This is a genomic window from Micromonospora sp. DT227 (genome assembly GCF_049841835.1).
Classification (GTDB): Bacteria; Actinomycetota; Actinomycetes; order Mycobacteriales; family Micromonosporaceae; genus Micromonospora.
In genome coordinates this window covers 56622-112399 of sequence record NZ_JBNCLA010000007.1, presented here as the reverse complement: position 1 = coordinate 112399, position 55778 = coordinate 56622, and the positions used below count along the sequence as shown (strand labels likewise).

53 protein-coding genes and 1 tRNA gene (1 of these 54 only partly in view) are annotated in these 55778 nt (G+C 72.9%); 28 read left to right on the top strand and 26 right to left on the bottom strand.

Annotation, left to right across the window (positions count from 1 at the left end):
* Positions 1-721 carry the 3' portion of a phosphatase PAP2 family protein gene (locus tag ACLQ2W_RS23455; protein WP_425788645.1) on the top strand. 68 nt of this gene lie to the left of the window's left edge, so 721 of the gene's 789 nt are visible here — the last part of the coding sequence; the start codon falls outside the window, past its left edge; it ends in the stop codon at positions 719-721.
* A 30-nt stretch (positions 722-751) separates the two neighbouring features.
* Positions 752-1474 (top strand): phosphatase PAP2 family protein, encoded by a 723-nt coding sequence (locus ACLQ2W_RS23450; RefSeq protein WP_425788643.1) that lies wholly within the window; start codon positions 752-754, stop codon positions 1472-1474.
* Between the two features lie 31 nt (positions 1475-1505).
* On the opposite strand, the gene ACLQ2W_RS23445 is transcribed toward ACLQ2W_RS23450, so the two are convergent.
* The 6 genes from ACLQ2W_RS23445 to ACLQ2W_RS23420 all read right to left on the bottom strand — a co-directional run bounded on the left by ACLQ2W_RS23445 (position 1506) and on the right by ACLQ2W_RS23420 (position 6892).
* On the bottom strand, positions 1506-2684 hold the full coding sequence (locus ACLQ2W_RS23445; RefSeq protein WP_281934339.1) for a MarP family serine protease: 1179 nt from the start codon (positions 2682-2684) through the stop codon (positions 1506-1508).
* Between the two features lie 76 nt (positions 2685-2760).
* On the bottom strand, positions 2761-3453 hold the full coding sequence (locus ACLQ2W_RS23440; protein WP_405091550.1) for an NUDIX hydrolase: 693 nt from the start codon (positions 3451-3453) through the stop codon (positions 2761-2763).
* On the bottom strand, positions 3450-4052 hold the full coding sequence (locus tag ACLQ2W_RS23435) for a TlpA family protein disulfide reductase (RefSeq protein WP_425788640.1): 603 nt from the start codon (positions 4050-4052) through the stop codon (positions 3450-3452). Before ACLQ2W_RS23435 ends, ACLQ2W_RS23440 begins: the two co-directional genes overlap by 4 nt.
* Complete coding sequence (gene nth / locus ACLQ2W_RS23430) at positions 4049-4828, bottom strand: endonuclease III (RefSeq protein WP_107159561.1); 780 nt, start codon at positions 4826-4828, stop codon at positions 4049-4051. The genes ACLQ2W_RS23435 and nth overlap by 4 nt, the downstream gene beginning before the upstream one ends.
* Positions 4829-4887: 59 nt before the next feature.
* The gene (locus ACLQ2W_RS23425) at positions 4888-6051 is read right to left on the bottom strand and encodes a CapA family protein (RefSeq protein WP_425788637.1); all 1164 of its coding nucleotides are present in this window, start codon (positions 6049-6051) and stop codon (positions 4888-4890) included.
* 136 nt (positions 6052-6187) lie between these two features.
* On the bottom strand, positions 6188-6892 hold the full coding sequence (locus ACLQ2W_RS23420) for an adenosylcobinamide amidohydrolase (RefSeq protein ID WP_425789015.1): 705 nt from the start codon (positions 6890-6892) through the stop codon (positions 6188-6190).
* A gap of 174 nt (positions 6893-7066) precedes the next feature.
* Between ACLQ2W_RS23420 and ACLQ2W_RS23415 the strand changes: the two genes are divergently transcribed.
* The 7 genes from ACLQ2W_RS23415 (at position 7067) to ACLQ2W_RS23385 (ending at position 12356) form a co-directional block, all read left to right on the top strand.
* The gene (locus ACLQ2W_RS23415; RefSeq protein WP_007073398.1) at positions 7067-7744 is read left to right on the top strand and encodes a Crp/Fnr family transcriptional regulator; all 678 of its coding nucleotides are present in this window, start codon (positions 7067-7069) and stop codon (positions 7742-7744) included.
* Between the two features lie 119 nt (positions 7745-7863).
* Positions 7864-8607: a metallophosphoesterase family protein gene (locus tag ACLQ2W_RS23410; protein WP_425788635.1), complete on the top strand. Its 744-nt coding sequence runs from the start codon at positions 7864-7866 to the stop codon at positions 8605-8607.
* Between the two features lie 65 nt (positions 8608-8672).
* The gene (locus tag ACLQ2W_RS23405) at positions 8673-9134 is read left to right on the top strand and encodes a glycosyltransferase (RefSeq protein WP_107159567.1); all 462 of its coding nucleotides are present in this window, start codon (positions 8673-8675) and stop codon (positions 9132-9134) included.
* Positions 9135-9136: 2 nt separating this feature from the next.
* Positions 9137-9631 carry a hypothetical protein gene (locus ACLQ2W_RS23400; protein ID WP_357299744.1) on the top strand — a complete coding sequence of 165 codons (495 nt, stop codon included), beginning with the start codon at positions 9137-9139 and terminating at the stop codon, positions 9629-9631.
* Complete coding sequence (locus ACLQ2W_RS23395) at positions 9628-10482, top strand: class I SAM-dependent methyltransferase (protein WP_425788632.1); 855 nt, start codon at positions 9628-9630, stop codon at positions 10480-10482. Before ACLQ2W_RS23400 ends, ACLQ2W_RS23395 begins: the two co-directional genes overlap by 4 nt.
* A gap of 28 nt (positions 10483-10510) precedes the next feature.
* A complete protein-coding gene (locus tag ACLQ2W_RS23390; RefSeq protein ID WP_425788630.1) occupies positions 10511-11584 on the top strand; it encodes a radical SAM protein in 1074 nt (357 codons plus the stop codon).
* 4 nt (positions 11585-11588) lie between these two features.
* Positions 11589-12356: a class I SAM-dependent methyltransferase gene (locus ACLQ2W_RS23385; protein WP_425788628.1), complete on the top strand. Its 768-nt coding sequence runs from the start codon at positions 11589-11591 to the stop codon at positions 12354-12356.
* 44 nt (positions 12357-12400) lie between these two features.
* On the opposite strand, the gene ACLQ2W_RS23380 is transcribed toward ACLQ2W_RS23385, so the two are convergent.
* Positions 12401-14437, bottom strand: coding sequence for a DegT/DnrJ/EryC1/StrS family aminotransferase (locus ACLQ2W_RS23380; RefSeq protein WP_425788626.1), 2037 nt, complete (start codon positions 14435-14437; stop codon positions 12401-12403).
* A gap of 121 nt (positions 14438-14558) precedes the next feature.
* Here ACLQ2W_RS23380 and ACLQ2W_RS23375 point away from each other — a divergent pair, with 121 nt between their 5' ends.
* From ACLQ2W_RS23375 to ACLQ2W_RS23340, 8 genes are all read left to right on the top strand, one after another.
* Complete coding sequence (locus ACLQ2W_RS23375; RefSeq protein ID WP_425788624.1) at positions 14559-15173, top strand: TetR/AcrR family transcriptional regulator; 615 nt, start codon at positions 14559-14561, stop codon at positions 15171-15173.
* Positions 15174-15197: 24 nt separating this feature from the next.
* Positions 15198-15986, top strand: coding sequence for a TIGR03084 family metal-binding protein (locus ACLQ2W_RS23370; RefSeq protein WP_425788622.1), 789 nt, complete (start codon positions 15198-15200; stop codon positions 15984-15986).
* Positions 15983-17662 carry an acyclic terpene utilization AtuA family protein gene (locus ACLQ2W_RS23365; RefSeq protein WP_425788620.1) on the top strand — a complete coding sequence of 560 codons (1680 nt, stop codon included), beginning with the start codon at positions 15983-15985 and terminating at the stop codon, positions 17660-17662. Before ACLQ2W_RS23370 ends, ACLQ2W_RS23365 begins: the two co-directional genes overlap by 4 nt.
* Entirely contained in the window at positions 17659-18849 is a 1191-nt protein-coding gene (locus ACLQ2W_RS23360; protein ID WP_425788618.1) for an acyl-CoA dehydrogenase family protein, read from the top strand. The genes ACLQ2W_RS23365 and ACLQ2W_RS23360 overlap by 4 nt, the downstream gene beginning before the upstream one ends.
* Positions 18846-20447, top strand: a complete 1602-nt coding sequence (locus tag ACLQ2W_RS23355; protein ID WP_425788616.1) for an acyl-CoA carboxylase subunit beta — start codon at positions 18846-18848, stop codon at positions 20445-20447. Before ACLQ2W_RS23360 ends, ACLQ2W_RS23355 begins: the two co-directional genes overlap by 4 nt.
* Before the next feature lie 67 nt (positions 20448-20514).
* Positions 20515-22518, top strand: coding sequence for a biotin carboxylase N-terminal domain-containing protein (locus ACLQ2W_RS23350; RefSeq protein WP_425788614.1), 2004 nt, complete (start codon positions 20515-20517; stop codon positions 22516-22518).
* On the top strand, positions 22515-23678 hold the full coding sequence (locus ACLQ2W_RS23345; RefSeq protein ID WP_425788612.1) for an acyl-CoA dehydrogenase family protein: 1164 nt from the start codon (positions 22515-22517) through the stop codon (positions 23676-23678). Before ACLQ2W_RS23350 ends, ACLQ2W_RS23345 begins: the two co-directional genes overlap by 4 nt.
* A 101-nt stretch (positions 23679-23779) precedes the next feature.
* A complete protein-coding gene (locus tag ACLQ2W_RS23340) occupies positions 23780-24466 on the top strand; it encodes a hypothetical protein (RefSeq protein ID WP_425788610.1) in 687 nt (228 codons plus the stop codon).
* A 33-nt stretch (positions 24467-24499) separates the two neighbouring features.
* On the opposite strand, the gene ACLQ2W_RS23335 is transcribed toward ACLQ2W_RS23340, so the two are convergent.
* From ACLQ2W_RS23335 to ACLQ2W_RS23325, 3 genes are all read right to left on the bottom strand, one after another.
* Positions 24500-25489: a hypothetical protein gene (locus ACLQ2W_RS23335; RefSeq protein ID WP_425788608.1), complete on the bottom strand. Its 990-nt coding sequence runs from the start codon at positions 25487-25489 to the stop codon at positions 24500-24502.
* A gap of 158 nt (positions 25490-25647) precedes the next feature.
* Entirely contained in the window at positions 25648-26586 is a 939-nt protein-coding gene (locus tag ACLQ2W_RS23330) for a transporter substrate-binding domain-containing protein (protein ID WP_425788606.1), read from the bottom strand.
* A gap of 124 nt (positions 26587-26710) precedes the next feature.
* Positions 26711-28492: an alpha/beta hydrolase gene (locus tag ACLQ2W_RS23325; RefSeq protein ID WP_425788604.1), complete on the bottom strand. Its 1782-nt coding sequence runs from the start codon at positions 28490-28492 to the stop codon at positions 26711-26713.
* A gap of 265 nt (positions 28493-28757) precedes the next feature.
* Between ACLQ2W_RS23325 and ACLQ2W_RS23320 the strand changes: the two genes are divergently transcribed.
* Complete coding sequence (locus tag ACLQ2W_RS23320; RefSeq protein ID WP_425788602.1) at positions 28758-29192, top strand: hypothetical protein; 435 nt, start codon at positions 28758-28760, stop codon at positions 29190-29192.
* A gap of 15 nt (positions 29193-29207) precedes the next feature.
* Here ACLQ2W_RS23320 and ACLQ2W_RS23315 read toward each other — a convergent pair whose 3' ends face one another.
* From ACLQ2W_RS23315 to ACLQ2W_RS23285, 7 genes are all read right to left on the bottom strand, one after another.
* Positions 29208-30698 (bottom strand): serine/threonine-protein kinase, encoded by a 1491-nt coding sequence (locus tag ACLQ2W_RS23315; protein WP_425788600.1) that lies wholly within the window; start codon positions 30696-30698, stop codon positions 29208-29210.
* A gap of 30 nt (positions 30699-30728) precedes the next feature.
* On the bottom strand, positions 30729-31199 hold the full coding sequence (locus ACLQ2W_RS23310) for a hypothetical protein (protein ID WP_425788598.1): 471 nt from the start codon (positions 31197-31199) through the stop codon (positions 30729-30731).
* Between the two features lie 100 nt (positions 31200-31299).
* The gene (locus ACLQ2W_RS23305) at positions 31300-34875 is read right to left on the bottom strand and encodes an adenylate/guanylate cyclase domain-containing protein (protein WP_425788596.1); all 3576 of its coding nucleotides are present in this window, start codon (positions 34873-34875) and stop codon (positions 31300-31302) included.
* Entirely contained in the window at positions 34872-35666 is a 795-nt protein-coding gene (locus ACLQ2W_RS23300; protein WP_425788594.1) for an MBL fold metallo-hydrolase, read from the bottom strand. The genes ACLQ2W_RS23305 and ACLQ2W_RS23300 overlap by 4 nt, the downstream gene beginning before the upstream one ends.
* Before the next feature lie 115 nt (positions 35667-35781).
* Positions 35782-36243: a RidA family protein gene (locus ACLQ2W_RS23295; RefSeq protein ID WP_107159613.1), complete on the bottom strand. Its 462-nt coding sequence runs from the start codon at positions 36241-36243 to the stop codon at positions 35782-35784.
* Between the two features lie 3 nt (positions 36244-36246).
* Complete coding sequence (locus tag ACLQ2W_RS23290) at positions 36247-36402, bottom strand: DUF4177 domain-containing protein (protein ID WP_013289021.1); 156 nt, start codon at positions 36400-36402, stop codon at positions 36247-36249.
* Between the two features lie 62 nt (positions 36403-36464).
* Positions 36465-36911 (bottom strand): hypothetical protein, encoded by a 447-nt coding sequence (locus tag ACLQ2W_RS23285; protein ID WP_107159615.1) that lies wholly within the window; start codon positions 36909-36911, stop codon positions 36465-36467.
* A 335-nt stretch (positions 36912-37246) separates the two neighbouring features.
* On the opposite strand from ACLQ2W_RS23285, the gene ACLQ2W_RS23280 reads away from it, so the two are divergent.
* The 3 genes from ACLQ2W_RS23280 to ACLQ2W_RS23270 are packed head-to-tail and all read left to right on the top strand — an operon-like array spanning position 37247 to position 40063.
* Positions 37247-37855, top strand: coding sequence for a hypothetical protein (locus ACLQ2W_RS23280; RefSeq protein WP_425788592.1), 609 nt, complete (start codon positions 37247-37249; stop codon positions 37853-37855).
* Between the two features lie 26 nt (positions 37856-37881).
* Positions 37882-38856 (top strand): ArsA-related P-loop ATPase, encoded by a 975-nt coding sequence (locus ACLQ2W_RS23275; RefSeq protein ID WP_425788590.1) that lies wholly within the window; start codon positions 37882-37884, stop codon positions 38854-38856.
* Between the two features lie 55 nt (positions 38857-38911).
* Positions 38912-40063 (top strand): ArsA family ATPase, encoded by a 1152-nt coding sequence (locus tag ACLQ2W_RS23270; RefSeq protein WP_405091576.1) that lies wholly within the window; start codon positions 38912-38914, stop codon positions 40061-40063.
* Between the two features lie 19 nt (positions 40064-40082).
* Here the strand turns inward: ACLQ2W_RS23270 and ACLQ2W_RS23265 are convergent, their stop codons facing one another.
* Positions 40083-40406: a WhiB family transcriptional regulator gene (locus ACLQ2W_RS23265; RefSeq protein WP_107159621.1), complete on the bottom strand. Its 324-nt coding sequence runs from the start codon at positions 40404-40406 to the stop codon at positions 40083-40085.
* 401 nt (positions 40407-40807) lie between these two features.
* Here ACLQ2W_RS23265 and ACLQ2W_RS23260 point away from each other — a divergent pair, with 401 nt between their 5' ends.
* Positions 40808-43249, top strand: a complete 2442-nt coding sequence (locus ACLQ2W_RS23260) for a transglycosylase domain-containing protein (protein WP_425788587.1) — start codon at positions 40808-40810, stop codon at positions 43247-43249.
* A gap of 67 nt (positions 43250-43316) precedes the next feature.
* Here the strand turns inward: ACLQ2W_RS23260 and ACLQ2W_RS23255 are convergent, their stop codons facing one another.
* A complete protein-coding gene (locus ACLQ2W_RS23255; protein WP_425788585.1) occupies positions 43317-43772 on the bottom strand; it encodes a GatB/YqeY domain-containing protein in 456 nt (151 codons plus the stop codon).
* 25 nt (positions 43773-43797) lie between these two features.
* Between ACLQ2W_RS23255 and ACLQ2W_RS23250 the strand changes: the two genes are divergently transcribed.
* Complete coding sequence (locus tag ACLQ2W_RS23250; RefSeq protein WP_425788583.1) at positions 43798-44691, top strand: metallophosphoesterase; 894 nt, start codon at positions 43798-43800, stop codon at positions 44689-44691.
* Positions 44692-44826: 135 nt separating this feature from the next.
* A tRNA-Pro gene (locus ACLQ2W_RS23245) sits at positions 44827-44900 on the top strand.
* An 81-nt stretch (positions 44901-44981) separates the two neighbouring features.
* On the opposite strand, the gene ACLQ2W_RS23240 is transcribed toward ACLQ2W_RS23245, so the two are convergent.
* From ACLQ2W_RS23240 to ACLQ2W_RS23225, 4 genes are all read right to left on the bottom strand, one after another.
* Positions 44982-46199 carry a tyrosine-type recombinase/integrase gene (locus tag ACLQ2W_RS23240; RefSeq protein ID WP_425788581.1) on the bottom strand — a complete coding sequence of 406 codons (1218 nt, stop codon included), beginning with the start codon at positions 46197-46199 and terminating at the stop codon, positions 44982-44984.
* Positions 46199-46396, bottom strand: coding sequence for an excisionase family DNA-binding protein (locus ACLQ2W_RS23235; RefSeq protein WP_425788579.1), 198 nt, complete (start codon positions 46394-46396; stop codon positions 46199-46201). The genes ACLQ2W_RS23240 and ACLQ2W_RS23235 overlap by 1 nt, the downstream gene beginning before the upstream one ends.
* A complete protein-coding gene (locus ACLQ2W_RS23230) occupies positions 46393-47952 on the bottom strand; it encodes a replication initiator (RefSeq protein WP_425788577.1) in 1560 nt (519 codons plus the stop codon). The genes ACLQ2W_RS23235 and ACLQ2W_RS23230 overlap by 4 nt, the downstream gene beginning before the upstream one ends.
* A 1059-nt stretch (positions 47953-49011) precedes the next feature.
* Positions 49012-49767, bottom strand: a complete 756-nt coding sequence (locus tag ACLQ2W_RS23225; protein WP_425788575.1) for a trypsin-like peptidase domain-containing protein — start codon at positions 49765-49767, stop codon at positions 49012-49014.
* Between the two features lie 290 nt (positions 49768-50057).
* On the opposite strand from ACLQ2W_RS23225, the gene ACLQ2W_RS23220 reads away from it, so the two are divergent.
* Positions 50058-50549, top strand: coding sequence for a hypothetical protein (locus tag ACLQ2W_RS23220; protein ID WP_425788573.1), 492 nt, complete (start codon positions 50058-50060; stop codon positions 50547-50549).
* A gap of 356 nt (positions 50550-50905) precedes the next feature.
* On the opposite strand, the gene ACLQ2W_RS23215 is transcribed toward ACLQ2W_RS23220, so the two are convergent.
* Entirely contained in the window at positions 50906-51169 is a 264-nt protein-coding gene (locus ACLQ2W_RS23215) for a barstar family protein (protein ID WP_425789013.1), read from the bottom strand.
* Positions 51170-51641: 472 nt separating this feature from the next.
* On the opposite strand from ACLQ2W_RS23215, the gene ACLQ2W_RS23210 reads away from it, so the two are divergent.
* Positions 51642-52208 carry an NUDIX hydrolase gene (locus ACLQ2W_RS23210; protein ID WP_425788571.1) on the top strand — a complete coding sequence of 189 codons (567 nt, stop codon included), beginning with the start codon at positions 51642-51644 and terminating at the stop codon, positions 52206-52208.
* A 3-nt stretch (positions 52209-52211) separates the two neighbouring features.
* Here the strand turns inward: ACLQ2W_RS23210 and ACLQ2W_RS23205 are convergent, their stop codons facing one another.
* The gene (locus ACLQ2W_RS23205; RefSeq protein WP_425789011.1) at positions 52212-53666 is read right to left on the bottom strand and encodes a helix-turn-helix domain-containing protein; all 1455 of its coding nucleotides are present in this window, start codon (positions 53664-53666) and stop codon (positions 52212-52214) included.
* Positions 53667-53805: 139 nt separating this feature from the next.
* Between ACLQ2W_RS23205 and ACLQ2W_RS23200 the strand changes: the two genes are divergently transcribed.
* Both ACLQ2W_RS23200 and ACLQ2W_RS23195 read left to right on the top strand, forming a co-directional pair.
* On the top strand, positions 53806-53976 hold the full coding sequence (locus ACLQ2W_RS23200) for a hypothetical protein (protein ID WP_425788569.1): 171 nt from the start codon (positions 53806-53808) through the stop codon (positions 53974-53976).
* A complete protein-coding gene (locus ACLQ2W_RS23195) occupies positions 53963-55162 on the top strand; it encodes a helix-turn-helix domain-containing protein (protein WP_425788567.1) in 1200 nt (399 codons plus the stop codon). The genes ACLQ2W_RS23200 and ACLQ2W_RS23195 overlap by 14 nt, the downstream gene beginning before the upstream one ends.
* 266 nt (positions 55163-55428) lie before the next feature.
* Here the strand turns inward: ACLQ2W_RS23195 and ACLQ2W_RS23190 are convergent, their stop codons facing one another.
* A complete protein-coding gene (locus ACLQ2W_RS23190; RefSeq protein WP_425788565.1) occupies positions 55429-55638 on the bottom strand; it encodes a hypothetical protein in 210 nt (69 codons plus the stop codon).
* Positions 55639-55778: the final 140 nt, after the last annotated feature.

Here is a 55778-nt window from a genome sequence, read left to right as displayed (position 1 = left end):
CTCGCTGGGGCTGCGCCTCAGCCTGGCCGCAGCCGCGGCGGTCCTGGTGCTGGTGCCGTTCGCCCTGCTCGCGCTGCTGGTGCTGGGCGCCTGGCCGCCGCTGCTCCGGCTGGACGCCTCGGTCACCGACGCGTTCCACGGATATGCGGTGCACCATCCGCTGTGGGTCCGGGTGATGACGGTCTGGACGCACGCGTTCGGGCCGGGTCCGCTGCGGGTGGCCGCCGCGGTGGCGGTGGTCTGGCTGCTGCGGCGCGGGGCGCCGCGGCTGGCGGTCTGGGTGGTCACCACGATGCTTGTCGGCGGCCTGCTCGGCGCGCTGCTCAAGCTGCTGGTCGGCCGGGACCGGCCGGACCTGCTCGAACCGGTGGCCCGGGCCGCCGGCTACTCCTTCCCGTCCGGTCACGCGCTGAACGCGGCGCTGGCCGCCGGGGTGCTGCTGTTGCTCTTCCTGCCGTTCGCCCGCGACAACCGCGCCGGCCGCATCGCGCTCTGGACGGCGGCGACGCTGCTCACGGTGGTGACCGGGTTGAGCCGGATCGCGCTGGGCGTGCACTGGACCAGTGACGTGGTGGGCGGCTGGGTGCTGGGGGTGGCCACGGTCGCCGCCACCACGGCCGCGTTCGCCACCTGGCGCACCGGGGCCGGCCGGCGGCCGGCCCGCCCGCTGCGCGAGGGGGTCGAGCCGGAACTGGCCGACCCGGAGGATCGACACGCGTAACAAGACGGCGACCTGGGTAAAGGGCGGCTCATGTCCGATGTCGCGGTCCAGATCGCCCGGCGCGTCCTGCTGCCGGTGGCCCTGCTCTTCGCCGTGATGGTGGGGCTGGGCCTGCTGGTCACCCGGGTGCTCACGCACACCTGGCCATTCACCGTGGAGGACGCGGTCAACCGCGAGTTCGCCGGTGACCGGTCGTCCGGCTGGAACGACGTGTCGCTGGTCTTCAGCACGCTGGCCAGCACCCAGATGATCGTCGTGGTGACGGTGCTGGCCGCGCTGGTGCTGCGGCTGGTGCTGCACCGCTGGCGGGAGCCGATCTTCCTGTGCGCGGCGGTCAGCGCGCAGGCGCTGATCTTCCTGTTCACCACCATGGTCATCGACCGGAACCGACCGGCCGTGGAGCACATGGACGCCTCTCCCCCGACGTCCAGCTTCCCCTCCGGGCACACCTCGGCGGCGACCGCGCTCTACGTCGGCCTCGCGGTGCTGCTGGCGCTGCGGGCGCGCAGCACCCCGGCCAAGGTCACCTGGTGGACGCTGCTGGTGCTGGTGCCGGTCGGCGTGGCGGTCACCCGGATGTACCGGGGCATGCACCACCCCAGCGACGTGGTGGCCTCGTTCGTCAACGGCGGCACCTGTGTCGCGATCATGGCGCGGGCGGTGCTCGACCGCACGCTCACCTGGGGCCGCGCGAACCTGTCGCTGAGCCGGCCGGGCGACGACGTGACGCCCGCCGGGGCCCCGGCGAACTGACCGCCGGGCCGGCCGACCGCCCTCGGTCGGCTCAGGTGCAGTCGCCGGTGGCCACGCCCCGGGTTCGTTCCGCGCCGGCCAGCGCCACCGACCGCGCCTCGGCGGCGGTCACCGCGAAGCCGGTGTTCGGGTCGTCCGCCGCCGCCGCGAAGATCACGCCGAGCACCAGCCCGTTCGAGGAGACCAGCGGGCCGCCGGAGTTGCCGCTGCGCACCAGCGCCCGGATGGTGTAGATCTCCCGCGTCACGTCCCCGGAGGAGTAGATGTCCGGCCCGGTGATCCGGTCGACGTCCCGCACCCGGGCCGGCCGGGCGTCGTACGGGCCGTCCAGGGGGAAGCCGAGCACGATCGCGTCCGCCCCGCTGGCCGCCGCACCGGCGGCGAAGCGCAGCGACGGCCCGGGCAGCCCGGGCACGTAGAGCACGGCCAGGTCCCGATCCGGGTCGTAGACCACCACCTCGCCGTCGTACCGCTCGCCGCGTAGTTCCACCGCCACCGAACGGGTGCCGGCCACCACGTGCGCGTTGGTCATCACCCGGTCGTCGGCGTAGACGAAGCCGGAGCCCTCGATCCGGCGGGAGCAGCTCGGCGCGGAGCCGAGCACCTTCACCACGGACCGCTTGCTGTTCTGCACCACCTGGGAGTTGGCCAGCGCCGGGTCGGGCGGCGAGACCTGCCGGGCGTTGGTGCTGCCCAGGCCGTTGAACACGTCGGGGAAGCCGTTGGTGTCGACGGTGTCCCGCAGGGCGGTGGAGAGTTCCTGGGCCCGGTCGGGCAGCACCCGGTCCACCACGGTGAGCAACGCGCTGTCCTTGACCGAGGCGGCCAGCCAGGGCACCGACGAGGAACCCAGCGGCACCGCGACCAACCAGGCCACCAGCATGACCGCGATGACCGAGATGAACGCGCCACCGACGTCGTCGACCTTCTTGCCGGCCGGGCCGGTGATGGCCGCGCGCAGGTTGGAGCCGAGCCAGCCGGCCAGCGCCTGCCCCAGCACGGCGAGCCCGAAGATCGCCACCAGGGAGATCAGCACCCGGGTGCCGCTGGACGCGAACTGCCGGGCGATCAGCGGGCCGACCTGGAGGCCGAGCAACGCGCCCAGGAAGAAGCCCGAGAACGACAGCGCTCCGACGACGAAGCCCTGGCGGTATCCGCTGATCGCGAACACGAGCATGAGCAGGAGCAGGACGAGATCCACGGCGGACACGCCCCAAGGGTACGGGCACCGGGCCCGTGGCCCGCTCAGCGCTCGCTGAACGTGACCTGAGGATGCGTGCGGGTGATCAGCGCACCGGGCTCTCGTCGGCCGCGTCGGTGCCGGCCGAGGGGGCCGGGGTGGCGCCGACCGGCGGCAGCTCCCACACCCGCGAGCGGGGCCAGGGCCGGGCCCAGCCGCCCATCTCCAACAGTCGGTCGATCACGCCGCCGGTGAAGCCCCAGACCAGCATGCCGCGGACCGAGAACGCGGGGCCGATCCACCCGCTGGGATGGCGTACCCGCATGCGGTTGTCCGGGTCGACCAGCTCGGCGACCGGCAGTCGGGCGACGTGCGCGACCTCGGCCGGCTCGCGCGGGTGGACCGGGTGCGGGTCGTGCCACCAGGCGAGCACCGGGGTCACCACGAAGTCGCTGACCGGAATCCACAGCCGGGGCAGTTCGGCCAACACGGTGACGCTGGCCGGGTCGAGGTCGACCTCCTCGTTCGCCTCGCGCAGCGCGGTGGCGCGGGCGTCGGCGTCCTCCGGGTCGGCCGCGCCACCGGGGAAGGCCGGCTGCCCGGCGTGGTTGCGCAGCGTCGCGGCCCGCTGGAGGACCAGCATGTCCGGCCCGGCGCCGGGCTCCTCGCCGAGCAGCACCAGCACGGCGCTCTCCCGGCCGCCGGTCTCCGGCGTGGCGAGCTGGGTGAAGTCCTCGGCCCGGGCGCTGCCGAGCCGGCCCAGCAGCGGGTCCAGCCATCCGGGCGGCGTCCGGGTCACACCCGCACCCCGAGATGCGTGCGGACGAGCGCGGCGAGGCGGGCGTCGTCGAGCGCGCCGGTGCCGTCGATGTGCCGGATCCGGCCGTCCGCGTCGACCAGGACGGTCAGCGGGAACGCGCTGCGTTCGAGCGCGCGCTCGAACGCGTCGCCCTGGTCGAGCAGCATCGGGAAGTCGATGCCGAAGTCCTCGCCGAGGGACTGCGCGCCGCCGCGGCTGTCCCGGCTGTTCACCCCGATCACCTGGAACCGGCCGTCGGCCCGGTCGCTGAGCCGCTGGAACGCGGGCAGCTCCTTGCGGCAGGGCGGACACCAGGACGCCCACACGTTGATCACGGCGGGGCCCTTCACGTCGCGTAGCTGCACCGGAGCGCCGCCGGTGAAGCAGTTGAGCGCCAGGTCGGGCAGCGGATCACCGGGCTTGCCGGCCGGTGACGGCGCGGCCGAGGCCGGCACCGCGGTCAGCGGGGCGCAGTCGGCGAACGGCGAGGGGCGCTCCGCGCGGGTGGCCGACGCCGGGCCGGCCGGCTCCTCGGCCGTGGCGGTGCAGCCCGCCGCCAGCAGCAGCGGGACGAGCAGGAACGCGAGCCGGCGGGTCACGGCACGTCCGCCACGGTCGCCTGCTGCGGCACCAGGTCCGGGTCGAGGCCGACGGCCGCCGCGAGGTCCCGCGCGCGGGGGCCCTTCAGCAGCTTGGCCGCGGCGGCCGGCTCGGTCGGCCCGGTGCCGTACGCGGGGCAGAGCTTCGCCAGCGTGCACGCGCCGCAGGCCGGCTTGCGGGCGTGGCAGACCCGACGGCCGTGGAAGATGATCCGGTGCGACAGCATGGTCCAGTCGCGCTTGGGGTAAAGCGCGCCGATCGCGTGCTCGATCTTGACCGGGTCGGTCTCGGTGGTCAGCTCCCACCGCTGCACCAGCCGCTGGAAGTGGGTGTCGACGGTGATGCCCGGGACGTCGAACGCGTTGCCGAGGATCACGTTCGCGGTCTTGCGCCCGATCCCCGGCAGGGTGACCAGGTCGGCGAGCCGGCCGGGCACCTCGCCGTCGTACCGCTCGCAGAGCGCGCGGCCGAGGTTGATCAGCGAGCTGGTCTTGTTGCGGTAGAAACCGGTGGGCCGGATCAGCTCCTCCAGCTCGACGCGGTCCGCCCCGGCGTAGTCGGCGGCGGTGCGGTAGCGGGCGAACAGCTTCGGCGTGACCTCGTTGACCTTCTTGTCGGTGCACTGGGCGGACAGGATCGTGGCGACCGCCAGCTCCAGCGCGTTGCCGTGGTCGAGTTCACAGTGCGCGTCGGGGTGGGTCTCGGTCAGCACCCGCCCGATGCGGCGGGCCCGACGCGTACGGCCGAGGTCGGTCTCGGGGGAGCGCGTGGTCACGCCGGCCAGCCTACGTCGCGGGGCCGACGCCCCGGTGGGTCGACGCGGGTGGCGTGCGCTCAGCCACCCGCCGGGGCGCTGATCTTGCCGCTCGCGTCGAGCTTCGCGCCGGTGTCCGGGAAGTCCGCCCGGGTCACCTCGCGCACCAGCCCGAGGCCACGGTCCTGCCGGTCGACGGAGGGTCGGCCGACGCCGTTCATCACGGTGGAGGTGAACGTGCCGCCGACGAAGCGGCCCTCGGCGGTGAGCGACACCTTGAGCACCCCGCCGTAGCCGAGCCGGCCGGCGCTCTGCAACGACTTCCCGCCGCCGGCGAAGTTGCCCAGGCTGTAGGCGATCAGCTTGCCCTGGTAGAACTCCAGGCCCCGCAGCACGTGCGGGCCGTGCCCGATCACCAGGTCCGCGCCGGCGTCGATCACGGTACGGGCGAAACGCATCGGGTCGCCCCGGTTCTCCCCGACGTACATCTCGGTGCCGGGCTTGACCCGGGTCTTGTCCGCGCCCTCGGCGCCCATGTGCACCTGCACCACCACGAGCTTGGCCATCCCCTTGGCCATCTCGATGACCTGCTTGGCGGCGTCCAGGTCGATCAGGCTGTTCGACCAGGGGTACGACGAGAAGCCGACCACTGCCACCTTGACGCCCTTGACGTCCACGACGGTGATCTCGCCGGGCGCGCCGGTGTGCTTGAGGCCGTGCGCCTCCAGCGCCGACTGGGTGTTCTCGTAGCCCTGCTGGCCGTAGTCGTTGCCGTGGTTGTTGGCCTGGTTGAGCAGTTGGAACCCGGCCGAGCGCAGGTGCGCGGCGTAGCCGGGCGGCGCCCGGAACTGGTAGCAGTTCTGCGGGTTCGGGCCGCACTTGCCGGCACCGGTGTCGTCGGTGAGCGGCTCCTCCAGGTTGCCCATCACCAGGTCGCCCTTGAGCGCGGACTTCACGTCGTCGAAGAAGCCCTTGCCGCCGTTGGGCGGCAGCCGGTTCGGCGCGTTCCCCATGATCACGTCACCGGTCGCGGTCAGCGAGATCGACGGCTCGGTCGACTCGCCGGAGGCGGCCGGCTGGTCGCCGGATGCGGGGCCGGCCGACCCGGTCGACCCGCCGCCCTGCCCGGTCTGCCAGAGCGGGCCGTCGCCGTCGCCGGAGTCCGAGCAGCCGGCGGCGAGCAGGACCGCGAAGAGCGCGGCGAGCGCGGCGAGGCGCGGTCGGGGGACGGCACGGCGCGGCACGGGACCGACCGGGCGGGGGCCGGTGGCGCGGCGGGAACGGGGCACAGAGTGGGCGGAAGCGTACATCGTCGGCGACGCTACCGCCCCGGGGCCGCCGCGACGAGGGCCGAATGGTCGGAATACCGGTCTGCGCACGTCAGCCGGCCCGCCGGTCGGACCAGGGCACGACCGGACGGGCGCCGCCGGCGCGCACGGCGGCGTGCACGGCCCGGGCCAGCGGGGCGCCCCAGGTCGAGCGCGGGCCGCCGTACGGGGCAGGCGTGCCGTCGGCCGGGCAGAGCACGGTGACCGCGTCGGTGGCGGTGCCGGTGGCCTGCAGCCCCAGCTCCCAGATCGCCTGCGCCTTCGCCTCGGTGGCGGTGGCCACCGCGTTGACCAGCGCGGCGTCCCCGAGCCGGACCGGCACGTGCACCACGATGTTGACGGTGCCGACCCGGGGGGCCGGCGCGGGCCCGGCCGGCGTGTCCTCGGCGGTGGCCCGGTCGCCGCCGGCCGACGCGGGTGCGGCGGCCCAGACCGGGGTGCCCAGGCCGACCGTCGCCCAGACCCGGACGCCGGCGTCGCCGCGGTGCACCACCTCGGTCACGTCCACGCCGGTGAGCAGCCCGACCCCGGGCCCGCCCAGGTCCAGGTCGCGGGCGAGTTCGGCCAGGTGGGCGGCCGGGTCGTCCCGGTCGTACGTCATCGGCACGGTCGCGTTGACCACCCACCGGCGGACGCCGATCCCCCCGCCCAGCGGGGCGGAGCCGACCGCCAGCAGCGGCGTCTCGGCCCGCCAGACGAGCAGCGGGATGTCCCACCCGGCTTCGGACCGGCTGGTCAGGATCGGCTCGCACAGCACGCCGGTCACCTTACGATCAGGTGGGGACCGGTGGCGCCCGGCCCGGCGTCGCGGGGCCGGATCCAGGGGTGCACCTCCGATTCCTGCTCATGTGCGCCTAGACTGGCGGCGCGCGAGGGATCAGCGGACGGCGGACCCGGGCCGACGGACGGCACGCGCAGGCGGAGGTGCGCGATGGACGAGGTACTGGCCCGCAGCGGGATCTTCCAGGGTGTCGACCCGGAGGCTGCCGAGGCGCTCGCCAAGGAGATGGAGACGATCGAGGTCCGCAAGGGCGAGGTCGTCTTCAACGAGGGCGAGCCCGGTGACAGTCTCTACATCCTCCTGTCCGGCAAGATCAAGGTGGGTCGCCGCGCGGCGGACGGCCGGCAGAACCTGATCGCCGTGATGGGCCCGTCGGACATGGTCGGCGAGTTGTCGCTGTTCGACCCCGGCCCGCGCACGGCGACCGCCACGGCGGTCACCGACACCCGGCTGGTCCGGCTGCGCAAGCAGGCCCTGCGGCCGTGGCTCAACAACCGGCCCGAGATCGCCGAGCAGCTCCTGCGGGTGCTGGCCCGCAGGCTGCGCCGGACGAACGACTCGCTCGCCGACCTGATCTTCACGGACGTGCCCGGCCGGGTCGCCAAGAACCTGCTCCAGATGGCCGGCCGGTTCGGCACCCGTGACGGTGGCGTGCTGCGGGTGACCCACGACCTCACCCAGGAGGAGATCGCCCAGCTCGTCGGCGCCTCCCGGGAGACCGTCAACAAGGCGCTCGCCGACTTCGCCTCGCGCGGCTGGCTGCGACTGGACGGCAAGAGCATCATCATCCTCGACCCGGAGCGCCTGGCCCGTCGCGCGCGGGTCTGACCTTCCGCACCTCCACCCCGGCTCCCCGGCCCGGCCCGCCCACGCGGTCCGGGCCGGGCCGTGTCTGCCCGACGCAGAATCCCTGGACGTCCCCGGCGGCCGACGTCCAGGCTGGGCCGATGATCGAACGCGTCGCCGTCCTCTCCGACATCCACGGTGTGCTGCCGGCGCTGGAGGCCGTCCTGGCCGAGCCGGACGTGGCCGCCGCCGAGCTGATCGTGCTCACCGGTGACATCGCGTCCGGCCCACAGCCGGTGGAGGTGCTGGACCGGCTCGCCGCGCTCGGCGACCGCGCCCGCTGGGTCGGCGGGAACGGCGAGCGGGAGCTGGTCGAGGCGCGGGCCGGGAAGCCGTCGGAGTTCGAGGTCGCCAACTGGGCCGCCGCGCAGCTCCGGGACGACCAGGTGGACCGGCTGGCCGCGCTGCCACCGCACGTCACGCTGCCGGTGGCCGGGCTCGGCGACGTGCTGTTCTGCCACGCGACGCCCCGCGACGACGAGGAGGTCGTCCTCGTCGACTCGCGGCCGGAGCGCTGGGCCGAGGTCTTCGCCGGCCTGCCGGCCGAGGTCGGCACCGTGGTCTGCGGGCACACCCACATGCCGTACGCCCGGTTGGTCGACCGTCGCCTGGTGGTCAACCCGGGCAGTGTCGGCATGCCGTACGGGGGCGCGGGCGCCTGGTGGGCGCTGCTCGGTCCGGGGGTGCAGTTGCGCCGCACCCGGTTCGACGTGGACGCCGCCTGCGCCGAGGTGGTCGCCGGGTCCGGCTTCCCGGAGGCGGCGCAGTGGGTCGACGAGTACCTGCGCGGCGGATACTCCGACCTGGACGCGCTCACCGCCTTCGGTCCCCGGGACGGTCGCTGACGGGTACCCGACGTCCACGCTGGACGGGGGCGTCCTGAGTCGCGACTCTGCGATAGCGTGGCCTGATGGGACGGCGGTACCGGGTGCTTCTCGTCTCCAGCAGCGGTGGCGTCCTGCTGGACCTGCTGGCGCTCCGCCCCTGGTGGGCACGGCACGATCCGGTCTGGGTCGCGGTCCGGGCCCCCGACACCGAGGTGGCGTTGGCCGGGCAGCGGGTGCACTGGCAGCCCGAGTTGTCGACCCGCACCCGGCTGCGGGTGCTGCCGGCGACCTGGCGGGCGCTGCGGCTGCTGCGCCGCGAGCGACCCGACGTGGTGGTGTCGGCCGGCACCGGCGTGGCCGTCGGCGTCTTCCTCGCCGCCCGTCTGCTCCGGGTGCCGTCGCTGTGGTTGGAGACGTTCAACATGACCGGGCCCGCCGGCTCCGCCGCCCGGCTCTGCTCCCGGCTCGCCGCCGCGGTGCTGGTGCAGCGCCCCGCCCTGCTGGCGTCCCGCCCCCGCGCGGTGCTCATCGGGGAGCTCTACTGACCATGGCCCGCGTCCTGGTCACCGTCGGCATGGGTCCGTGGCCGTTCGACCGCCTGATCCACGGCGTCGCGCCGCTCTGCGCCGCGCACGAGGTGTTCGTCCAGACCGGCACGTCGACCGTGACGCCGCCGTGCCCGCACGAGGCGTTCCTGCCCCTGGACGACCTGCGCGAGCGGCTCGCCGCCGCCGACGTGGTGATCACCCACGCGGGGAACACCGTGCGCCTGGTCCAGCGGCTCGGCCGGGTGCCGGTGGCGGTGGCCCGGGAGGCCGCGCGGGGCGAGATGGGCAACGACCACCAGGTCGCCTACCTGCGCGACGAGGAGCGTTCGGGCCGGGTGATCGCGGTGTGGGACGCCGCCGACCTGCCGGCCGTGGTGGCCGCGCACCCGGAGCGGCAACGGCGGTTGCTGGCCGAGCGACCACTGCCCGGCGCGGTCGACGGCGCCCGGTTGGCCGCCACGTTGGACGCGCTCTGCGCCCGGCTGGTCCGATGAGCCGGGCCGACGAGCGCCCGGCCGGGCCGATGAGCCGGGCCGACGAGCGCCCGGCCGGGCCGACGAACCGGGCCGACGAGGCGACCCGCCGAGCGGGCCGGCAGCCCTTCGCCACCCACCCGCTGCGCCGGTACGCGTTCGCCTGGTCCGCGCTGGCCGGCCGCACCGGCCGACACCTCGACCTGGGCTGCGGCCCCGGGGACTTCCTCGCCGCGCTGCACGAACACGGCACCGTGACCTGCGAGGGCGCCGACCCGCACCCCGGTTACCTCGCCGGGCTGGCCGCCCGCCACCCCGACCTGCCGCTGCACCGGCTGCGGGTCGGTCGGCCGCTGCCGTTCACCGACGGCCGCTTCGACTCGGTCAGTCTGCTCGACGTGCTGGAGCACGTGCCCGACGAGGCCGCGCTGCTCGCCGAGACGCGCCGGGTGCTCGTCCCCGGCGGGCTGCTGGTGCTCACCGTGCCGCGCCGGCACGTGTTCAGCTTCCTCGACCCCGACAACGCGAAGTTCGACTTCCCCCGGCTGCACCGTCGCGTCTACTCGTGGCGGTTCGGGTCGCAGGTGTGGCACAGCCGGTTCGCGGACCTCTCGAACGACCTGCGGGGGGACATGTCGGTCGGCCGGGACCGGCACACCAACTACCGCACCGCCGACCTGCTCGACCTGCTGCGCGCGGCCGGCTTCGCGCCGACCACGGTCACCGGCGCCAACCTGTTCTGGCGGTGGTTGCAGATCCCGGCGCTGCTCACCGGCGGGCCGGTACGCCGCCTGCTGGAGCGCGGCATCCACCTCGACGGCCGGCTGTTCCGCGCGGCCAACCTCTTCGTCGTCGCCCGGAGGCAGCCGTGAACATCATCCACCCCGTCCGGAGGCAGCCGTGAGCGTGGCCGACACGGCGCGGCTGGCCTGGTTCTTCGGCCGGCTGGCCATCAAGGAGCGGGTCGCGCCCCGGCTGCACGTCCGGCCGCTGGTCGCCGAGCTGTTCCTCACCGACAACTGCAACCTGCGCTGCACGAGCTGCGGCTGCTGGACCACCAACACCAAGGGTGAGCTGTCCACCGAGGAGTGGCGGGACGTCCTGCGCCAACTCGTCGCGATGCGCATCCACAAGGTGAACTTCACCGGTGGTGAGCCGTTGATCCGGCCGGACGCGGTGACCCTGATGGCGTACGCCCGCGAGGTGGGGGTGCGCCACCTGCACCTGAACACCAACGGCATCCGGCTCACCCCGCCCGTCCTCGACGAGGTGCTCGCCGCGGGCGTACGCAGCTTCAACGTCTCGGTCGACGGCCCGACGGCGCTGGTGCACGACCGGATCCGGGGCCGGCTCGGCGCGTTCGAGACGACCACCCGGCACCTGCGGAACCTGATCGCGGAGCGCGACCGGCTCGGCCTGAAGGTGCGGATGAACTTCACCGTCATGCGGGACAACGTGGACAGCCTGCCCGGCATCGCGGCGCTGGCCCAGGAACTGGGCGTGGCGCTCTATCTCAACCTGGTCACCGACCGGACGTTCCTGTTCCGCACCGACGCGGTCACCGGGCAGACCGACGTGGCGGGCGACCGGCTCGATGTGGCGCTGGCCGAGTTGGAGGCGATGGCCCGGGCGGACCAGCGGTGGTTGCCGCGTTACTCGGAGCTGCGGTACCTGCGCGGGCACTTCGACGATCTCGTGCAACGGGACCTGCCCTGCGCCGAGTCGCAGCTCAAGCTGATGGTGCACTCCCGGGGCGAGATCGGCGGCTGCTGGGCGCACGACCCGACCGCCTCGGTCCGGCAGCGCCCGATCGCCGAGATCGTCGACGCCCCGGAGTACCGCGCCGAGCACGCGCGACTGTTCCGCAAGGAGTGCGTCGGCTGCGGCAGCAACTACAGCCTCAACCTGCGCTGGCGGCCGGGCACCTACCTGGCCGACCGGCAGTGGCGACGCGGGCGGCGCAGCCTTGTCTGAGCCGATGCGCCCGAGCCAGCCGCTGTACGACGCGCTGGCGCCCGGCTACGAGGAGCACTTCGCGGTGCCGCACCGGCGCGCGTACGACGATCTGGCGTGGGAGCGGGTCAGCGCGCTGCTGCCGCCCGACGGCCCGGTGGTGGACGCCGGCTGCGGCGTGGGCCGCTGGGCCCGACGCCTGCTCGACCTGGGCCATCCGGTGACCGGCGTGGAGCAGGCCCCGGGGATGGTCGCCGAGTTGCGTCGCCGCCCGCCCGGCCCCGGCTTCACGCTTGTCGAGGGCTCGATGACGGAGGTGACGCTGCCCGCCACGGCCGGCGCGGTGCTGGCGATGGGTTCGCTGCAATACACCGCCGATCCCGAGCGGGCGGTCCGGCACCTGGCCGGCTGGCTGCGTCCGGGCGGGGTGCTGGCGGTGCTCGTCGACTCGCTGGTGGGCCTGGTGCTGGAGCTGGTCGGCGCCGGCCGGGACGACGAGGCGGTGGACCGGTTGACCCGGCGCCGGGGCGTCTGGCGGGCCGACGGGCACGCCGCCGACCTGCACCTGCTGGACCGCGCCCGGTTGGCGGCCGCGTTCACCGCCGCCGGCCTGGTCGAGGTCCGCAGCGCCGGGTTGCTGGTCAGCGCCGGGCCGTTGGGCCGGGCCGGGCTGGCCGGGCGGCTCGCCGCCGACCGGGACGCGCTGCTGGCGTTGGAGCGCCGGCTCGGCGACGACCCGGTCCTCGCCGACGCCGGCAAGCAACTGCTGGTGACCGGCCGCCGCCCGGCCTGACCGCCCGCCTGACCGCCCGGCCCGCCAGCCGGTGCCGGCGAGCTTCAGCCCAGGCAGCGGCGCAGCGCGGCGACCACCCGTTCCGCCTGCTCCACGGTGAGTTCCGACGACATCGGCAGCGCGAGCGCCTCGGCGTCCAGCCGGTCGGTCACCGGCAGCCGTTCGCCGCCGCCGAGCGGGCCGCGGTGGATCGCCGCGAAGTAGGGCTTGGTCTGCACGCCGAGCACGGCCAGCGCGTCCGCCACCCGGTCCCGGTCGGCGATCCGGGCCACCCAGTGCACCCAGCAGTGCCGGTCCCCCGGGCGGACCTGCTGGAACTCCACCGGCAGGGTGCGGGCGGCGGCGGCGTACACCTCGGCCACCTCGCCCCGCCGGCGGACCAGCGTGTCCAGCTCCGCGAGCTGGTCGACCGCGACGACGGCGTGCAGCTCGTTCATCAGCTCCGAGCGGGTCCAGCCGGCCGGCGCGGCGAGCACCGCCTCGGCGGCGTCGGCGGGCAGCACCAGAGCGCCGCCGGCCCCACCGGCGGAGACCACCTTGGCGAAGCTCATCGAGTACGAGTGGGCCAGCGCCTGCTGTGCCACCGGGCGGCCCCGGTGCAGGCTGCCGAGGGCGGCGGCGGAGTCGGCCAGCAGCGCCACGCCGGCGGGGTCGCAGACCGCCCGCAGGGCCGGGTAGTCGCACGGGTTGCCGAAGGTGTCCACGCCGAGCACCACGCGTACGCCGCCCCGCGCGATGGCGCTGGCGACGGCCGCCGGGGCGAGCGTCCAGGTCGCGGCGTCCACGTCGACGAAGCGCAGCGCGTACCCGAGCTGGACCAGGATCTCCGCCGTCGCGGGGAACGTGTACGACGGCAGCACCGCCACGTCGCCGGGGCGGGCCGGGCCGACGGTGGCGGCCACCATGATCCGTAGTGCGGCGGTGCCGGACGCGGTGACCAGCACCCGGTGGTCGTCGTCGAGTTCCAGCTCCTTGCCCAGTCGTTCGGTCAGCTCCCGCGTCCACCGGTTGCCGTGCTTGACCTCGCCGCTGGTGAGCGCCGCCTGCTGGCGGTCGGCCACCAGGTCGGGGTGGGCGGGCGGCGGCGGCACGACGACCGGCAGCGGCGGCCGGAACACGGGCGCCCGGTCGGCGTCGACCGCCTCGACCAGTTCGGCCAGGCCCTGGCGGAGCGGCGGCACGCGGTGACCGGCGGCGGTCAGCTTGTCGGTGACCACCAGGCCGGAGCTGTCCGGCGTACGCCGGGGTGTGGTCAGCAGCGGCGCCGACGACCCGCACAGGTCACGGATCCAGGTGGCGAGGTCGACCAGGGACACCGGCTCCCCGCCGACGTTCCAGACGCCGGGGCCGATCCCGTCGAGCAGAATCCGGGCGAGGGCGTCGGCGGGCAGGAAGCTGCGTACGGCGTCCGCGGTGACCGGCAGCGGCAGCCCCTGGCGGGCCCGGCGGACCAGCCGGGTGGCGACCCGGTGCTGTCCCGCGCCGAAGGCGTTCGCGAGCCGGAGCACGGCCAGCCGGTCGGGGTCGACCGCGCCGGCGACGAGCCGTTCCTGGGCGAGCTTCGCCATCGCGTACGTCCACCGGCCGGTCGGGTCGGCGTCGGCCATGGCCCGGGCCAGCGGGGCGGCCCGCCAGGGCGGGCAGGGCGTCCGGGCCAGTTCGCGGGCGGCGGCGCACCAGCCGTCGAGTTCCTCGACGGACCACGGCAGGTCGGGCGGGGTCTCCTCGGTCAGCGGACCGGCCGCGGCACCGTACACCTCGACGGAGGAGGTGAGCACCACCTGGCGTCCGGCCAGCCGGGGCAGCACCCGGGCGGTGCTGACCGCGTTGTCGAGCGGCAGCGTCCAGGGCCGGCGGGGGCGCGGCTCGCTGGCGCCGAGCAGCACCACGACGAGGCCGGGCGGCAGCTCGGGTGGGTCGTCGACCAGCAGGTCGACGCGGATCCAGTCGGGCGCGCCGGTGACCGTGCCGGCCGGCGGATGCCGGTCCACGACGGTCACCCGCGCACCGGCGGCCAGCAGTGCCTCGGCGGTCGCGGCGCCCAGGAAACCGGAGCCGCCGACCAGCACGAATTCATCCATCGTCGTGCCTCCCCGTGAACCGAGCACAGTATCGCGGAACGGACCGTTCGAGGGGTGTCGGATAGCGGCGCCAGAAAAAGTCAGGCTTGACTGTTTGTTTCCCGGGCGGGACGCTGTCCCCGTGCCCACCGCACCGACCCGCGTCCCGCAGCAGGAACGCAGCCGCGCCACCCAGGCCCGGCTGCTGGAGGCGACTGTCGAGTGCCTGATCGAACACGGTTGGTCCGGCACCACGACCACGGTGGTGGCCGCCCGGGCCGGCGTCTCCCGGGGCGCCCAGCTGCACCACTACCCCACCAAGGCCGCCCTGGTCACCGCCGCCGTCGCCCATCTCGCCGAACGCCGGGCGGTGGAGCTGCGCACCGAGGCGGACGCGCTGCCGGCCGGCCCGCGACGGCTGGACCGGGTGATCGACCTGCTCGGCGCCGCCTTCACCGGGCCGCTCTTCGTCGCCGCCCTCGAACTCTGGGTCGCCGCCCGCACCGACGCCGAGCTGCGCGACGCGCTGGTGCCGCTGGAGGCCACGGTGGGCCGGGAGATGCACCGGCTCACCGTCGAGCTGCTCGGCGTGGACGAACGCCGGCCCGGCATCCGCGAGGCCGTGCAGGCCACCCTCGACCTGCTCCGCGGGCTGGGCGTGGCCAACCTGCTCAGCGACGACTCACCCCGCCGCACCGCCCTGCTGCGGATGTGGAAGCGCCAACTCGCCACCCTGCTCACCCCCGACGCCCCCTGACCGGCCCACCCGCCCGGAGGCACCATGGTCGACGCGACCGCACTGCTCGCGGATCTCACCGCCGAGTCCGACCAGCTCGACGCGCTCGTCAGCGGGCTGCCACCGGAGGACTGGGCCCGGGACACCCCGGCCGCCGGCTGGACCGTCGCCCACCAGATCGCCCACCTGGCCTGGACCGACCACGTGGCCGGGCTCGCCGCCACCGACAGCGACGCGTTCTACGCCTCGGTTTTGTCCGCGCCCGACCCGGCCCGGCTGGTCGACGACGGGGCCGAGTCCTTCCTCGCCCCACCGGCCGCGCTGCTGGCCCGCTGGCGGGACGGCCGCACCGCGCTCGCGGCGGCCCTGGCCGCCACCCCGGCCGGCGAGAAGCTGCCCTGGTACGGCACCCGGATGTCGCCCGCCTCGATGGCCACCGCCCGGCTCATGGAGACCTGGGCGCACGGCGAGGACGTCGCCGACGCGCTCGGTGTCACCCGCGCCCCGACCGCCCGGCTGCGGCACGTCGCGCACCTCGGCTTCCGTACCCTCGGGCACAGCTTCGCCGCGCACGGCCGCCCGGTGCCGACGGACCCGGTCCGGGTCGAACTCACCGCACCGGCGGGCGACGAGGTCTGGGCCTTCGGGCCGGCAGCGGCGACCGACCGGGTGACCGGGCCGGCGCTCGACTTCTGCCTGCTGGTCACGCAGCGCCGGCACCGCGCCGACCTGTCCCTGGTCGCGACCGGGCCGGTCGCCGACGAGTGGCTGGACGTGGCCCAGGCGTTCGCCGGCCCGCCGGGCGCCGGCCGGGCGGCGGAGGCCCGCCCATGAGCGGGGTGCTGCGCGTCGGCAACGCGTCCGGCTTCTACGGCGACCGGTTCGCCGCCTGGCGGGAGATGCTCGACGGCGGCGAGCTGGACGTGCTGACCGGCGACTACCTGGCCGAGCTGACCATGCTGATCCTCGGTCGCGACCGGATGCGTGACGCGTCGCTGGGCTACGCGAAGACGTTCCTGCGGCAGGCGGAGGGCGTGCTCGGCACCGCGTCGGAGCGCGGGGTCACGCTGGTCACCAACGCCGGCGGCCTCAACCCGGCCGGGCTGGCCGACGCGATCCGGTCGCTCGCGACGCGACTCGGCCTCGACGTGCGGGTCGGGTACGTCGAGGGCGACGCGCTCCAGCGGCCGGACGCGCTGACCGCGAACGCGTACCTGGGCGCGTTCGGGATCGCGGCCTGCCTCGACGCGGGCGCGGACGTGGTGGTCACCGGGCGCGTCACCGACGCGTCGCTGGCGGTCGGCCCGGCGATCGCCCGGTTCGGCTGGACCCGGGACGACCTCGACGCGCTGGCCGGGGCGACCGTGGCCGGGCACCTGATCGAGTGCGGGGCGCAGGTCACCGGCGGCAACTTCAGCTTCTTCACCGAACTGCCGGACGGCGGCCGGCGCCCCGGCTTCCCGATCGCCGAGCTGCACCCGGACGGCACGTCGGTGCTCACCAAGCACCCCGGCACCGGCGGCGCGGTCACCGTCGAGACGGTCACCGCGCAACTGCTGTACGAGGTGGGCGGGCCGGACTACCTCGGGCCGGACGTGGTGACCCGGCTGGACACGGTCCGGCTGGAGCAGGCGGGGCCGGACCGGGTACGCGTCTCCGGCGTACGCGGCACGCCCCCGCCGGACACACTCAAGGTGGGCGTCAACAACCTGGGCGGCTTCCGCAACTCGATGACGTTCGTGCTGTGCGGGCTGGACATCCCGGCCAAGGCGGACCTGGTCCGGGGTCAGGTGACGGACGCGGTGGGCCCGGACGGGCTGGAGTTCACGCTGGCCCGCACCGACCACCCGGACGCGGCCGACACCGAGGCGGCGAGCGCGCTGCTGCACGTACACCTGCGTGACGTCGACAAGGCGCGGGCCGGGCGGGCGTTCTCGGCGGCGGCGGTGGAGCTGGCGCTGGCCTCCTACCCGGGCTGCACGTTGACCACGCTGCCCGGCGACGCCACACCGTACGGCGTGTTCACCGCCGACGCGGTCGCGCAGGACGCGGTGGAACACGTGGCCGTGCTCCCCTCCGGCGAGCGCGTGCCCATCCCGCCGCCCTCGGTCACGAGGCGATTGGCGGGGCCCCCGCCTCTACCGAATGCGTTAAGCGGGGCCCCCGCCTTACCCGCCACCCGGCGGGGGGCGCTGGGGGAGCTGGTGGGGGCGCGGTCGGGGGACAAGGGTGGGGACGCCAACCTCGGCGTCTGGGCCCGGACGGACGCCACCTGGGCCTGGCTGCGCGGCTGGCTGACCGTGGCGCGGCTGGCCGAGCTGCTGCCGGAGACCGCCCCGCTGACCGTGGAGCGGTACGAGCTGCCGAACCTGCGCGCGGTCAACTTCGTGATCCGTGGGCTGCTCGGGCCGGGCGTGGCCGCGTCCACCCGGTTCGACCCGCAGGCCAAGGCGCTCGGCGAGCTGCTCCGGGCCCGGGTGGTCGACCTGCCGGCGGAGGTGCCGGCATGACCATCGTGGACACCCCGGAGCGTCGCCAACTTCGCGAGCTGACCCGCGCCTTCGTCACCCGGGAGGTGTTGCCGCACCTGGCCGACTGGGAGCGGGCCGGTGAGGTGCCCCGCTCCCTGCACGAGACCGCCGCGCGGGTCGGGCTGCTCGGCATCGGCTTCCCGGAGTCGGTCGGTGGCAGCGGCGGCGACCTGCTCGACTCGATCGTGGTCACCGAGGAGATCATCCGCTCCGGCGGCTCGTCCGGGCTGATCGCCGCGCTGTTCACGCACGGCATCGCGCTCCCGCACATCATCGCGGCGCAGGACGAGCACCTGATCGACACGTACGTCCGGCCCACGCTGGGCGGGACGATGATCGGCGCGTTGGCGATCACCGAACCGGACGGCGGCTCGGACGTGGCCGCCATCCGGACCTGCGCGGTCCGCGACGGCGACCACTACGTGGTGAACGGCGCGAAGACGTACATCACCAGCGGCGTCCGGGCGGACTTCGTGACCACCGCGGTCTGCACCGACTTTCCCGGCTCCGGTTCGCTCAGCCTGCTGGTGATCGACAAGGGCACGCCCGGGTTCACCGTGGGCCGGCGGCTGGAGAAGCTCGGTTGGCACTGCTCGGACACCGCCGAGCTGTCCTTCGTCGACGTCCGGGTGCCGGTGGCGAACCGGGTCGGCCCGGAGGACACCGCCTTCCTGGCCATCATGCAGCAGTTCGCCGCCGAGCGGCTGTCGCTGGCCACGAGTGCGTACGCGACCGCGCAGCGCTGCGTCGACCTGGCGGTGCGGTGGTGCCGGGACCGCGCCACGTTCGGCCGCCCGCTCGCCAGCCGGCAGCTCGTCCGGCACCGGCTGGCCGAGATGCACACCCGCGCCGAGGCGGCCCGCGCGTACGTGCACGAGGTGGCCGAGCGGGTGGCTCGACCACTCCAGCTCGGCGCGTCTGGCGTCGCGCCGCGACCTGGAGCAGTCGGCGGGCAGCCGGTGGTGACCGAGGTGGCGATGGCGAAGAACGTGGCGGTGGCCGCCTGCGACCACGTGGTGGACGCCGCGCTGCAACTGCACGGCGGCTTCGGCTACCTGCGCGACGCGGAGGTCGAGCGGCACTACCGGGACGCCCGCATCCTCGGCATCGGCGGCGGCACCACCGAGATCATGAACGAGATCATCGCGAAGGGCATGGGCCTGTGACCGTTCTCCAGACTGCGATCGACACCTCCGCACCGGCCTTCGCGGCCAACCGGGAGGCGCTGCTGGAGCGCCTCGCCGAGTTGGAGACCGCGCTGGACCAGGCGCGGGCCGGCGGCGGCGAGAAGTACGTGACCCGGCACCACAAGCGCGGCAAGCTGCTCCCCCGGGAACGCATCGAGCTGCTGCTCGACCCGGACAGCCCGTTCCTGGAACTGTCGCCGGTGGCCGCGTACGGCACGGACTTCCCGGTCGGCGCCAGCACCGTGACCGGGATCGGCGTGGTCGAGGGCGTGGAGTGCCTGATCGTGGCGAACGACCCGACGGTACGCGGCGGCGCGATCAACCCGTGGTCGTTGGCGAAGACGCGTCGGGCGGGTGAGATCGCGCTGGCCAACCGGCTGCCGATGGTGAACCTGGTCGAGTCGGCCGGCGCGGACCTGCCCTCCCAGGCGGAGATCTTCATTCCCGGCGGGCGGGTGTTCCGCGACCTGACCCGGCTCTCCGCGGCGAAGATCCCCACGGTCAGCGTGGTGTTCGGCAACGCCACCGCCGGCGGCGCGTACGTGCCCGGCATGTCGGACTTCACCATCATGATCCGGGACCGGTCGCAGGTCTACCTGGCCGGGCCGCCGCTGGTGAAGATGGCCACCGGCGAGGTCACCGACGACGAGTCGCTGGGCGGGGCGCGGATGCACGCCGGCACGTCCGGCCTGGCCGACTTCCTGGCCGAGGACGAGCGGGACGGCATCCGGCTGGCCCGGCAGTGCGTCCGCCGGCTCAACTGGCGCAAGGGCGGCCCGCCGCCGCGCACCCCGTCCCCGCTGCCACCCCGGTACGACCCGGAGGAGCTGCTCGGCATCGCCAGCGCCGACCTGAAGGTGCCGTTCGACCCGCGCGAGGTCCTCGCCCGGGTGCTCGACGACAGCGCGTTCGACGAGTTCAAGCCCGGCTACGGCACGGCGCTGGTGACCGGCTGGGGCGAGCTGCACGGCTGGCCGGTCGGCGTGCTGGCGAACGCCCGGGGCGTGCTGTTCAGCGAGGAGGCGCAGAAGGCGACCCAGTTCATCCAGCTCGCCAACGCGGCCGACACCCCGCTGGTCTTCCTCCAGAACACCACCGGCTACATGGTCGGCACCGAGTACGAACAGCGCGGCATCATCAAGCACGGTGCGCTGATGATCAACGCGGTGTCGAACTCGACCGTGCCGCACCTGACGGTCAACCTGGGCGCCTCCTACGGCGCCGGCAACTACGGCATGTGCGGCCGGGCGTACGAGCCGAGGTTCCTGTTCACCTGGCCGAACGCGAAGTCGGCGGTGATGGGGCCGGCGCAGTTGGCCGGCGTGCTGTCGATCGTGGCCCGGCAGGCCGCCGCGGCCCGGGGGCGGGACTACGACGAGGACTCCGACACCGCCATGCGGATGATGGTCGAGCAGCAGATCGAGTCGCAGTCCGGCGCGCTGTTCCTCTCCGGCCGGCTCTACGACGACGGGGTGATCGACCCCCGGGACACCCGTACCGTCCTCGGGCTCTGCCTGTCGGCGATCCACAACGGACCGGTGAAGGGCGCCGACGGTTTCGGCGTCTTCCGGATGTAGCCGTGAGCGCGAGGAACGCAGCGAAGCGGAGTCCCGCAGTCGCGAACGAAAGGCAGGCTCAGCGCTGATGATCACTCGACTTCTGGTGGCCAACCGGGGGGAGATCGCCCGCCGGGTCTTCGCCACCTGCCGCGCGCTCGGCGTGGCCACGGTCGCCGTGCACTCCGACGCGGACGCCGACGCGCCGTTCGTCGCCGAGGCCGACCACGCGGTCCGGCTGCCGGGGAACACGCCGGCCGAGACGTACCTGCGGGTCGACCTCATCCTGGACGCGGCCCGGCGCTCCGGCGCGGACGCGGTCCACCCCGGCTACGGCTTCCTCGCCGAGAACGCGGAGTTCGCGGCGGCGGTGACCGACGCGGGCCTGACCTGGGTCGGCCCGTCCGCCAAGGCGATCGCCGCGATGGGCGACAAGATGGCGGCCAAGGCGCTGCTCGCCGACGCGGGCGTGCCGATGCTGCCCACCTGGACCGACCCCGACCAGGTCACCGCGTTCCCGGTGCTGGTCAAGGCCAGTGCCGGCGGCGGCGGCCGGGGCATGCGGATCGTCCGCGACGCGGCCGGGCTCGCCGAGGCCGTCGCGGGCGCGCGCCGCGAGGCGGCGGCGGCGTTCGGCGACGGCACGGTCTTCATCGAGCGGTACGTCGAGCGTGGCCGGCACGTCGAGGTGCAGATCTTCGGCGACACCCACGGCACGATCGTGGCGCTCGGGGTACGCGACTGTTCGATCCAGCGCCGGCACCAGAAGATCGTCGAGGAGGCGCCCGGGGTGCTGCCCGACGAGGTGCGCGAGCGGCTGCACGCCGCGGCGGTGGCGGCCGGCCGGGCGGTCGACTACGTCGGCGCGGGCACCGTGGAGTTCCTGCTGGCGCCGGACGGGCAGGTGCACTTCCTGGAGATGAACACCCGGCTCCAGGTCGAGCACCCGGTCACCGAGCTGACCACCGGCCTGGACCTGGTCCGGCTGCAACTGCTGGTCGCCGACGGCGAACCGCTGCCGGTCCCGGCCACACCTGCCCCGCAGGGCCACGCCATCGAGGTGCGGCTCTGCGCCGAGGAGCCGGCCGAAGGTTTCCGCCCGGCCACCGGCACGCTGCACCGGTTCGCGATCCCCGGCGTCGACGCCGAGTTCGGGCCCACCCGGGGCCTGCGCCTGGACTCCGGCGTGGTGGACGGCTCGACGGTGAGCGTGCACTACGACTCGATGCTGGCCAAGCTGGTCGCCTGGGCGCCCACCCGCACCGAGGCGGCCCGCGCCCTGGCCGGCGCGCTGGCCCGGGCCGAGCTGCACGGCGTGGCCACCAACCGGGACCTGCTGGTCCGGGTGCTGCGCAGCGGCGAGTTCGCCGCCGCCGACGTCGACACCGGCTTCCTGGACCGGCACCCCGAGGTCTTCGCGCCGCTGCTGCCGGCCGACCAGCTCCCGCTGGCCGCGTTGGCGGCGGCGCTGTCCGGGGCCGCCGCGCGCCGGGCCGCCGCACCGGTGCTGGCCGGGCTGCCGTCGGGCTGGCGCAACGTGCCGGCCGTCCCCCAGGTAACCCGCTTCACCGACATCGAGATCCACTACCGCCTCACCCGCACCAACACCCTCGCCGAGTGGGCAAGGCGGGGCCCCTTCTTAACGCATTCGGTAGAGGAAGGGGCCCCGCTTAACACCGAGCCGGAACCGCCGGTGGAGCTGGTGTCGGCCACGCCGGAGCGGGTGGTGCTCGACGTGGACGGGGTGCGGCGCGCGTTCCGCGTACACCGGGTGGGGTCGTCGGTCTTCGTGGACGGCCCGGACGGGGCGACGAGCCTCACCGAACTGCCGCGGCTGCCCCGGCCCACCGCGGAGCTGGCGGCCGGGTCGCTGCTCGCGCCGCTGCCCGGCGCGGTGACCCGGGTGCACGTCGAGGTCGGCCAACGGGTCGCCGCCGGTGACCTGCTGCTGACGCTGGAAGCGATGAAGCTCGAACATCCCGTGCTCGCCCCGGCCGACGGCGTGGTGGCGGAGCTGCCGGTCGCGCCCGGCGGCCAGGTGGAGACGGGTGCCGTGCTGGCCGTGGTCGACCCCGAGGAGGACCCGCAGTGAACTTCGACCTCACCCCCGAACAGGACCAGCTCCGCGACGCGGTACGCGCGCTGGGCCGCCGGTACGGCCACCCCTACTTCGTGGCCAAGGCCAAGTCGGGAGAACACACCACCGAGCTGTGGCACGAGGCCGGACGGCTCGGCTACCTCGGCGTCAACATCCCCACCGAGTACGGCGGCGGGGGCGGCGGCATCACCGAACTGGCGCTTGTGTGCGAGGAGCTGGCCGCGGCGGGCTGCCCGCTGCTGCTGCTCGTGGTCTCCCCCGCCATCGCCGCCACCGTGATCAACAAGCACGGCACGGAGGAGCAGCGCAAGAAGCACCTGCCCGGCCTCGCCGACGGCTCCCAGAAGATCGTCTTCGCGATCACCGAGCCGGACGCCGGGTCGAACTTCCACCGCCTCGGCACGGTGGCCCGCCGCGACGGCGACGACTGGCTGCTCACCGGCCGCAAGGTCTACATCTCCGGGGTCGACGAGGCCGACCATGTGCTGGTGGTGGCCAGGACCGAGGATGCCTCCTCCGGAAAGCTCAAGCCGGCGTTGTTCATCGTGCCGACCGACGCGCCCGGCCTGGAGAAGTCCAAGCTGGACATGGAGATCCTGTCCCCGGAGAACCAGTTCCAGCTCTTCCTGGACGACGTCCGGCTGCCCGCCGACGCGCTCGTCGGTGAGTCGCTGGACGCCGGCCTGCCGGCGTTGTTCGCCGGGCTCAACCCGGAACGGATCACGGTCGCCGCGATGGGCGCCGGCACCGGCCGCTACGCCGTCGAGAAGGCGTCCGACTACACCGCCACCCGCAAGGTCTGGGGCGGGCGCTCGATCGGCTCGCACCAGGGCGTCTCGCACCCGCTCGCGCATGCCGCCGTCCAGGTGGAGCTGGCCCGGCTCATGATCTACAAGGCGGCCAGCCTCTACGACGCCGGCCGCGACCTGGAGGCCGGCGTCTCCGGCAACATGGCCAAGTACGCGGCCGGCGAGGCCGCCGCGCTCGCCGTGGACACCGCCGTCCAGGCGCTCGGCGGGGCCGGCATGACCACCGAGTACGGCGTGGCGACGCTGCTCGGCGCCGTACGCGCCGGCCGGATCGCCCCGGTCAGCCGCGAGATGATCCTCAACTTCGTCGCCCAACACGTCCTGTCCCAGGACAAGTCCTACTGACGGGGTGTCTCCAACCCTTCGGTGGGTGGAACGCCGTGGCTGTCTCCGACCCCGTGTGACAGCCGTGGCGTTCCACCCGAGCGGTCGGCGAGACTGGCGGAGTGGGAGCGGGCGAGGTGGAGCGGGCGGGTGAACGGCTGTACGCCGTGTTCGCCCGGCACCCGATGCCGGACGACATGGCGGCGTGCGAACACTGCGTGGAGCCGGCCGACGTCGACCGCTTCCGGCGTACGCCGCTGCGCGCGTTGACGCCGGACCAACTCGGCAGCTACCTGTCCAACCCCGGCACCTGGGGTGACGGGAACGAGCTGCCGCACCTGGTGCCCCGACTGCTGACCGCGTACGCCGCCGGCGAGATGGTCGACCAGTCGTGGCCGGACACGCTGGCCCGCCGGATCGCCGGGCACTGGGCGGACTGGACGCCCGTCGAGCGGAGCGCGGTGGAGGACTTCCTCCGCGCCTGGTGGCGGTCGACGCTGACCTCGTGGCCGTCCGAGCATCCGGCGGAGGACATCCTGGACGCGGTGGCCGCGCTGGAGCTGGACCTCGGCCCGTACCTGGCGGCCTTCGCCGAGCTGCCGGACGGGGCGGTCACTCGGCACCTGACGGAGATCCTCGGATGGTCGGCACCCGACGATCGGGCGAGACACGCGCTGGACCGCTGGCTGGCCTCCGACACCCCGGCCGAGCTGCTGTGGAACGCAGCGGTCGCCGACGCGGGAACCCCGCTCGGCGACGAGCTGGCCGAGGCGGCCGACCTTGCCGACCTACTCCGCAAGACACGCTGACCCGGGTTCGGGGCAGATCGCGAGCCGTGCCGGTCAGCGGACCGTGCGGCAGGCGGCGTCGATGCGGTGAACCGGGCGGACCCGGCGACCCAGCCCCTCCAGCAGTGAATCCTCCACGTGGAAGTCACGCACCCGGAGCTGCCGCCGGGGCAGCTCGTCCTCGCTCGGGCAGAGCACCTGCGCGCGTACCTGGCCGACCGGCAGGTAGCGGACGCCACCACGTTCCTGGAGCAGCACCACGTCGACGTCGTCCACGGTGACCACGTGACCGCGGACGTCCTCGGTGACGCCGGGCGCCGTCTCGACGGTGGTGACGGTCAGCGGCAGCACCGGCGTACTGATCACCGGCAGCGCGGCCCAGACCAGCATGGCCAGCACCGCCGCCTCGGTGACCGAGGCGAGCGGCCGGACCACCGCCGCCGGCAGCGGACCGGTCACGAACAACGCCAGCACCGGGGGTACGACAAGCAGCGCCAGCGCCAGCGCCTCCCCCTGCCGGCCGGCGTCGAGCAGGGTGGGCCCGAGCAGCCAGAGGTATCCGGCGAACCCGGCGGCGAGCAGCAGCAGCCGGGGCACCCGCTGCTCGTGCAGCCGTTCCGGGCCGAGCTGGAACGCGGCCACGAACGCCGGCAGCAGCAGTGGCAGGTAGAGCAGCGGCCAGGTGCCCAGCGCGAGCAGGAAGCTGGCCACCGCGAACCAGGCCGGCGTGCTGTCCACCCAGCGGGCGAAGAGCGGCCGACGGATTCCGGGCGGCATCCGGTCCACGCTGACCCGCAGCACCGCGCCGAGCGCGAACACCGCGACCAGGGCGGTGGAGAGCAGCGCGGCGGCGGTGGTGAGGAAGCCGGCCAGCAGGTTCACCGTACCGACGTTGGCGACCAGCAGCAGCGTGGTCTGCAACTCGCCGCCCGCCTCGACGCCGAGCCGCAGCACCGAGAAGACGGCCGGCACCCCGACGACCGCGGTCCAGAACGACTGGGTGGCCCGCGCACGACGCTCGGCCGGGTCGGCCGGCGGTGGCACGGCCCGCCCCGGCGCGGGGGCACCGGGGCCGGCGGTCCCGGCAGCGGCAGCCCCAGGGCCGGCGGTGCCCGCGCCCGGAGCGGCAGTGCCCGCGCCCGGAGCGGCAGTGCCCGCGCCCGGAGCGGCAGTGCCCGCCGGGACGGCGTCCGGCGGGGCGGTCATCGCCGGGGCGCCTTGTCGTCGAAGTCGACGAGCTTCGGCACGTTCAGCGGCTGCGGCTGGGACTTGTCCGCCTTGAGCCACGGCCCGAGCGTGCGGTTGTACGCGGTCAGCCACGGGCTGCTGATCCCGTCCCGCCCTTCCAGGTAGCTCTTCTGGAGCGCGAACGCGACCAGGTCACGCAGCGCCGGGTCGCCGATCGGCACACCGATGCCGAGCAGCTCGCTGGTGCCGAACGGCATGTCGACGATCTCGAACTCGGTGGGGTACTGGGACAGGAAGCCGGCCAGGATCGTCTCGTCGGAGCTGACCACGTCGTACCGCTTCTCCCGGATGCCCCGTACGCAGTCGCCGACGGTCTTCACCACGTACGCCCGGACCTGGTGTTTCTCCAGTTCCGCCTCGGTGGTGGAGCCGCCGCTGGTGCAGACGCGCAGCCCCGGCCGGCGCAGGTCCTCGATGGTGCGGACCCGGTCGCGCAGCCGCGTCGGCACCATCACCTCCTGGGTGGTGACGAAGTACGGCCCGGCGAAGCTGATCAGCTTCTGGCGCTCCTCGGTCATCGAGAAGCTCGACACGATCAGGTCGACGGTGCCGCCCTGGAGCGCGGGAATGCGGTCCTCGGTGGCCAGCGCCACCCACTGGATGCGCTGCTCACCCTGGAAGCCGAGGAACGCGGCGATGTAGCGGGCGATCTCCACGTCGAAGCCGATGTGCGCGCCGTTGCGCAGCTCGCCCATCAGCGGCTCGGTCTCCGACACCCCGATCTTGATCTTCGCTTGACCGTCGATGTGCGAGTCGTGCAGCTTGTCGAGCACCGAGGGCAGCGGGGGTTCGCGGCGGTTGTCGCAGCCGGCGGCGGCGGCCAGGGTGAGCGTCAGCGCCACGGCCAACGTGGTGGCGAGGGAGCGGAGCCGGCGGGAAGAGATCTCGGGCATCGGACACCTCGATCGCGGGACACGACGACGGGAAACTCAGCGTAGCGGCCACCACACAATGCGCTGCGCCCTGCGGCCCGGGGTACGGCGGACGCCCGATCGCCCGCCGTACCCCGGGGGTCCGTCAGCGGACGGTAAGCGTGCCGACCGCCGGCCGCGGCGTGCTCACCGGCGGCAGCCGCTTCGGCTCGCCCCGACCGGGCGCGCCGGCACGGGCCAGCTCGCTCTTGGACGCGGCCACCCGTCCGGTCGGCGGGTCCTCCTGGAACGGCTGGGCGTCACCGACGCAGCGCGCACCCTTGGCCGGCGGCTTGCCGGTGAGCAGGTACGCGTCGATCTTCCCGGTCACGCACGTCGAGGTGCCGTACGCGGTGTGCCCCCAGCTGTCGCTGCTCAGCAGCCGGCTGTTCGGCAGCAGCGCGGCCGAGCTGACCGCACCCTGGTAGCTGGTCGCCGGGTCCCAGTAGTTGCCGACCACGAGCACCGGGGCGGCGGTGGTGCGGTTGAACGGGCCGGGGTAGGCGTCCTCGTCGCGCACCGTCCAGGTGCCCCGGGCGCAGGGCGCGGTGCCCCAGGCCCAGGCCCGCCCGAAGTACGGTGCCCGCTGGTCCTCCCTGGCCGTCAGCGCCGGCCAGGCGTCCGCGTTCCTCGGGTGGTACGCGTCGGTGCAGTCCACGGTCAGGAACGTCTCCAGCCCGTTGTCGTAGGGGAAGTCGTACCCCCGCTGCTGCCGGGCCTGCGCGGCACGGGCGGCGAGCGCCCTGCGGGCCGTCGCGGCGGCGGCCTTTCCGGTGGCCGGGTCGGTCACGGCCAGCAGTTGCATGGTGATGTCCACGACCGACTGCCAGCCGTACGGGTCGTAGAGCGCGTTGAGCGTGGCGCCGACGAAGTCGGCGTAGCTGACGGTGAACGAGCCGTACTCCGGGTCGTCGATCACGGCCGGCTTCTTGCGCAGCCGCTTCGCCACCGTGTCGTACCCGGCGAGCGGGTCACCGCCGGCGGCCAGCGCGCACTGCTCCGCGCCGACCTTGCCGCACCGCACCAGGATCTCGTGCAGCGCCCGGTACGCGCCGTCGGCGCTGCGCAGCCGCGTCTCCTGGAGCTGGTTGCGGGCCGGGCCCTGGCCGACCCAGGCGTTCGGGTTGAGCACACCGTCGACGACGAGCGCGCGGAACCGGTCCGGGAACATGTTGGCGTAGTACTGGCCCAGCGCGGTGCCGTAGCTGAAGCCCAGGTAGCTGAGCTTCTGGTCGCCGACCGCCCGGCGCAGCACGTCCATGTCGCGGGCCACCTCGGCGGTGGACGCCGCGCCGGTCAGCGGCTTGCCGGTGGTCGAGCACGCCGTGCCGACCGCCTTCGAGGCGGCGACGTACGCCTTCTCCTCCGCCTTCGTCCACGGGAACGCGACGTTCAGCCCGGCGTACGCCCGGGTCTGCTCCCTGACGGTGCGGAAGCAGCGGATGTTGTCGCTGGCCTCGATGCCGCGCGGGTCGACGCCGACCACGTCGAAGCGGTCGAGCAGGTCGTCGCCGAGGAAGTAGGGCGCGGCGAGCGCGATGCTGGTGCCGGAGCCGCCCGGGCCGCCCGGATTGAGGAACAGGCTGCCGATCTTGTGCTGCTGGTCGCGGGCCTTGACCCGGAGCAGCGCGACCTCGGTGGTGGCACCCTTCGGGTTGTCGTAGTCCAGCGGGAGCCGGACCGTGGTGCACTCGGCGTAGTCGTAGCAGGCGTACCAGTCCAGCTTCGGCGTCGGTACGCGGTCCACCCGACGTGCCTCGGCCGCGCTGGTGCGGTCGTACGTCGGCGGTTGCGGTGTCGGCGCGGCCACGGCGGGCGAGACGGCCGATCCGGCGAGGAGGATCCCGGCGATCCCGGTTGCGGCGAGGAGCCGGATGACACGGGGCATGTGACTGCCTTCCGGTGGGGAACAGATCCGTCGAGGAGCACCTCGACCCCGTCACTTTAGGATTCCCCCACGACTGGAAGTGACCCCCAAAAGCGGACCGATGCCGCAAAATGCCGAGTTATGTAACGATTTTTTCTCGATCGACGCTTTTCGCGATCCGATGTGGAGTCGGAGTGACGGGAAGCCGTCCCGGGTCGACGGTTGACAGGTCGACGCGCTAAGCCATGCTTGTCGGGTGAGTTCGTTCCCGAGGTCCGATGCGCGGGTGAAGGCCGTCGCCGCGTCCGCGGCGACGGTGGCGGCGCTGGTGACGCTGGCGGTGTGGCGACCGCCCGGCATCCTGTCGGTGGTGCTGGCCCTGGTCTGCGTCGTGCTGGGCATGGTCGCCGGCGTGACGATCACCGCCGCCCGGCAGTCGCCCGGCGGCGGGGTCGCCGCACCGTCGGCCGAGGGCTGGCCGGCCCCCGACCCGGGGTACGGCGTGGACGCCGACACGCTGGAGGCGATCGACCCGCGCGCGGTGCGGAACCTGCGCACCCCGGGCGGCGCTCCGGTCGACGCGGACACGCTGGAGACGCTCGACCCCCGGGCGGTCCGCGGGCTGCGCGCGGCCGGCGCGCTCGACGCCGACACGCTGGAGGCGCTCGACCCGAGATCGGTGCGACAGCAGCGGACGGTGAACGGGATCAGCGACCGGTGAGCGCGGCGATCGGGCTCAGCGACCGGTGAGCGTGGGGCGGGCCAGCGCGTTCACCCCCTGCCCGGCCAGGCAGCGGTAGGTGCGGTCGGCTTCGCTCTCGGCCGGCGGCAGCACCTCCAGGTTCCACCCGGTCCCCGACTTGACGCCGCTGACCAGCCGGAACGTGCCCGCGTTGCAGACCTTGCGGACGGCCGGATCAGCGGCGACCGCGTCGTGGCCGGCCCCGGTCAGACCATTCGGCAGGTCACCGGCGGCGTAGGTCTCCCAGGTGTGCTGGCCGTCGCACGGCACCCGGCTCGCCTCGGCGCGTTCGCGGCGCAGGCGCACCGGGCCGTAGCACTCCAACTCGGGCGCACAGCGCGCACCGGCCGGGAGGCGGACGTCGGCGGACGCGCAGCCGGGCAGCGGCGTCATCCCGGCCGCGCCGCTGGCCACCGGGGTCGGCGACACCACCGGCGGGGTGCCGCCGGCCAGCCACGCGCCGCCGGCGGCCGAGGCGGCCAACGCCAGCATCCCGGCTCCGCCGAGGAACCAGCGCCTCGGCCAGCGCCGGCTCCGCGTCGGCACGGTCGGGTGGTCGTCCCGGACCGGCTGCCGCGGGCTCGGCCCGCCGCTACGGTCGTACGGGCCGCCGGTGCGGTCGTACCGGCTGCCGACGATCGGGGGCGTCGGGGTGCCGGGGTCGAGCGGGAGCGCGGCGAGCAGGCCGCGCAGCTCGACGGCGGAGGGCCGCTCGCCCGGGTCGTTGGACATGCCCAGGCGCAGCACGTCGATCAGCTCGTCGGGCACCCCGGGCAGACCCGGGATCGGGTGCTGGAACATCTCCAGCACGGTGACCAGGCTCGGGTTGCGCTCGGACTGCCAGCGCGGCGGCCGGCCGTGCATCACCGCGTAGAGCGTGGCGCAGAGCGCGTAGACGTCGACGGCCGGGCTGGGCGGGCTGTGGTTGAACATCTCCGGCGGCGCGTACGCCGGGGTGAGCACCTCCAGCGTCACCGAGGCGTCGCGCACCTCGGCCAGCACCGCCAGACCGAAGTCGGCGAGCACTGCCGAGTTGAACTCGGAGTGCAGGATGTTGGCCGGCTTGACGTCGCGGTGCAGCACGCCGGCCGCGTGCGAGTGGGCCAGCGCGTCGGCGATCTTCACGCCGAGGTCGCGGGTCTCCGACGCGTCGAGCGGCGAGGTGCGCATCCGTTCCGCGTACGAGCCGTCGCACAGCTCCATGATCAGGTAGGGGTGCTGGTCGACGGTGACCCCGACGTCGAAGAGGTCGACCACGTGCGGGTGCGACGACATCCGCCCGGCGGCGCGGGCCTCGCGCAGGAAGCGGGCCTGGTCGCGCTCGTTGTTCAGCGTCCGGTTCTCGACCTTGACGGCCACCTCGCGCCCCACCGAGATCTGGGTGGCCCGGTAGACGGTGGCGTAACCGCCACGGGCGAACACTGACAGGTCGGTCAGACCGGGCACGATGGGCAGCCGCATGGCGCCGGGCGGGGTCTCGGTCACGGCTCGAAAATACCCAACGGTCCCGGTCGGTCAGCGCGCCGCGTCGGAGGCGGGCGCCGGCGCGGAGTCGTCCGACCGGGTCGGGACCGCCGGAGCGGCGGCTCCCCGACGGGCGTCCCACCACAGGCCGGCGGCGGTCGCGAGCGCGCCCAGCCCCTCCCAGGCGGCCACCCCGAAGAACCGGTCCGGCGCGACGTCGGAGAGCACCGCGATGGTGAAAACGGTGAACGTGACCAGCCGGAACCAGACCGTGAACCGGTAGAACGGACGCCACTCGGTGGCCACCGCGAGCAGGTAGTAGACCCCCATGTTGAACGAGGCCATCGAGGACGCGGTGAGGAACGTGCCGGTGTAGTCACCGGGGGCACGCTCGGCCGGCACCTCGAAGCCGAGCAGGCGCAGCTGCGTCTCCGGCCAGAGCAGACCCAACGCGCCGAGCAGCAGCGCCAGGAGCCCGAAGACCGCGATCGTCCAGCCGGCGCCGGAGCGCGGCAGCCTCATCGTCCCTCCCCACGAACTCCTCCGACGGCGCTCGCCGGCCGCCCCACGCTAACCGGCCCCACCGACGAGCACATCCCCGGAACCGACAGAACAGGGGTGCTCAGCCGGCGAGGCGCGACCGCAGCGCGTCCGCGGCGGCCCGCTCGCTGAGCTGCTCGGTGGCGTACGCCAGGCGGACCGCCTCCTCGGCGCTGGCCAGCGCCTCCGCCGGGCGGCCGGCGGCGTCCAGCGCCTCGGCCAGCGCCAGCCCGGCCACCACCTGGCTGCGGACGTCCTCGGCGGGGGCGGCGACCGCCCGCTGCGCCCAGTCCAACGCCTGCTCCCGCTGGCCGTGGGCGAGCAGCGCGGCAGAATACCGGGCCATCGTCTGCCGCCGGGAGATCAGCAGCGAGGGCGCGTTCGCCGCCACCATGGCCACCGGGGCGAGCAGTCCCACCGCGGTCCCCGGGTCACCGGCCGCGACCCGGGCCATCGCGAGCAGCACCCGCGGCGCGACCTGGGCCGGCGCCTGCGGGTTGTGCGGCTCCACACTGGTCAGCACCGACCGCGCCTCCCGCTCGGCGGTCTCGCAGTCGCCCATGTCCAGCGCGACGAAGCCGCGCAGCGTGCCGGCCATGCCGGTGAGCAGCGGATGGGTGGTGCGGGCGGCGTACTCCAACGCGTCGGAGAACAGGTCGGCGGCATGCTCCGGCTCGCCCAGCCCGCGCGCCACCACCCCGCGCACCACGAGCGCGAAGCCCTGCCCCCAGTCGTCGCCCACCTCGGCGAAGTCCCGGTACGCGCGCCGCGCCGCGCGGTCCGCCTCGGCGAGGTCGCCCAGCTCGGCGGTGGCGTACGCCTCGACCGCCCGTAGCGTGCCCACCGCCCACGCCTCGCCGACCCGCTCCCCGAACGGCAGGAACACCTGGGCCAGCCGGCACGCCTCGCGCAGCCGGCCGGCGAGCAGCCGGGCGAACGCGGTGGTGCCGCGCAGCCAGGCCCGCCCGTACGGGTCCTTCAGCTCGGCGAACAGCCGGGCGGCCCGGCCGAGCACCGCGTCGGTGCCGGCGAAGTCGCCCCGGGTGGTGGTCACCCAGGCCAGGTTCTGCAACGACCAGGCCTGCCCGCGCGGATCCTTCGCGGCGAGGCTGACCTGGTAGGAGGCGGCCAGCCGGCTGCTCGCCTGGCCCAGCCGGCCGGCGATGAAGTCGGCCATGCCGAGCCGGCGCATCGCCGAGGCCCGCAGCGTGGGCAGGTCGGCGGCGGTGGCCACCTGCAACGCCTCGGAGTAGCTGCGCTCGGCGCGCTCGGCGTCGCCCAGTGTCTGCTGGGCCTGCCCGGCCAGCAGCAGCGCCGCGGCCCGGGTGGCGGCCTCGCCGGCGTTCGCGGCGATCTTCTCGGCCGCGGCGAGCGCGTCGGTCGGGCGGCCGATCTGCAACAACGCGCGGGCGTGCACCACCCGGTCGGCCGGGGGCACCGCGCCACGGGCCAGTTCGGCCGCGCGTTCGGCGTACTCGACGGCAAGCGCCGGCTCGCCGACGCGCAGCGACCGGCGGGCGGCCCGGCCCAGCGCCGCCACGCCCAGGCCGGCGACCGCGCGGGCCGGCGCGTCCGGGCGGAGCTTGACCGCGTCGGCGAGCGCGGTGGCCCGCTCGACGTGCTCGGCGACGAAGTCGTCGCGGGCCGCCTCGGTGAACCCGCCCGCCGGGGTGCCCGCCTCGGTCACGCTCTCCGGGGCGGCCCAGCGGGCCAGCGCGGCGTGCCGCTCGGCCAACTCCGCCTTGCTCACCCCGGTGTACGCGGCCTCCCGCATCAGCGGGGTGGCGAACGCGAACCCGGTGCGGGTGCGGTGCAGCATGCGACGTTGCAGCAGTTCCTCGACGGCCCGGTCCAGCTCGACCGCGGCCACCGCGGCGGGCCGCCCGTCCCGCCCGACCCGCTGCTCGCGCAGCGCCTCCAGCGCGCCGGCGGCCACCGTGTCGCCGACCACCGCGGCGTCGCGCAGCACCGAGCGGGCGTCCGGTGGCAGCGCGTCGATGCGCGCCGCGAGCACGGCGGCCAGGTCCCGGGAGAGCAGTCGGCTGCCCAGCGAGCCGGGGGCCAGCCGCCAGGCCACGTCCGCGCCCCGCCCCACGCCGGCGGTCAGCGCGCCGCGTTCCATCAGCAGCGTGACCAGTTCGGCCAGGTAGAACGGGTTGCCCTGGGCGGTGGCGAGCAGCCGGTCCGCGTCGGCCTGGGGCAGTCGGCCCCCGGCCAGGTAGCTGGTGAGCAGCCGGGCCGCGTCCGCGCCGCGCAGCGGCGGCAACGCGTGCACCTCGGCGTCCGCGAGCCGGGTGAGCGCGCCGGCGGTACGCACCAGCTCGGGACGGCCGAGCAGCAGTACCAGCACCGGCCCGGCGAGCCGGTTGAGGGTCAACGCGAGCGCCTTGACCGTCTCGGCGGTGGCGTCGTGCAGGTCGTCCACCACGATCACCAGCGGGGCCTCGCCGGCCAGCGCGCTGAGCAGGTCCGCGACCGCGTTCGGCACCACATCGGCGTCCGCCGGTCCGGTGGCGGCGTTCCACTCGACGCTCTCCGTGGCGGGTGGCAGCTCGGCGTACCCGAGCAGGGCCAGGAGCTGGTCCACGGCGATCGGCGGTGGGTCGCCGGGGAGCCGGGCGAGGCGTTGGCCGAGCCGACGCAGGCGTTCCTCGACGGCCGGCCGGGTCACCCCGGTCGCCGCGTCGCTGGGCAGGCCGACCGCGGCGCGGACCAGGTCGGCCAGCGGCGCCAGCCGGCGTCGTTCGCCGAACGCGGCGCAGCGGACCGACAGCACCCGGGCGCCGGTGTGGGCCGCGTACCGGCCGGCGCCGACGTCGTAGCCGGCGGCGAGGCGCTCCACCTCGGCGGCGAACCGGGACTTGCCGATGCCCGCCTCGGCGGTCATCAGCAGCACCCGGGGCTCACCCCGGTCGATCACCTCGGCGAGCCGGCCGGCCATGCGGCCGATCTCGGTCTCCCGGCCCACGTAGGGCGCCTCGTCGCCCAGGCCGGACCGGGTGCCCGGCGCGTCCAGCAGGCCCAGCAGCTCGTACGCCTCCACGGGTTCACGCTTGCCCTTGAGCCGCAACGGGCGCAGCGCCCGCCAGGAGGCGACGTGCCGGGTCGCGCTGGAGGTCCGCGCGCCGGCGTAGATCGCGCCGACCGCGGCGGCGTCGGCGAGGCGCGCGGCGGTGTTCACCGTGTCGCCGATGACGGTGTACTCGATGGCGGCCTGGATGCCGGCGATGACGTCCCCGGTGTTGAGCCCGACCCGCAGGCCGAGCGGCGCGCCGCCGCCCCGCTCGTCGTCGAGCACCCGGCGGACCGCCCGCTGCATGGACAGCGCCGCGCGGACCGCCCGCTCGGCGTCGTCCTCGTGCGCGACCGGCGCGCCGAAGACCGCCATGATCCCGTCGCCGGTGAGCTTGTCGACGTGCCCGCCGAACGTCTTGACCGCGCCGGCCAGCGCGGCGAGCACCCGGTCGGTGACCGCGCCGACCCGCTCCGGGTCCAGGTCCTCCGACCAGGAGGTGAATTCGGAGAGGTCACCGAAGAGCACGGTGACCACCCGGCGCTCGGCGGCCGGCAGCGTGGCGGCGGCCGGCAGCGCCGCCCCGCAGTTGTGGCAGAACCGCGCCCCGGGCACGGCGACGGTCCCGCACACCGGGCAGGTCACGGCTGCTCCACTCCGAGGTGTTCGAGCTGGGCGCGGACCGACCACTCGGCGGCCCACCACAGCGACCGGTCGACGTCGGCGTAGACCACGGCGACCACCTCGGGCGCGGTGCGGGCGCCCGCGGCCACCGCGGCGCGCACCTGGTCGAGTCGGGCCCGCCGGTGGGCCAGGTAGAACTCGGCCGCCGCGCCGCAGTCGGCGAGCGCCGGGCCGTGGCCCGGCAGCGCCGGGATCCCCCGGTACGTCGAGAGCAGCTCCAGGCTGGCGAGGTAGTCCCCGAGGTGCCCGTCCGGGTGGGCGACCACGGTGGTGCCCCGGCCGAGAATGGTGTCGCCGGTCAGCACCACCCGCTCACCGGCGTGCTCGACCAGCAGGCAGACCGAGTCGGCGGTGTGCCCGGGGGTGGGCAGCAGCCGGAGGCCGAGGCCGGCGTCGGGCGTGGTCGCGGCGGTCAGCGGCTCACCCCCGGCGGTGTGCGCCGGGTCGGCGGCGAGCACCGGCACGCCGCCGAGCAGCTCACGCAGTCGGGGCGCGCCCTCGGTGTGGTCCGGGTGCCCGTGCGTGATCAGCACCCAGCCGATTGGCCCGTGCGCCGCGATCGCGGCCAGGTGCCCCTCGTCGGCGGGGCCCGGGTCGACCACCACGGCCGGCGCGTCCGGCCCGGCTCGCAGCACCCAGGTGTTCGTCCCGTCGAGCGTCATCGGCCCCGGGTTGGGCGCCCGCAGCAGCGAAACCCATCCCGGCAACTCTTCCGCGAGAGCCCCTGCGGCCCCCGTCACACGCCCACCCATGGCAGCGATCGTACGACCCCATCCGCCATCCCCCGCGATCTTGCAGGTCCGGCCCCGGGTTTGTCCTCGTTCGAGGCTTCTGCCGGGGCGGGACCTGCAAGATCACGGAGGCGGGTTACGCGACCTCGACGATGACCTCGACCTCGACCGGGGCGTCGAGGGGGAGTTCCGCCACGCCGACCGCGCTACGGGCGTGCCGGCCGGCCTCGCCGAAGACGGCGCCGAACAGGTCGGAGGCGCCGTTGATGACGCCGGGCTGGCCGGTGAAGCCGGGCGCGCTGGCCACGAAGCCGGACAGCTTCACGATCTTGACGACGTTCTCCAGCCCGACCAGCGCGTCGATCGCGGCGAGCGCGTTCAACGCGCACCGCTCCGCCAGGTCCTTCGCCTGCTCGGCGGAGACACCGTTGCCGACCTTGCCGGTGGCGAGCAGCTTGCCGTCGGCCATCGGGAGCTGACCGGAGACGTAGACGTGCTGCCCGGACTGGACGGCCGGCACGTAGCTGGCCACCGGCGGCACCACCTCGGGCAGCGCCAGACCGAGTTCGGCGAGCTTCGCGTGGGGTCCGTTGCTCATTGGTCAGCCCTTCGGACGCTTCAGGTACGCGACGAGCTGCTCCGGGTTCGGTCCGGGCACCACGGAGACCAGCTCCCAGCCGTCCTCGCCCCAGTTGTCGAGGATCTGCTTGGTCGCGTGGACCAGCAGCGGGACCGTGGCGTATTCCCACTTCTGCATCGGAGGAAGGCTCCCTTGCCTGACTTGGACTTCGGTCAGGCACAGCCTACGGTCCGACCGCCTCAGCCAGACGCGGGACGCTGCTCCGGGGCGGGCGACTCGCCGCAGGGGCCCTCGTGCTCGTAGCGCTGCGGGCAGCGACTGCGGTCGGGCAGCAGCAGGTCGCAGAAGACGCGGTGCCGGTTGTTCTGGTCGTCGGCGGTGGAGACGGTGGTCTCGCCGGCGTCCAGCTCGGCCAGGAAGCCGAGCGAGGTGGCCACGATGCCGGCGAGCGCGGTCGCGGCGGCCAGGTCGGGCACCCGCACCGGCAGGTGGATGACGTAGCCCGGCTCATCCTCGTCCCGCCGGCGACCGGCCGGCCGGAGCAGCGTGCGGACCACCTCGACCGGGGGCCGGTACGAGCGCTCGTTGAACGGTGTGCCCGCGCCGGGGCCGTCGGCGTCCCCGGGCCGGGCGGCCCGGTCACCGGGGGGAAACTGGGCTCGGGGAACGTTCTCCGCGTCGCGCATCCGCTGCCTCCGGACGTCGTACCTGCTCATGGGCACCACTGCGCGGCTCGGAATCCCCCGGTCCGGCCGCCGTGTCGCGACGAACGTAGGACGTGGCCGGCCATTCCGACAACGGGACGCGCATGAATGATCACGTCGAGTCACATATGTGACACAATGCTGGTCCGAAACGCGATGGCGCTCTCGCGTCCGGCACGCCATGACGCGGGGGCTGGCAAGTGGCCCGCCGACCGCTACCCTTCCGGACTGGGCGCGCGCGGTCGCGCACCCACCACCTCGACCCCGTGCCCGTCGCCTGGGGCGGCGACGGGCGCGCCGCAACCCGGGGGAGACCGATGACCCAACCGCCCGCCGGTGGCCCGACCGGCACGCCCGGCGAACCGATCCCGCAGCCCGCATCCGCCGGGGCCCTCCCGCCGACCGGGCCCGGTCAGCCACCGCCCGGCGCCGGCCCACCGCCCGCGCTCGGCCACCCGCCGTACCCGTCCGGCGCGCCGCCGCGCAAACGCCCGACCCTGTTGATCGTCTCGCTCGTGCTGGCCGCGGCGGTCCTGCTGTGCGGCGGCGGTGGCACCGCCGCGTTCCTCGCCCTCCGCGACGGCGCGGACGGCCAGGGCGCACCGGAGCCGCAGGTGGCGGTGGACGGCTTCCTCAAGGCCGTCTACCAGGAGCGGGACGCCGACAAGGCGGCCACGTTCGTCTGCTCCGCGGCCCGCGACGACGAGAAGATCGCCGCCAAGGTCGCCGAGGTGCAGAAGTACGCCGGGCAGTACCAGAACCCCCGCTTCCGTTGGACCAACCCGACGGTCGACAACCAGACCGGGGACCGCGCCACGGTCTCCACCAAGGTCACCATGACCACCGCCGACGAGAAGGTCGCCGATCAGGACCTGCGCTTCACCGTGGTGCGGAAGACGGGTTGGTGGGTCTGCGAGGTCGGCTGATCCCGACGGCTGGTTAGGCTCGACGGATGGCAGCGAGTGAGCAGCCGGCCGAGTCCGCCGGCAGATGGCCGGGCCGCCTGCACGTGGTGACCGGCAAGGGTGGCACCGGGAAGACCAGCGTGGCCGCCGCGCTGGCCCTCAGGCTGGCCGCCGGGGGCCGGCGCACGCTGCTGGTCGAGGTCGAGGGCCGGCAGGGCATCGCCCAGCTCTTCGGCACCGACCCGCTGCCGTACGAGGAGCGGCACCTCACCGACGCGCCCGGCGGCGGTGAGGTGCGGGCGCTGGCGGTCGACGCCGAGGAGGCGCTCCTCGAATACCTGGACATGTTCTACAAGCTCGGCGCCGCCGGCCGGGCGCTGCGCAAGCTCGGGGCGATCGACTTCGCCACCACGATCGCCCCCGGGCTGCGTGACGTGCTGCTCACCGGCAAGGTGAAGGAGGCCACCACCCGCGCCGCGGGGTCCCGCCGGGCGTACGACGCGGTGGTGCTGGACGCGCCGCCGACCGGGCGGATCGGGCGCTTCCTCAACGTCACCGCGGAAACCGCCCGGCTGGCCAAGGTGGGCCCGATCAAGACCCAGAGCGAGGGTGTCTCCGCGCTGCTCCGCTCCCCGATGACGGCGGTGCACGTGGTCACGCTGCTGGAGGAGATGCCGGTCCAGGAGACGCTCGACGCGGTGGCCGACCTGACCCAGTTCGGCTTCCCGGTCGGCCAGGTGATCGTCAACGGCGTCCGTCCGCCGGTGCCGGCCGGTCGCCCGGTGACCGCGGCCGAGCTGAAGCGGGGGTTGGCCGCCGCCGGCCTGCCGACCGACGCCCGGACCGTGGCCGGCCTCGCCGAGGAGGCCCGCGACCAGCGGGTACGCCGCGAGCTGGAGGATTCGCTCCGCGGTGACCTGGTGGAGTTGGGGCTGCCCCTGATCGAGCTGCCGCTGCTGCCCGACGGGGTCGACCGGGCCGGGCTGGAGACGCTGGCCGAGACGCTCGTCCGGGCGGATTGACTCACACCTGGGGCCGGCTGCGGAGCAGAGAGCCCCTCGGGACCGATACGCTCGATTGGTGCCTTCCGAAGACGCGGCGCCTCCGCTGGACGTCGACCAGATCCTCGCCGACCCCGGCGTGCGGATCGTGGTCTGCTGCGGGGCGGGCGGCGTGGGCAAGACGACCACCGCCGCGGCGCTGGCGCTGCGGGCGGCCGAGCGGCACGGCCGGCGGACGGTGGTGCTCACCATCGACCCGGCCCGCCGGCTGGCCCAGTCGCTCGGCCTGACCGAGCTGGACAACACCCCCCGGCAGGTCAAGGGCCTCGACGTCGAGACCAGCGGCGGTGAGCTGCACGCCATGATGCTCGACATGAAGCGCACGTTCGACGACGTGGTGCTCCAGCACACCGACCCGGCGAAGGCGGCGGAGATCTTCGCCAACCCCTTCTACCAGGCGATGAGTTCCACCTTCGCCGGCACGCAGGAATACATGGCGATGGAGAAGCTGGGCCAGCTCCACGCCCGCGGCGACTGGGACCTGATCGTGGTGGACACGCCGCCGTCGCGCTCCGCGCTCGACTTCCTCGACGCGCCGGCCCGGTTGTCCCGGTTCCTCGACGGCCGGATGCTGCGGCTGCTGCTGGCCCCGGCGCGCAGCGGTGGGCGGAGCATGTTCAGCCTGGTGACGGCGAGCTTCGGGATGTTCTCCAAGGTGGTGCAGAAGGTGCTCGGCGCACAACTGCTCACCGACCTGTCCGGTTTCGTCGCCGCGCTCGACTCGATGTTCGGCGGGTTCCGGCAGCGGGCCGAGCAGACGTACCGCATCCTCCAGGCCGACGAGACCGCGTTCCTGCTGGTCGCGGCGCCGGAGTCGGACGCGGTCCGGGAGGCCGCCTACTTCGCGGGCCGGTTGCGGGACGAGCGGATGCCGCTGGCCGGGCTGGTGCTCAACCGGGTGCACCAGCCCGCCGCGCCGGGGCTGTCCGCGGAGCGGAGCCTGGCCGCCGCGGAGCGACTGGCCGGCGTCGGCGGGCACGAGGGCACCGTCGAGGTGTTGCGCGCGCACGCCGCGCTGGCCCAGCAGGCGGTCCGCGAGGAGCGGGTGGCGGCCCGGTTCACCGAGGCGTTCCCGGCGGTGCCGGCGGTGTCGGTGCCGGCGCAGCCCGCCGACGTGCACGACGTCGACGGGCTGCGGACGATCGGCGAGGCGATCAGCCGGCGGTGAACCCGCCGGCCGGGCCCCGTCAGGAGGTGGCGGTGGTGACCAGGATCTTGTCCTTGCCGGCCTTCTCCTTGGCGTTCTTCCTCATGGCCGCCTCGAACATCTTGCGCCAGCTCGTCACCTGCGGGTGACGGCGGAGCAACGCGCGGCGCTCGCGTTCGGTCATGCCGCCCCACACGCCGAACTCGATCCGGTTGTCGAGCGCGTCGGCCAGGCACTCGTACCGAACTGGGCAGCTCCGGCAGATCCTCTTCGCCACGTTCTGTTCGGCGCCCTGTACGAACAACGCGTCCGGGTCCCCGTTCTGACACGCCGCCAGTGACGGCCAGTCAGTGATCATGCCCATCTGTACACGTCCCCCCTTGCAGTACTTACCGACGTCGCGCGAGCAGCCGCGAACTTCCCCCCGGTCGTCCGGCCGGCCTCCCCAGGGCGGCACGGACGACGTGTGGCTGCGATCGCCGTCACCATCATGCTGTGTAGTCACCCGATTACGCAACGTTGTCGGCGAAATCCCTAATTTCCGGACACTCCCGGCGTGCCGGGCCTTCGCCGGCCGTCTACCCGGCTCCGGTACGGAAAAACGCCGCGCCGATCCCCCGATCGGCGGAGACTTCTGCGGATCTCACGCAACCCTGTGCCAGGGTTCGTGCGTTTAGCACAACGAGGACGGCGCGGGATGGAAATGGGGAAAGTTCCCCGTGCGCCGGCCGATCCCTGCTCGCGTACCCTGTCGAGGTGACCTGGATGCGGAAACGTGACCACAATGTCTTCACCAACGCCGCATCGCTGCTGATCTGCGGCCTGCTGGCCGGCGTGGTGGTCGCCGCGGCGGCCTTCCCCGCGGTGGCGATGACCGGGCTTGCCGCGAAGGCCGGCTCGGAGACGTTCGGCGCGCTGCCCAAGGAGTTGACGGTGGCCCGGGCCCCGCAGATCACCTATCTGCTCGCCTCCGACGGCAAGACGCCGCTCGCCACCATGTACGACGAGAACCGCAAGGACGTCAAGCTCAAGGACATCTCGCCGTACATGGTCAAGGCCATCATCGCGGCCGAGGACCACGACTTCTACAAGCACAACGGCGTGGACCTCAACGGCGTCGCCCGGGCGTTCGTCAACAACCAGTCCACCGGCTCGTCCCGGCAGGGCGCGTCCACGCTCACCATGCAGTACGTCCGGCTGGCCATCTCCTACTCGGCCACCCACCCGGCCGACGTGGTCGCCGCGACCGAGGACACCAGCACCCGCAAGCTGCGCGAGATGAGCCTGGCGCTCCAGATCGACAAGGAGCTCTCCAAGGACGAGATCCTGGAGCGCTACCTGAACATCGCCGCGTTCGGCAACGGCGCGTACGGCGTCTACGCCGCCAGCCAGGTCTACTTCGGCAAGCCGCCGAGCAAGCTCGACATCCAGGAGTCGGCGATGCTCGCCGGCATGGTGAAGGCGCCGACCGCGTTCGACCCGACCACCAAGGCCGGCTACCCGGAGGCAGTCGGTCGGCGCGACTACGTCATCCAGAACATGGTGCAGACCGGCGCGATCACCCAGCCCGAGGCGGACGCCGCCAAGAAGATCAAGCTCCAGGTGCGGGACAAGCGCACGCCGAACGGCTGCGTGCAGACCAACACCAACTCCTGGGGCTTCTTCTGCGACTACTTCTACCGCTGGTGGCTCCAGCAGGAGACGTTCGGCGGCACCTCGTACGACCGGGAGCGGCGGCTCAAGAGCGGCGGCTACACCATCGTCACCAGCATGGACGTGCAGGCGCAGAAGGCCGCCGACAAGGCGGTCCGCAACCACCTGAGCGAGAGCAGCAAGGCGGCCCGGATGGTGGCCGCGATCGAGCCCGGCACCGGCCGGGTCCGGGCGGTGGCGGTGAACCGGAAGTTCAAGATCGACGACCCGAAGAACCCGCAGAACAAGCTCTCCAGTGACCCGCGCAAGGCGAAGAAGAAGATCCGGGGCAACTACCCGAACACGGTGAACCCGCTGGTCACCGGCGGCCCCGGCATCTCCGGCTACCAGGCCGGCTCGACCTTCAAGATCTTCACGCTGGTGGCCGCGCTGGAGAAGGGCTACCCGCTCAGCTACAGCATCAACGCGCAGAAGGTCTTCAAGTCCGACTACCCGGTCGAGTTCAACTCCCCGGCCGCCTGCCCGGGCACCAACAAGTACTGCCCGCAGAACGCCAACGAGTCGATGGCCGGCATGCACAACATGTGGAGCGGCTTCGGCTTCTCGGTGAACACGTTCTTCATCGACCTCCAGCAGCGGGTCGGCGCGGAGAACGTGGTCAAGGCGGCGCAGAAGCTCGGTATCAGTTTCCGCTCGTCGGAGGACGCCAAGCTCGCGGCCAACCCGCACCAGTGGGGCGCGTTCAGCCTCGGCGTCTCGCAGACCACCCCGCTGGAGCTGGCCAACGCGTACGCCACGCTGGCCGCCGACGGGAAGTACTGCGAGCCGATCCCGGTACAGGAGATCCGCGGCCCGGACGGCGACAAGCTCGACATCGCCAACCCGCGCTGCGAGCAGCGGGTCAGCACCGAGGTGGCCCGCGCCGCCGTGGACGCCGCCCGCTGCCCGGTCGGTGACCGCTCCACCACGTCGAAGTGCGGCACCGCCACCGCAGGCAACGTCCGCGGCATCGTCAAGGCGCCGGTGGCCGGCAAGTCCGGCACCACCGACTCGGAGAAGACGTCCGCCCTGGTCGCCATGACCAAGCAGTACGCGGTGGCCGGCATCATGGCCGACCCGGACTGGGCGCAGACCAACCAGCAGATGGGCCACGACGTGCCCAACGGCATCAACCCGGCGGTCTACGAGACGCTGCGGGACGCCATGAAGGGCAAGGAACGGAAGAACTTCACCCCGCCGGACGGCAAGATCGTGATGGGTGACCAGCGCTCGATCCCCGGCGTGAAGTGCGAGTCCGTCGACACCGCCAAGTCGCGGATCAAGGGTGCCGGCTTCGAGCCGGTGGTGTCCAGCAACAAGGTGCCGTCGGAGTGCCCGGCGGGCACCGCGGCCGGCACCAGCCCGGACGGGCGCACCATCAAGGGCGGCGTGGTGCTGATCGAGGTCAGCTCCGGCCAGGGCGCGCCGAAGCCGGGCGACTCCACCGGGCCGGGCGGTCCGGCGAACCCGCCGGGCAACGGCAACGGCCGACCGGGACGCCCTGGCCGCGGCTGACCGGCGAACAACGACGACGGGCGGGCACCCCAGCGGGTGCCCGCCCGTTCCGTTGCGGTCGGCGCGTCTACAGGCCGAGCTGGCGGCGTACCTCGGCGGCGACCCGACCCCCCTCGGCCCGGCCGGTCACCGCGGCCTGGGCCGCCTTCATGGCCGGGCCCATCTGCGCCTTGCCGGTGAAGCCGCCCGCGGCGAGCGCCCCCGAGACCAGCTCGGCCAGCTCGTCGTCGGGGAGCTGCTTCGGCAGGTAACGCTCCAGCACCTCGCCCTCGGCGGTCTCCTTGCCGGCCTGCTCCGCGCGCCCGGCGTCGGCGAACGCGGTGGCCGCCTCGCGCCGCTTCTTCGCCTCCTTGGTCAGCACCGCGAGCACCTCGTCGTCGCTGAGCTCGCGCTTCTCGCGGCCGGCGACCTCGGCGTTGCCGACGGCCGCGAGGGCCATCCGTAGCGTGGAGGTGGTCAGCTCGTCGCGCGCCTTCAACGCGGCGCGCATGTCGGTGGTGAGACGGTCCTTCAGCGTGCTCATGGTCGGTGAAACTACCCTGAACAGCATGCGAAAGCGCACACTATTCCGGCTCGCGGCCGGAACCGCCGCCGCCGGCGCGGCCACACTGGCCTACGCGTCGCTCGTCGAGCGCAACCTGTTCACCCTCCGCCGGTACGACGTGCCGGTGCTCCCGACCGACGCCGAACCGCTGCGCGTGCTCCACCTGTCGGACCTGCACATGATGCCCAACCAGCGGCGTAAGCAGGACTGGGTGGCCTCGCTGGCGGCGCTCGACCCGGACCTGGTGGTGGTCACCGGCGACAACATGGCCGACCCGGAGGCGGTGCCCGGCGTGCTGCGCGCGCTCCAGCCGCTGCTCGACCTGCCCGGCGCGTTCGTGTTCGGCTCCAACGACTACACCGGGCCGGTGCTGAAGAACCCGTTCTCCTACTTCCTGCCCGACCGGGAGTACACCGAGGGCGTGTCGCTGCCGTACGAGGAACTGCGCGGCATCCTCACCGGCGCCGGCTGGGCGGACCTGAACAACGCCCGCACCACGCTCAAGGCCGGCGGGCGGGCGATCGAGGTCGTCGGCGTGGACGATCCGCACATCGAGCGGGACGACTACGACGCGGTGGCCGGGCCGGTCGGCGCCGAGGTCGCGCTGTCGATCGCGCTGGCCCACTCACCGGAGCCGGCGGTGCTGGACCGGATGGCCGCCGACGGCTTCGGGCTGCTGCTGGCCGGGCACACCCACGGCGGGCAGGTCTGCGTGCCCGGGTACGGCGCGCTGGTGACCAACTGCGGGCTGCCCCGGTCGATGGCGCGCGGGCTGCACCGCTGGCCCGGCTCGGACTCCTGGCTGCACGTCTCCGCCGGCCTGGGCACCCACCCGACCGCCCCGGTGCGCTTCGCCTGCCCACCCGAGGCGAGCATCCTGACCCTGATCCCCCGCTGACGCTCACCTCTGGGGATCTTGGTACGGATCGGCCCTCGGCGGGGCGAATCCGCACCAAGATCCAGGCGTCGCGTGGGGTGGGGGGTACCGAGTTGGACCCCGGAGACGGGTGGGCTACTATTTGTCGGCACGCCTCGGGGTGTGGCGCAGCTTGGTAGCGCGCTTCGTTCGGGACGAAGAGGTCGTCGGTTCGAATCCGGCCACCCCGACCGAGGTCAGGGGCCACTCTCCATCGATGAGAGTGGCCCCTGATGCATTCGTACAGCAGTCGAGTACAGCAGCGGCGGTGATTACCGCAGGCTCTCGCCCAGGCGCTTGAGGGCGTCGCGGGTGGCATCCGAGGACGCCTGCGAGTAGATCTCCATCGTGACCGACACCTCGGCGTGCCGGAGCACCTGCATGATGACGCGCGGATGCACGTCCAGGTCGACGAGCAGGGTCGCGCAGGTACGCCGGGCGTCGTGCACGGTGATCTTCCGGACCCCGGCACGGGCGCAGCGGGCGTCCCAGGAGCGGTTGAAGTTACGCGGCTCGACCGGAGTTCCGTAACGGGTGGTGAACAGCAGCCGCGAGCCCTGCCAGGCGATCCCCGCGTGATCGCGGTCGTTCTTCCTCGCCTGCTGGCGGAGGGTGAGCGCCGCCGCGCAGATGTCCGGCAGCGGGAGGGTGGCGTCCGATGTCTGCGTCTTGGTCTCCCGGTGCAGCAGCTGGCCGCCGACCCGCTGCAACTGCCAGCCGATCGACAGTTCCCCCGCCGCCAGGTCAACCGCGTCCTCGGTGAGGCCGAGCACCTCACCCTTGCGCAGGCCGAGCACCAGGATCAGCACGTACGCGGCGTACAGCGGGTCGCGGTCGGCCCGCGCGGACTCCAGGAAGCGACGGGCCTCGTCGCTGGTCCAGGCACGGCCCTTCCGGCGGCGGACTGGTGGGAGCTTGACCAGGGCGGCGGCGTTGCGGGTGACCAGTTCCTCGGTCGCGGCATGGTTAAGCGCCGAGCGCAGCACACCTCGGACGTCCTTGACGGTGCGGGCGGACGGCACGTCACCGCAGCACCGACCGAGCGCACAGCATCGCTTTCTGAGTTCCGGGCGGCGGGCGTCCTTGTCCTGGGCGCAGCACTGGCAGGTGCGGGCCACCTCGTTGATCCACGTCTGGACGTCGCGCACCTGGAGCCGGTCGAGCCGCTTTCCGCCGAGGCCGGGGATCACGTACAGCCGGAGGATCGTCTCGTAGGTGGCGCAGGTCAGCGGCGCGAGGTTGGGGCGCACGACCTCCCGGTGCCAGTAGGTCAGGTAGTCGCCGAGCGTCGGCACCCGGGTGGCGACCGGCCCGGCCTTGGCCTGCTGGTGCAGCTTGATCCACTTGTCGTGGACGGCTTCCCGGGTTTGTCCGTAGACGTACTTGCGGGTGCGCCTGCCGTCGGGCTTGGTGACCCAGACGTACGCGGCGAAGCCGTTGCGGTACGGGTAGATCGAGCCTTCGCCGTTGGCGCGGGTGCGTCCGGGCATCAGGCGGCCTCCTGCCGCTCGACCTGCTCGCGGACGTACTCGTCGACCCACTCGGGCAGGACGCGGCGGTACTTGCCGTCCTTGATGGAGCGCAGCTCGCCGGTGGCGATCTTCATCTTGACCTTGGACAGGCCGAAGCCGAGCAGGACGGCGACCTCAGCGGGCGAGTACCAGCGCGGGGCGAGGTGCCGGGTCATGCCGCCACCCCCGGCCACGCCTCATGGGCGAGTTCTTCCCGGCCGACGCGTTGGCGTTCGCGGCGTTGGGCGGCGGCGGTGTTGGCGAGCAGGGCATCCCCGTCGGTGAGCCAGCCGGAGCCGACGAAGGCCAGCATGCCCACGGTGACCGTGCCGGCGGTGTCGTCGCTGTCGGCCGTGTCGGCATGCTCGGTGCGGCGGTAGACGGCGCGGGTGTCGCGGAGCAGGCCGAAGGTGACCGAGTAGCGGCGGGCCTTGGTGAGGAAGTGGCCGCCGTAGCCGAGCATGTGCGCCCAGCGGCGCAGCCCGGCGTATTCGTTGGGTGTGGGGTCAAGGTCGCCTTGACGGTCTTCTGTGTTTCTGACTGTCCGGGTGGTGTGGTGCCAGGTGGGGCGGCCGAGTCGCCAGCAGGCGTCGATGAGGCGGGCGAGGTGGTCGCCTTCAGGGTCGGCGTAGGCATCGACGGTATCCGGGGTGAGTCGGGTGGAGCAGTGGCCGGTGACCTCGGTGGACTTCGTGGCGTACTTGGCGAGGTAGGCGGCGACCCTAGCGTCGGTCACGTCGCCGTCGCTGACGCCGATGCGGCGTACGTCGACCTGCTCGCCCCAGGCGATCGGCCAGCCCTGCGGGCGGTCGGGGTGCGGCGGGGTGGTGACGGTGATCTGTCGGGTGGCGGCGTGGACGGCGTCGTCGAGGTCGTCGACGGTGATGCCGACCGGCGGCGGCGCCAAGGCGTGCCGGTCGTGGGGGTCGACGCCGTCGAGGCGCAGCAGGACGTGGAAGTGCACCGCGCCCCGGCGCTGCATCTCGGCGACCTTGCCGTGGGACACCCGCACCGGAGGCACCCGCCGGATTCGGCCGGAGTCGGTGACGACCTGGACGTGGGGGATGCCGCGTCGGCGGCACGCTGAGGTCAGGTGGCGTTCGATGGCCTGTTTCGTGCGTCGCCACAGCTCGCCCGAGAAGTAGTTCCAGATGACCTGATGGTCGTGGTCGTAGCAGTTCAGGCAGAGCGGTCGACCGAGCTGCGGATCGTCGGCGTCGTGGCGGGTGAAGCAGGCTGCGGGCTGCCCATGTGGGCAGGTGCCGGCGGTGCTCCGGGCGCGGCAGGGTGCGGGCCGGCAGTCGCAGCGCCGCCGGCTGGCGCAGGTGTGGCGGGGGATGTGCCGGTGGTGCACCGGGCCGAACGACGGCGCGGTGAAGGTGGCGAAGACGACCGGATGCGCGCTGACGGTGGCGGGGACGGTCTTGCCGCCAGTGAGGCCGCAGCGGACCACCTGGAAGGCGTCACCGGCGTAGACCCAGGCGCAGTCGGGGCACTGGGCGGCACGGCGGTTGCCGCACGCCTTGTAGAGCGTCCGGTCGGGCAGTTCGTCGGTGTGCTGCTCGGCCAGGACCCGGCCGGTGCCGGGTTCGACGGCAGTGAGGGTTCCGGCCAGGCGGATCGGGCGGGTGCAGCCTCCGGCGGCGCGGGTGTGCTCCAGCCAGCCGAAGTAGTCCGGGGTAGCGGCGCGGTGCAGGGCCTGGGCGTCACGGCCGGCGGTGAGTGCGGACACGATTTTCTCCTCAAGGGGTGGCAGGGGACGGGCGACGAACTGCCACCGGACGCCGGAGCGGTGTCCGTCGGTGGTGTTCGTGGTGTCTCCTGGCACCGCCGGAGAGGGCGGCTCACGCCGGAGGGCGGGGTTGGCCATCGGCCTTGGACCGCCGTTGAACTGGTTCCTGGATCTTGGGTGATGCCGGGACGGGTGGGGTGCCTGGTCGTCGGCTTCCGGTGGGTTGCCGCAGGCGATCCCCACCCGTCCAGGTGCACGAATCCGAGGGCCATCGTGGACGGCGGGAAGGCCGTGCTGGGCCGCTCAGTGGATTCCGGGCCGGCGCAACGGCCGGTGCGATCGAGAGCCGGCGGGACGTGACCCGCATCAGCGGCAAGAAGGCCGCTCGGCAACTCCGAAGTCGAGTTCAGCGATCCGCCGGGAAGGCCGCGCTGACGTGCTCGACGAGGGCCAGAGTAGCACCGGGTACCGACACGTCAACCCGCCGTGAAACCGCAGGGCGGCCGGCTGCCGGCTGGTGTGGGAGGACTTTCTGTACGTCTATCAAGGCGGCCCTGAACGGGCCGCACGCGCCGCCGCTTGGGCGCGTGTCCGTCGCTCCGCTGGCGCTCCGACTCCGGCCACGCAACATGCCCGGCGGCTGGCGCGGAAGCGGGAAGCCCAAGGGGCCGCCGCAGAACGACAGGCCGTTGAACGACGTGGGGTGGGCCGGCAGCCGGCCGGGCCGCGCGGGCACGAGCCCGCGCGGCGCAGGGGAGCGCACGCCGGCCGCGTCGGCGAGCTGGCGGCGGTGGCGGGGTTGCGGTCAGTGCGCCTCCGGCGGGGGCGCTCCGGCTCCAGGATGGCCGGGGCTGCGTCGGCGGGTAACGGCCCGTGGGTGGTGGCGGTAGGCCATCCCGCCTGCCCTCGACCCGGGCGAGCCGAGCAGACCACCGCCCGACCCGCCAGGGTCCGTACGTGCGTCAAGGTCCGCTTGACGTGGCGGGCCGGGCGGCGGCCTGCTCCCCAGGAGGGCGGGTCGATGGCATACGGGATGGCGGGTTTTCGTCGGTCATGATGTCAGCCTGACTTTGCAAGAATCTCCTTGACGGCGGAAGTTCTCCAAACAAAGCCCAGATCGCTTTGGGAATTGATTCGGCCAGAGTAGACGCCGAGTAGCTTCTCGATTGGCGGCCCGGAAAACATTGCTGACCCTCCGTCCTTAAGGCGGACCATGCCGCCATCGAAATACGCGATCACCGGCGATCCGGACTGACCAGGTCGGGTTCGGCTATCGATAAGAAACAGCGGCAAGTCATTAAAGTCAATGTCCGGTTCCGTTGCAATGAAGCCCCTCGACCATATTCCAAGCACGCCGCCGCCGGTCAGGCCGAACGGGAACCCGATAATGTTGACCCCCTCGGAAATGCCGGCAGAAACCTCGGGCCCGTTGTCTTCAAGCTGGTGAGGGTATAGCTCAACTCCATCAAGATTTCGAAGAGGCAGAGCAACGACGTCTACCTGCCGACCAAAGCGTGGATGTTCCAGCCAGAGCGGCTCGCCCTCCGCGTTAACAACTGGTTCAAACCTTTTTACCCAGTTACCTAGACCAGTCTTTGAATTGTGCATGATCGCGACGGAGTCGGGAGTGGCAGCACTCGAATGCCTAGGCTCATTCGTATCTGAGCTCCGCCCGCTGAGGTTGTGTCGGTTTGTTATCAAGTATGGTTGATCTCCATGAATAACGACGAAGCCGGTGCCAGAGGCCAAGAACTCGTCGCGCACACGCATTTCTAGGAACAACGAGGCGACGGAGGGGCGAGCAAGAGTGATCATGCGGCCGAGCGTAGCGCCATGTAGCCAGCATGCAGAACGACCATCTTCCGCCTCAACGTCTGGCAGCGAGGCGAGTGACCTACTGGGTGATGACCGAGGCGGCCGGTGCCGGTCGGCCACGGACGATCGGTGGACTGTTTCGGCAGCTCAGCCCAGCTACTCGCCCAGCTCGGCAACGACTGATCATTCGTTCGGGACGAAGGAGTCAAGCCGTCCGTGCATGAGGCCGGCGAAGCGTGGTCTCCACGTGGGTATCGGGACGATTGCGATGACGAGGCATACTCGCATCTGTGGAACTGGTGCCCGCGATGTCCTCCCAGCCACCCTGGTGGGCTGTACCGGTAGTCGCAGGCATCTTTGCCGTGGGCGGCGTGACCGTCTCCCAGCTAGTGACCATGTTCCTGGACGCACGGCGGGCTCGCAGGGAAGATTCGGTCCGATGGCACGCCGAACGGCGTCGAATTTACGCTTTGTTCGCTGCCAAAATCGGAAGACACATAGTGCAGTTTTCCCTGAAGTGGGATGACCATCAAACAAACTGGGCGGATCTTGCGGACGCGATTGAAGAGCTTGACGCAGTGCGTGTTGAGGTAGATCTCATCGGCTCCAAGCCGGTACGCGACGCCGCTGACATGCTGTGGGAGGGGCTAGCAAAAGGCGGCGATTACCTGCTGTCAGAGGATGATGCGAGCGAACTGACGGTGGATGAGTTTTTGAGGGATACCCGCGCGCTGCTCAAAGATTTCGTGGAGGCAGCTCGCGCGGAACTTGGCGTGCACTGACGGCGACCGTCCGAAGCCCAACGGGAAATGATCGGCGCGCGCCCCAGCCTGCGCACGAGCGGTGACCAGTGCCGAGGACGGCGAGCTGCGGCGGACCGGTTCGGGGCACACGGGGGGCACAAGACGCCGTCAAACGTCGGCAACCAGTCAGTAGCGACGGCAGCCCACGATGGGGCTCGGCCGGCGTGCCGACAAGGCCGGCGCAGGTCACGACCGAGCCGGTCTAAGTTCCGCTTCAACGTCTGACACCGGAGCAGCGCTGGACGTCCATGGACTGCGGCGGCCCGTCCGGGCAGCCCGTGCGCTGCTGCTGGCCCAGCTCATCGATGGCTGGTGATGCCCTCGGGACGAAGAGATTATCGCAACTCGAACGTAAACCGCTCCTCGTGACCGGCCTCTCGGTCCTCGGCTTCCACAGCTCGCAGGAGGCCGCAGATCCTTCCGAATCGCTCCGCTCCGAGATTCCTCTCGCTGACCTGCCAGTCAATCCAGACGACTGCGACCGGACGGGGGACATCCCTGCTCAGTCGATCCCACAGAGCATCCAGGTTTGCACCGTAGTGCGGTCCGAAGTCGAGAGCACGGGCCAGGAGTTGGTGAAGGTCGGCTTCGGTTCGCACCTTGCGGCCGTCGATTTCCAAGAGCACGTGACCTCACCCGTCCCTGCTGGCAGCTACGCCACCGACGTCCGTCTCGTCTGGGCCAGGCCCGTGCCCTATGCGTGCCCGACGCAGCGGTCAACACAGGGCGACGGCGGCACGTGATCTGTCCGACGATCAACGTTCGGTAGCGATCTCCCTGATGCTGCAACTACCCACCGTGTAGATCAACCTGCTTTCCAAGCCGACAGTCCGGCGAGGTCCCAGGCGCGATGGCCCGGTTGCTGTCGACAGCAACGATGACAGCAACCGGGTCGGACGACGGGGACCACCGACGGAGGGCTACGGACCAGCGCCCGACGTCAGAGACGTGCGCAGACGTGCCCGGACGAAGCGCCCAGAACTTACAAGCGAGGGGTAAGCGGCCCGGCTGGTGCGTCCAGTAGGTGCCGCCTGTCGAGCATCGTGAGGGGGCGGTGCGGATACTGACGGGGTGGTGGAGAAGCAGGCGACAGGGTTGACCCGGTGGACCATTCACGGTGAGCGGGTCGTGGACGACACCCGCCGAGCGCGGCTGAGCATTGCCGAGGTCGAGCTGCCCGACGGGGTTCGGTTCGAGCAGTACGTAATCCGGGCTCCCCGGTCGGCCATGGTCGCCGTACTCGACGACCAGGATCGCTTGCTGTTGATGCGGCGGCACCGGTTCGTGTTCGACCGGTGGGTGTGGGAGCTGCCCGGCGGCTATGTCGACGGCGAGGAGCAACCGGCAGCCTGCGCGGTGCGGGAGGTCGAGGAGGAAACCGGCTGGCGCCCTCAAGACGTCGAGCCGTTGCTGTCCTTCCAACCGTGGGTCGGTACTGCCGACGCCGAGAATTTACTGTTCCTGGCCCGGCAGGCCGAGCACATCGGCACGCCGGTGGACGTGAACGAGGCTGAGCAGGTCACCTGGATTCCGCTAGAAGAGGCGTACCGGCTTGTGACTCAGGGCGAGATCGTCGGTGCCGGCACTGTAATCGCCGTGCTGGAGTTGGTCGCGCGTAAGGCCAGGGGAGCGCTGTGACGGTCAGCGTCGTGGGCCGAGGGTGGCGTCGACGCGACCGGTGAAGTGCCGAACCGTGGGTAGCCGCCGGTGTGGGGCGAGATGGGTTTGCAGGTCGCGCAGGTAGCGGACGGCTCTGGCGGAGCGTAGCTGGGTGGTCAGGCTCAGCGCCTCTGCACCGGTGGTGCAGGCCCGCTCGGCTTCGCCTTGTTGGGCGTGGATGCTGGCGAGTAGGGCGAGGTTGAAGGCCCTGCCGCGTACGTAGCGGTTGTCCATGCGCAGGGATCGGGCGGCGAAGCGTTCGGCGTGGGTGTTGCGGCCGAGGGCGTGGAAGCAGTGGCCGAACTTGGCCGACAGGTATGCCTCGTCGAAGTAGCTGAGCCATTGCGGCTCGGCGCTGCGGTCGGCTCGGTCGAGGGCTTGTTCGGCCTTGTGCAGGGCGGCGGCGCAGGCTCGTTCGTCGTGGGCTTTGGCCAGGGCGTGGGCTTCCATGACGTGGGCTTCGGCGGCTAGGACGGGGACTCCGACGCGTCGGGCGGCCTGGCCGGCGGCGCGGGCGAGATCGAGGCCGGTGGCGGTGTGGCCCAGGTAGGTGGCCTGGTGGCTCATCGCAGCGAGGATTTCCGCGCCGAGCCCGTCGTCTCCGGCGGCGTGGGCGAAGTCCAGGGCGAGGGTGAGGTACCGCTGGGCGATGCCGTGTTCGGCCGTGTCGTACGCCTGCCATCCGGCGAGTTGGGCCAGTTCGGCAGCGGCGCTGAGCAGCCGTTGACCGGTGCGATGGTCGTAGCGGCCGTCGGTGAGCAGTGGGGTCACCTCCTGATGGAGGTAGCGGGCCACGGTGTCGCGGGCGTGCCCGCCGCCGTACTGGTTGTCCAGCCCGCGGTAGGTCGCGGTCATCGCGCGAACGGTGTCAATCTGCGGTTGACCGACGGTATCGCGGCCGGGCTGCGTCACCGGGGCCGGATCGGGAGCCGTGAACCAGCGCAACGCCGGCAGGGTGTAGCCGGCGGAACTGAAGGCCACCTGTCGGAGCACGTCTCGACGGTTCACGTCACCTCGCCAAAGCTCTGTGGCACTGCGGACGTCGTCTTGCCAGGTCCGAGTAGTCGGCGATTCGCTGGGCCGACCTGGGGTGAGCCCGGCCGGTGCGGGCGGCAGGGTGGCCTGTCGGGGTGCCAGGCCCATCGCGATTCGCGCCTGGTCGGGCATCCGGCATCCCTCGGCGATTCGCTCCAGGACGTCGATCGAGTTGACCTTGCGTCCGGCCATGATCCGGCTGACGTAGCCCTGTTCCAGTCCGACGGCGGCCCCAATCCGGCTCTGACTCGCGCCAGTGAGGCTGGTGATCCAGCGGAACAGTCCGCCGATGTCGCGGGCGGCCAAGGCGGTCAGCACCTCGCCGTGTGACCATGCGTCCTCTGGTATTCGAAGCGGATCGAGCGGCACGGCGGCTCCCAGCGTCGCATTCCGACTACCCATGGTGTTCAAGTCAGAGCGTATGGCGACCATTCGTGCTGGTCGAGCCGTCCCATGTCACGGTGACATGTCCGCTGGCCATGGAGCCCATCCATAGCTCTCCGTAGCTTCTCCATCACCTGGGGGTGGCGGGAGGTGTGAGGTGCCGGGTAAGGGCGACGAGTCGGCGGTGAGCCGGGGCGAGCAGATTCAGGAGGCTGAGCGGGCGGCGGCGAAGCGGCGGCTTCTCGCCCAGGCGGAGGCGGATCGGATTCCGGTGGAGGAGACGACCCGGGCGGTGCCGGATCGGCGGTGGCGTCGTGGGCAGCGGTGAGGTGTTGCCGGTCGGTCGGCGGGTGGCGTACTGGCGGGGCCGGCGAAGGTTGTCGCAGCAGGTGCTCGCCGACCGGCTCGGCAAGTCGAAGAGTTGGGTGGACAAGGTCGAGCGCGGTGTCCGGCGGCTGGACAAGCTGTCGACGCTTCAGGAGATCGCCCGGGTACTCCGTATCGACGCCGCCGCGCTTGTCGGCCAGGACGCCGCACCGGTCCAGGCGAAGGGTCGCGGCGACGGCGTCGACCGGATCAGAGCGGCGCTGTCCCGCTACGAGATCCCGTTGGGCAAGCTGGCAGGCCGTCCCGTGGTTCCGGTGGATCGGATGCTGCGGGATGTGGGATACGCGTGGACGACGTTCCAGTACGCCCGCTATCCGCAGGTGGTCGACCTGGCACCGGACCTGCTCACCAACGCGCAGCGAACCTATGTTCACGATCGGGGCTCGGGTCGTGGGCCGCTGGTCGAGGCGTATCGGGTAACCGCCGCTCTGTTGGTCAAGTTCGGCGATGCTGAGCTGGCGTGGCTGGCCGTGGATCGGGCGATGCTCGCCGCCACCGGCGACCGTGAGCTGGTGGCCGATGCAGCGGTCCAGCTCGGCCAGGTGTTGCGCGCGCTCGGCCGGTCGCGGGAGGCGAAGTCGGTGATGCTCGCCGCCGCGTACCGGATCGTTCCATCCGTGATCGAGTACGGCACACCGGTGGAGTTGTCCCTGTGCGGGACCCTGCTCATCCAGGCCAGTCTGGCGGCGGCGCAGGACGGCAACGAGGCTGCCGCCGGCGAACTGCTCGACGAGGCCGCCGGTATGGCGGAGCAGGTCGGCGACGGGTGCGACCATCACCGCACCGGGTTCGGACCCACCGCCGTTGAACTGGCCCGCGCCGCCGCAGCCGTCGAGGTCGGCGACGCTCATGCGGCGATCGCCTGGCACGAGAAGGCCACGGCGCGTTCCGGCTGGCGGGCGCTACCCGCCGAACACCGCGCCGCGCACCTGCTCGACATCGCCCGTGCCCACCTGCACGCCGGGGACGTGGGCAACGCGGCTCGCATGCTGACGGAAATCGAGCGCGCCGCACCGGCCGAGATCATGTACCGGCCTGTCGCCCGGGAGATCCTGGCCGAGGTCGCCCGCGAGCCGCGCGCCCCGACCACAATCGCCAAGCTCGCCGCCACGCTCGGGGTCGGCTGAGCAGCGCTACACGCGGATGAGAAGTACAGCAGTGAAGTACAGCAACCATGCCAGCCGCACCAAGCCGAGAAGCGCCTCAGCAGACCGTCTGACCTCGCGTAGAGCCCGATCCAACCTGCTCGCCGACAGTTCGGGACGAAGAGGTCGTCGGTTCGAATCCGGCCACCCCGACCAGAGGTAAGTGACAGTCAAGGCCCCTCCACGGAGGGGCCTTGACTCATTTCTGAGGTACGCGCACCACGCGGCCTGGCTTGAGCCGGGCGGGCCTACGTACTGGGGGGATTCTGATGCCTCGCGGCGATGCCCGACCCGAAGTGCCGCTCCGCCTCGTGCTGATGCTGGTTGGCACTGGCCTGGCGGACCGCAGTCGAATCCACCTCGGACGAGAGACGATCCCGGTCCCGGCGACTCACGAAGACAACGACCGCGAGCACCAACACCGCCAACCCCACGAGCGATACCACCACCGTCGTCATGCATCGACGCTACGGCACGCGAACCACTCGCCGCTATGACGGCAGGCAGGATCGAGTCGCAAATAGGATGCCGAGATGTCCCGGCCAGCGATCTTCGAATCTGAGCCGCTCGCCAAGGTGCGTGACGTCACATAGCGTGG

Bases quoted from the DNA above. Each gene is read 5' to 3' on its own strand.
- ACLQ2W_RS23250 (WP_425788583.1), top strand. From the start codon at position 43,798: ATGCGAAAGCGCACACTATTCCGGCTCGCGGCCGGAACCGCCGCCGCC.
- ACLQ2W_RS23225 (WP_425788575.1), bottom strand. From the start codon at position 49,767: ATGATCACTCTTGCTCGCCCCTCCGTCGCCTCGTTGTTCCTAGAAATG.
- ACLQ2W_RS23410 (WP_425788635.1), top strand. From the start codon at position 7,864: ATGATCGAACGCGTCGCCGTCCTCTCCGACATCCACGGTGTGCTGCCG.
- ACLQ2W_RS23275 (WP_425788590.1), top strand. From the start codon at position 37,882: ATGGCAGCGAGTGAGCAGCCGGCCGAGTCCGCCGGCAGATGGCCGGGC.
- ACLQ2W_RS23360 (WP_425788618.1), top strand. From the start codon at position 17,659: ATGACCATCGTGGACACCCCGGAGCGTCGCCAACTTCGCGAGCTGACC.
- ACLQ2W_RS23285 (WP_107159615.1), bottom strand. From the start codon at position 36,911: ATGCGCGACGCGGAGAACGTTCCCCGAGCCCAGTTTCCCCCCGGTGAC.
- ACLQ2W_RS23205 (WP_425789011.1), bottom strand. From the start codon at position 53,666: ATGGGTAGTCGGAATGCGACGCTGGGAGCCGCCGTGCCGCTCGATCCG.
- ACLQ2W_RS23310 (WP_425788598.1), bottom strand. From the start codon at position 31,199: ATGAGGCTGCCGCGCTCCGGCGCCGGCTGGACGATCGCGGTCTTCGGG.
- ACLQ2W_RS23190 (WP_425788565.1), bottom strand. From the start codon at position 55,638: ATGACGACGGTGGTGGTATCGCTCGTGGGGTTGGCGGTGTTGGTGCTC.
- ACLQ2W_RS23350 (WP_425788614.1), top strand. From the start codon at position 20,515: ATGATCACTCGACTTCTGGTGGCCAACCGGGGGGAGATCGCCCGCCGG.
- ACLQ2W_RS23295 (WP_107159613.1), bottom strand. From the start codon at position 36,243: ATGAGCAACGGACCCCACGCGAAGCTCGCCGAACTCGGTCTGGCGCTG.
- ACLQ2W_RS23290 (WP_013289021.1), bottom strand. From the start codon at position 36,402: ATGCAGAAGTGGGAATACGCCACGGTCCCGCTGCTGGTCCACGCGACC.
- ACLQ2W_RS23325 (WP_425788604.1), bottom strand. From the start codon at position 28,492: ATGCCCCGTGTCATCCGGCTCCTCGCCGCAACCGGGATCGCCGGGATC.
- ACLQ2W_RS23265 (WP_107159621.1), bottom strand. From the start codon at position 40,406: ATGGGCATGATCACTGACTGGCCGTCACTGGCGGCGTGTCAGAACGGG.
- ACLQ2W_RS23385 (WP_425788628.1), top strand. From the start codon at position 11,589: ATGCGCCCGAGCCAGCCGCTGTACGACGCGCTGGCGCCCGGCTACGAG.
- ACLQ2W_RS23255 (WP_425788585.1), bottom strand. From the start codon at position 43,772: ATGAGCACGCTGAAGGACCGTCTCACCACCGACATGCGCGCCGCGTTG.
- ACLQ2W_RS23260 (WP_425788587.1), top strand. From the start codon at position 40,808: ATGCGGAAACGTGACCACAATGTCTTCACCAACGCCGCATCGCTGCTG.
- ACLQ2W_RS23235 (WP_425788579.1), bottom strand. From the start codon at position 46,396: ATGACCCGGCACCTCGCCCCGCGCTGGTACTCGCCCGCTGAGGTCGCC.
- ACLQ2W_RS23280 (WP_425788592.1), top strand. From the start codon at position 37,247: ATGACCCAACCGCCCGCCGGTGGCCCGACCGGCACGCCCGGCGAACCG.
- ACLQ2W_RS23365 (WP_425788620.1), top strand. From the start codon at position 15,983: ATGAGCGGGGTGCTGCGCGTCGGCAACGCGTCCGGCTTCTACGGCGAC.
- ACLQ2W_RS23405 (WP_107159567.1), top strand. From the start codon at position 8,673: ATGGGACGGCGGTACCGGGTGCTTCTCGTCTCCAGCAGCGGTGGCGTC.
- ACLQ2W_RS23400 (WP_357299744.1), top strand. From the start codon at position 9,137: ATGGCCCGCGTCCTGGTCACCGTCGGCATGGGTCCGTGGCCGTTCGAC.
- ACLQ2W_RS23330 (WP_425788606.1), bottom strand. From the start codon at position 26,586: ATGCCCGAGATCTCTTCCCGCCGGCTCCGCTCCCTCGCCACCACGTTG.
- ACLQ2W_RS23240 (WP_425788581.1), bottom strand. From the start codon at position 46,199: ATGCCCGGACGCACCCGCGCCAACGGCGAAGGCTCGATCTACCCGTAC.
- ACLQ2W_RS23380 (WP_425788626.1), bottom strand. From the start codon at position 14,437: ATGGATGAATTCGTGCTGGTCGGCGGCTCCGGTTTCCTGGGCGCCGCG.
- ACLQ2W_RS23450 (WP_425788643.1), top strand. From the start codon at position 752: ATGTCCGATGTCGCGGTCCAGATCGCCCGGCGCGTCCTGCTGCCGGTG.
- ACLQ2W_RS23395 (WP_425788632.1), top strand. From the start codon at position 9,628: ATGAGCCGGGCCGACGAGCGCCCGGCCGGGCCGATGAGCCGGGCCGAC.
- ACLQ2W_RS23300 (WP_425788594.1), bottom strand. From the start codon at position 35,666: ATGGGTGGGCGTGTGACGGGGGCCGCAGGGGCTCTCGCGGAAGAGTTG.
- ACLQ2W_RS23370 (WP_425788622.1), top strand. From the start codon at position 15,198: ATGGTCGACGCGACCGCACTGCTCGCGGATCTCACCGCCGAGTCCGAC.
- ACLQ2W_RS23415 (WP_007073398.1), top strand. From the start codon at position 7,067: ATGGACGAGGTACTGGCCCGCAGCGGGATCTTCCAGGGTGTCGACCCG.